Annotated in this window: 50 protein-coding genes and 5 riboswitches (2 of these 55 cut by a window edge); of the genes, 33 read left to right on the top strand and 17 right to left on the bottom strand. The window is 63.9% G+C overall.

Annotation, left to right across the window (positions count from 1 at the left end; all coding sequences use genetic code 11):
• On the bottom strand, positions 1-957 hold the 5' portion of the coding sequence (locus OK351_RS10565) for an aldehyde dehydrogenase family protein (protein ID WP_265158637.1). The gene continues 525 nt to the left of window position 1, outside the view; the window shows 957 of its 1,482 coding nt (coding positions 1-957); its start codon is at positions 955-957; its stop codon lies off the left edge, out of view.
• Positions 958-1,279: 322 nt separating this feature from the next.
• Here OK351_RS10565 and OK351_RS10560 point away from each other — a divergent pair, with 322 nt between their 5' ends.
• The gene (locus tag OK351_RS10560; RefSeq protein ID WP_265158635.1) at positions 1,280-1,867 is read left to right on the top strand and encodes a TetR/AcrR family transcriptional regulator; all 588 of its coding nucleotides are present in this window, start codon (positions 1,280-1,282) and stop codon (positions 1,865-1,867) included.
• Positions 1,868-2,349: 482 nt separating this feature from the next.
• On the opposite strand, the gene OK351_RS10555 is transcribed toward OK351_RS10560, so the two are convergent.
• Positions 2,350-3,027: a GntR family transcriptional regulator gene (locus OK351_RS10555; RefSeq protein WP_265158633.1), complete on the bottom strand. Its 678-nt coding sequence runs from the start codon at positions 3,025-3,027 to the stop codon at positions 2,350-2,352.
• Positions 3,028-3,165: 138 nt separating this feature from the next.
• Between OK351_RS10555 and purU the strand changes: the two genes are divergently transcribed.
• From purU to OK351_RS10535, 4 genes are read left to right on the top strand one after another with little or no spacing between them, the layout of a single operon-like run.
• The gene (gene purU, locus OK351_RS10550) at positions 3,166-4,068 is read left to right on the top strand and encodes a formyltetrahydrofolate deformylase (RefSeq protein WP_265158631.1); all 903 of its coding nucleotides are present in this window, start codon (positions 3,166-3,168) and stop codon (positions 4,066-4,068) included.
• Between the two features lie 53 nt (positions 4,069-4,121).
• Positions 4,122-6,650 (top strand): GcvT family protein, encoded by a 2,529-nt coding sequence (locus OK351_RS10545; protein WP_265158629.1) that lies wholly within the window; start codon positions 4,122-4,124, stop codon positions 6,648-6,650.
• Between the two features lie 16 nt (positions 6,651-6,666).
• Positions 6,667-7,290, top strand: coding sequence for a cyclodeaminase/cyclohydrolase family protein (locus OK351_RS10540; protein ID WP_265158627.1), 624 nt, complete (start codon positions 6,667-6,669; stop codon positions 7,288-7,290).
• Positions 7,287-8,183, top strand: a complete 897-nt coding sequence (locus tag OK351_RS10535) for a bifunctional 5,10-methylenetetrahydrofolate dehydrogenase/5,10-methenyltetrahydrofolate cyclohydrolase (RefSeq protein WP_265158625.1) — start codon at positions 7,287-7,289, stop codon at positions 8,181-8,183. Before OK351_RS10540 ends, OK351_RS10535 begins: the two co-directional genes overlap by 4 nt.
• 189 nt (positions 8,184-8,372) lie before the next feature.
• Here OK351_RS10535 and OK351_RS10530 read toward each other — a convergent pair whose 3' ends face one another.
• The 5 genes from OK351_RS10530 to OK351_RS10510 form a co-directional block, all read right to left on the bottom strand.
• Positions 8,373-10,010 carry an ABC-F family ATP-binding cassette domain-containing protein gene (locus OK351_RS10530; RefSeq protein WP_265158623.1) on the bottom strand — a complete coding sequence of 546 codons (1,638 nt, stop codon included), beginning with the start codon at positions 10,008-10,010 and terminating at the stop codon, positions 8,373-8,375.
• A gap of 264 nt (positions 10,011-10,274) precedes the next feature.
• Positions 10,275-12,239, bottom strand: coding sequence for an acetate--CoA ligase (acs, locus tag OK351_RS10525; protein ID WP_265158621.1), 1,965 nt, complete (start codon positions 12,237-12,239; stop codon positions 10,275-10,277).
• Positions 12,240-12,273: 34 nt separating this feature from the next.
• The gene (locus OK351_RS10520) at positions 12,274-13,095 is read right to left on the bottom strand and encodes an ABC transporter permease (RefSeq protein WP_265158619.1); all 822 of its coding nucleotides are present in this window, start codon (positions 13,093-13,095) and stop codon (positions 12,274-12,276) included.
• A gap of 3 nt (positions 13,096-13,098) precedes the next feature.
• On the bottom strand, positions 13,099-14,112 hold the full coding sequence (locus tag OK351_RS10515; protein ID WP_265158617.1) for an aliphatic sulfonate ABC transporter substrate-binding protein: 1,014 nt from the start codon (positions 14,110-14,112) through the stop codon (positions 13,099-13,101).
• A gap of 86 nt (positions 14,113-14,198) precedes the next feature.
• Positions 14,199-15,014, bottom strand: coding sequence for an ABC transporter ATP-binding protein (locus OK351_RS10510; protein ID WP_265158615.1), 816 nt, complete (start codon positions 15,012-15,014; stop codon positions 14,199-14,201).
• 5 nt (positions 15,015-15,019) lie between these two features.
• A riboswitch (SAM riboswitch) is annotated at positions 15,020-15,130 on the bottom strand.
• A 265-nt stretch (positions 15,131-15,395) separates the two neighbouring features.
• Positions 15,396-15,485, top strand: a riboswitch (SAM riboswitch).
• Between the two features lie 15 nt (positions 15,486-15,500).
• Between OK351_RS10510 and OK351_RS10505 the strand changes: the two genes are divergently transcribed.
• The 6 genes from OK351_RS10505 (at position 15,501) to OK351_RS10480 (ending at position 22,073) form a co-directional block, all read left to right on the top strand.
• Complete coding sequence (locus OK351_RS10505; protein ID WP_265158612.1) at positions 15,501-16,832, top strand: acyl-CoA dehydrogenase family protein; 1,332 nt, start codon at positions 15,501-15,503, stop codon at positions 16,830-16,832.
• 46 nt (positions 16,833-16,878) lie between these two features.
• Entirely contained in the window at positions 16,879-18,282 is a 1,404-nt protein-coding gene (locus OK351_RS10500; RefSeq protein ID WP_265158610.1) for an LLM class flavin-dependent oxidoreductase, read from the top strand.
• A gap of 142 nt (positions 18,283-18,424) precedes the next feature.
• Entirely contained in the window at positions 18,425-18,949 is a 525-nt protein-coding gene (locus OK351_RS10495; protein ID WP_265158608.1) for an ASCH domain-containing protein, read from the top strand.
• Positions 18,950-19,207: 258 nt separating this feature from the next.
• Positions 19,208-19,299: riboswitch (SAM riboswitch) on the top strand.
• Between the two features lie 117 nt (positions 19,300-19,416).
• Positions 19,417-20,439 carry a methionine ABC transporter ATP-binding protein gene (locus OK351_RS10490; RefSeq protein WP_265158606.1) on the top strand — a complete coding sequence of 341 codons (1,023 nt, stop codon included), beginning with the start codon at positions 19,417-19,419 and terminating at the stop codon, positions 20,437-20,439.
• Positions 20,436-21,131 (top strand): methionine ABC transporter permease, encoded by a 696-nt coding sequence (locus OK351_RS10485; RefSeq protein WP_265158604.1) that lies wholly within the window; start codon positions 20,436-20,438, stop codon positions 21,129-21,131. Before OK351_RS10490 ends, OK351_RS10485 begins: the two co-directional genes overlap by 4 nt.
• A gap of 30 nt (positions 21,132-21,161) precedes the next feature.
• The gene (locus tag OK351_RS10480; protein WP_265158602.1) at positions 21,162-22,073 is read left to right on the top strand and encodes a MetQ/NlpA family ABC transporter substrate-binding protein; all 912 of its coding nucleotides are present in this window, start codon (positions 21,162-21,164) and stop codon (positions 22,071-22,073) included.
• 86 nt (positions 22,074-22,159) lie between these two features.
• Here OK351_RS10480 and OK351_RS10475 read toward each other — a convergent pair whose 3' ends face one another.
• Positions 22,160-22,825 carry a biliverdin-producing heme oxygenase gene (locus tag OK351_RS10475; RefSeq protein WP_265158600.1) on the bottom strand — a complete coding sequence of 222 codons (666 nt, stop codon included), beginning with the start codon at positions 22,823-22,825 and terminating at the stop codon, positions 22,160-22,162.
• Positions 22,826-23,265: 440 nt separating this feature from the next.
• Between OK351_RS10475 and OK351_RS10470 the strand changes: the two genes are divergently transcribed.
• The 19 genes from OK351_RS10470 to OK351_RS10380 all read left to right on the top strand — a co-directional run bounded on the left by OK351_RS10470 (position 23,266) and on the right by OK351_RS10380 (position 47,048).
• Positions 23,266-24,372: a heme/hemin ABC transporter substrate-binding protein gene (locus OK351_RS10470; protein WP_265158598.1), complete on the top strand. Its 1,107-nt coding sequence runs from the start codon at positions 23,266-23,268 to the stop codon at positions 24,370-24,372.
• An 86-nt stretch (positions 24,373-24,458) separates the two neighbouring features.
• Positions 24,459-25,505: a FecCD family ABC transporter permease gene (locus OK351_RS10465; protein ID WP_371931424.1), complete on the top strand. Its 1,047-nt coding sequence runs from the start codon at positions 24,459-24,461 to the stop codon at positions 25,503-25,505.
• Entirely contained in the window at positions 25,505-26,320 is an 816-nt protein-coding gene (locus OK351_RS10460; RefSeq protein ID WP_265158596.1) for a heme ABC transporter ATP-binding protein, read from the top strand. Before OK351_RS10465 ends, OK351_RS10460 begins: the two co-directional genes overlap by 1 nt.
• The gene (locus OK351_RS10455; protein WP_265158594.1) at positions 26,317-27,696 is read left to right on the top strand and encodes a hypothetical protein; all 1,380 of its coding nucleotides are present in this window, start codon (positions 26,317-26,319) and stop codon (positions 27,694-27,696) included. Before OK351_RS10460 ends, OK351_RS10455 begins: the two co-directional genes overlap by 4 nt.
• The gene (locus tag OK351_RS10450; RefSeq protein ID WP_265158592.1) at positions 27,693-29,033 is read left to right on the top strand and encodes an HtaA domain-containing protein; all 1,341 of its coding nucleotides are present in this window, start codon (positions 27,693-27,695) and stop codon (positions 29,031-29,033) included. The genes OK351_RS10455 and OK351_RS10450 overlap by 4 nt, the downstream gene beginning before the upstream one ends.
• Before the next feature lie 84 nt (positions 29,034-29,117).
• On the top strand, positions 29,118-30,533 hold the full coding sequence (locus OK351_RS10445; RefSeq protein WP_265158590.1) for an HtaA domain-containing protein: 1,416 nt from the start codon (positions 29,118-29,120) through the stop codon (positions 30,531-30,533).
• Between the two features lie 38 nt (positions 30,534-30,571).
• The gene (locus OK351_RS10440; protein ID WP_265158588.1) at positions 30,572-31,654 is read left to right on the top strand and encodes a DUF916 domain-containing protein; all 1,083 of its coding nucleotides are present in this window, start codon (positions 30,572-30,574) and stop codon (positions 31,652-31,654) included.
• Between the two features lie 277 nt (positions 31,655-31,931).
• Positions 31,932-32,024, top strand: a riboswitch (SAM riboswitch).
• Between the two features lie 117 nt (positions 32,025-32,141).
• Positions 32,142-33,773 carry an ABC transporter substrate-binding protein gene (locus tag OK351_RS10435; RefSeq protein WP_265158586.1) on the top strand — a complete coding sequence of 544 codons (1,632 nt, stop codon included), beginning with the start codon at positions 32,142-32,144 and terminating at the stop codon, positions 33,771-33,773.
• Positions 33,774-33,788: 15 nt separating this feature from the next.
• Positions 33,789-34,745, top strand: coding sequence for an ABC transporter permease (locus OK351_RS10430; RefSeq protein ID WP_265158584.1), 957 nt, complete (start codon positions 33,789-33,791; stop codon positions 34,743-34,745).
• A gap of 13 nt (positions 34,746-34,758) precedes the next feature.
• On the top strand, positions 34,759-35,649 hold the full coding sequence (locus OK351_RS10425) for an ABC transporter permease (protein ID WP_265158582.1): 891 nt from the start codon (positions 34,759-34,761) through the stop codon (positions 35,647-35,649).
• 36 nt (positions 35,650-35,685) lie between these two features.
• Positions 35,686-37,308 carry an ABC transporter ATP-binding protein gene (locus OK351_RS10420; protein ID WP_265158580.1) on the top strand — a complete coding sequence of 541 codons (1,623 nt, stop codon included), beginning with the start codon at positions 35,686-35,688 and terminating at the stop codon, positions 37,306-37,308.
• A 48-nt stretch (positions 37,309-37,356) separates the two neighbouring features.
• Positions 37,357-38,583, top strand: a complete 1,227-nt coding sequence (locus OK351_RS10415; protein ID WP_265158578.1) for an acyl-CoA dehydrogenase family protein — start codon at positions 37,357-37,359, stop codon at positions 38,581-38,583.
• Positions 38,584-40,002 carry an NtaA/DmoA family FMN-dependent monooxygenase gene (locus tag OK351_RS10410; RefSeq protein ID WP_265158576.1) on the top strand — a complete coding sequence of 473 codons (1,419 nt, stop codon included), beginning with the start codon at positions 38,584-38,586 and terminating at the stop codon, positions 40,000-40,002.
• A 95-nt stretch (positions 40,003-40,097) separates the two neighbouring features.
• Positions 40,098-40,514, top strand: coding sequence for a CoA-binding protein (locus OK351_RS10405; RefSeq protein WP_265158574.1), 417 nt, complete (start codon positions 40,098-40,100; stop codon positions 40,512-40,514).
• A 409-nt stretch (positions 40,515-40,923) separates the two neighbouring features.
• Complete coding sequence (locus tag OK351_RS10400; RefSeq protein WP_265158572.1) at positions 40,924-43,524, top strand: DUF7927 domain-containing protein; 2,601 nt, start codon at positions 40,924-40,926, stop codon at positions 43,522-43,524.
• Positions 43,525-43,635: 111 nt separating this feature from the next.
• Positions 43,636-45,141 (top strand): SpaH/EbpB family LPXTG-anchored major pilin, encoded by a 1,506-nt coding sequence (locus OK351_RS10395; protein ID WP_265158570.1) that lies wholly within the window; start codon positions 43,636-43,638, stop codon positions 45,139-45,141.
• Positions 45,142-45,279: 138 nt separating this feature from the next.
• Complete coding sequence (locus OK351_RS10390) at positions 45,280-46,224, top strand: class C sortase (RefSeq protein WP_265158568.1); 945 nt, start codon at positions 45,280-45,282, stop codon at positions 46,222-46,224.
• Between the two features lie 79 nt (positions 46,225-46,303).
• A complete protein-coding gene (locus OK351_RS10385) occupies positions 46,304-46,720 on the top strand; it encodes an MmcQ/YjbR family DNA-binding protein (protein WP_265158565.1) in 417 nt (138 codons plus the stop codon).
• A 4-nt stretch (positions 46,721-46,724) separates the two neighbouring features.
• Positions 46,725-47,048 (top strand): putative quinol monooxygenase, encoded by a 324-nt coding sequence (locus OK351_RS10380; protein WP_265158563.1) that lies wholly within the window; start codon positions 46,725-46,727, stop codon positions 47,046-47,048.
• A 73-nt stretch (positions 47,049-47,121) separates the two neighbouring features.
• Here the strand turns inward: OK351_RS10380 and OK351_RS10375 are convergent, their stop codons facing one another.
• Together OK351_RS10375 and OK351_RS10370 are read right to left on the bottom strand one after the other, a co-directional pair.
• The gene (locus OK351_RS10375) at positions 47,122-47,496 is read right to left on the bottom strand and encodes a hypothetical protein (protein WP_265158561.1); all 375 of its coding nucleotides are present in this window, start codon (positions 47,494-47,496) and stop codon (positions 47,122-47,124) included.
• Between the two features lie 242 nt (positions 47,497-47,738).
• Positions 47,739-49,949: a 5'-nucleotidase C-terminal domain-containing protein gene (locus tag OK351_RS10370; protein ID WP_265158559.1), complete on the bottom strand. Its 2,211-nt coding sequence runs from the start codon at positions 49,947-49,949 to the stop codon at positions 47,739-47,741.
• 188 nt (positions 49,950-50,137) lie between these two features.
• Between OK351_RS10370 and OK351_RS10365 the strand changes: the two genes are divergently transcribed.
• On the top strand, positions 50,138-50,488 hold the full coding sequence (locus OK351_RS10365) for a zinc ribbon domain-containing protein YjdM (RefSeq protein ID WP_265158557.1): 351 nt from the start codon (positions 50,138-50,140) through the stop codon (positions 50,486-50,488).
• Positions 50,489-50,491: 3 nt separating this feature from the next.
• On the opposite strand, the gene OK351_RS10360 is transcribed toward OK351_RS10365, so the two are convergent.
• From OK351_RS10360 to OK351_RS10350, 3 genes are all read right to left on the bottom strand, one after another.
• Complete coding sequence (locus OK351_RS10360; protein WP_265158555.1) at positions 50,492-50,689, bottom strand: hypothetical protein; 198 nt, start codon at positions 50,687-50,689, stop codon at positions 50,492-50,494.
• 156 nt (positions 50,690-50,845) lie between these two features.
• The gene (locus OK351_RS10355; protein ID WP_265158553.1) at positions 50,846-51,568 is read right to left on the bottom strand and encodes an HNH endonuclease family protein; all 723 of its coding nucleotides are present in this window, start codon (positions 51,566-51,568) and stop codon (positions 50,846-50,848) included.
• Positions 51,569-51,714: 146 nt separating this feature from the next.
• Positions 51,715-51,879: a hypothetical protein gene (locus OK351_RS10350; protein WP_265158551.1), complete on the bottom strand. Its 165-nt coding sequence runs from the start codon at positions 51,877-51,879 to the stop codon at positions 51,715-51,717.
• 109 nt (positions 51,880-51,988) lie between these two features.
• A riboswitch (TPP riboswitch) is annotated at positions 51,989-52,083 on the top strand.
• A gap of 85 nt (positions 52,084-52,168) precedes the next feature.
• Here OK351_RS10350 and OK351_RS10345 point away from each other — a divergent pair.
• Both OK351_RS10345 and OK351_RS10340 read left to right on the top strand, forming a co-directional pair.
• Positions 52,169-52,972, top strand: a complete 804-nt coding sequence (locus OK351_RS10345) for a 3-oxoacyl-ACP reductase (RefSeq protein WP_265158549.1) — start codon at positions 52,169-52,171, stop codon at positions 52,970-52,972.
• Positions 52,969-54,315 (top strand): LLM class flavin-dependent oxidoreductase, encoded by a 1,347-nt coding sequence (locus OK351_RS10340; RefSeq protein WP_265158547.1) that lies wholly within the window; start codon positions 52,969-52,971, stop codon positions 54,313-54,315. Before OK351_RS10345 ends, OK351_RS10340 begins: the two co-directional genes overlap by 4 nt.
• On the opposite strand, the gene OK351_RS10335 is transcribed toward OK351_RS10340, so the two are convergent.
• From OK351_RS10335 to OK351_RS10320, 4 genes are all read right to left on the bottom strand, one after another.
• Positions 54,284-54,991: an NADPH-dependent F420 reductase gene (locus OK351_RS10335; RefSeq protein ID WP_265158545.1), complete on the bottom strand. Its 708-nt coding sequence runs from the start codon at positions 54,989-54,991 to the stop codon at positions 54,284-54,286. The genes OK351_RS10340 and OK351_RS10335 overlap by 32 nt on opposite strands.
• Positions 54,988-56,055 (bottom strand): LLM class flavin-dependent oxidoreductase, encoded by a 1,068-nt coding sequence (locus tag OK351_RS10330; RefSeq protein ID WP_265158543.1) that lies wholly within the window; start codon positions 56,053-56,055, stop codon positions 54,988-54,990. Before OK351_RS10330 ends, OK351_RS10335 begins: the two co-directional genes overlap by 4 nt.
• Positions 56,056-56,188: 133 nt before the next feature.
• Positions 56,189-57,505: an alpha/beta hydrolase-fold protein gene (locus tag OK351_RS10325; protein WP_265158541.1), complete on the bottom strand. Its 1,317-nt coding sequence runs from the start codon at positions 57,503-57,505 to the stop codon at positions 56,189-56,191.
• Positions 57,465-57,671, bottom strand: the final stretch of a protein-coding gene (locus OK351_RS10320) for a siderophore-interacting protein (protein WP_265158539.1). It continues 660 nt past the right edge of the window; the window shows 207 of its 867 coding nt (coding positions 661-867); its start codon lies off the right edge, out of view; its stop codon occupies positions 57,465-57,467. Before OK351_RS10320 ends, OK351_RS10325 begins: the two co-directional genes overlap by 41 nt.

The raw sequence follows: 57,671 nt of genomic DNA, 5'->3' as shown, positions 1-57,671 counted from the left end.
TTGGCCGTGGCCCAGCCGGATGCTATCGGCCCGGCGGGCCAGCTCGCGGACGAATCGATCGTAGATCTGGTCCTGGACGATGAGCCGTGAACCGGCGGAGCAGACTTGTCCGGAGTGCACGAATGCGGCGGTGAGGGCATTGTCGACTGCGGTGTGGAAATCCGTGTCGGCGAAAATGATGTTGGGGTTCTTGCCGCCGAGCTCCAGGGTGACCTTCTTGATCCCCTTCGCCGCAGCTTCCATGACCTTCTGCCCGGCCTCTGACCCGCCGGTGAAAGAAATCAGGTCGATGCCGGGGTGCTGGACGAGGGCCGTGCCGACCTGGGCGCCGGGGCCGAGGACGAGATTGACGGTTCCAGCAGGCAAGTCGGCCTGTTCCAGCAATTCCAGCAGCTTCAGCGTGGACAACGGCGTGACTTCGCTGGGCTTGATGACGACGGTATTCCCGGCCGCCAGTGCAGGGGCGAGTTTCCAGGTGAGTGTTTGCAGCGGGAAGTTCCAGGCGGAAATCAGTGCGCAGACACCCACCGGGAGGTATCCAATGCGGCTGATGATGTTCGGGTCTCCTGCATCGACCATGCGTCCGGCATCCAGATCGGCAATATTGGCGAAGTAGCGGAAAGCGCTGACGGCATCATCGACATCCATCCCAGCTTCCTTGAGGGTCTTTCCGGCATCCAGGCTCTCGATGTGCGACAGGTTCACGCGGTTGTCGGCTAGGATTTGGGCGATTTCCCTCAACTTGTTGCCTCGTTCACGTACCGGCATCCCGGACCACTGGCCGTTATCGAAGCCGGTGCGGGCGCTGCGTACAGCCAGATCCACATCATCTGCTGATGCCACGCACACGGTAGCCAGTACCGAACCGTCAGCTGGATTCAGGACTTGGCGGGGTGGCAGTCCGGCGACCGATCCGGACCAACGACCATCGATGTATAGGTTCTTCAGCCCAGTCATAACATCTTGCATAAAAATGTGTCCTCTCTCACGTTCCTAATGTTTGAACAAGCGTACACATAGTGTGTACTGATGTACAGATAATTCTTTAACTCGTTCCTGACAAGGAATGATCGTTAGTATCGTGACCGGGGCAGGAGCTTTATGCTCCGAAATGTCCGGGGAAGAGTGGCCGGCGATGGGCGGATCAGGGTCCCGTTCCCACTGCCGAAGATGGCGCCTGAAGCAGCAGGTGAGGGCGTACGCGGGTTGCGCCGGTGATGAGTGGGATTGCCTTACGGGGCAGGGAAAGTCATAGGATGAAATCGGAGGGGTTGATTAGATGGCGCATCTGAAGGTGCAGGATTCTGGTGCCAAGCGGAAACGCGGGCCAGGTGATCCCGAGCGTCGAGAACGCATTGCGGAAGCCGCCATTTCGGTGGCCCGGAAGTATGGTCTTGATGCCGTGACGCATCGAAGGGTGGCAGCCGAGGCCGGGGTTCCGCTCGGTTCGACAACTTACTACTTCCGGACCATCGATGATTTGCTGTCTGTAGCCATCGACAAGGCCGCGCAGCGTAGCTTGGAGCATATTCGGTGCTGGGAGACGGAGCTGGCGGCCGATGTGGATCTTTCGGATGCCTTGGCTGGCTACGTTATGGATGCGCTGGGGGAGGGTAGGGATTCAACGGTCCTGGAATACAATCTCTATGCGATGGCCAACTTCCGGCCTGCCTTGCGCGCAGCCGCCCAGGAATGGGACCTGGGGCTGGTGGAGGTGCTCTGTCGGCGTGTGGATTCGATTACCGCTCAGATGCTTGCGGTGATCCTGTGCGGCCTGCTGCTGCAGCAGGTGCTCGCTGAGGATGTGCCACACCGTGAGCAGATCCGGTTGATCTTCAGGCGCGCATTGGCCGGCTCGGCTGACTAGCCTTGCCCGGCTCGGCGGGGATCTTCCTGTAGTGCACGGCTCCGGCTCCGCTCGCCTGTCGGCAATTGTGGTCCGCAGCGGGCCGTATGCGGGGCCGTTGCTCCTGGGAGTGAGGCGAAGCGCGCGCAGGTGTTCAGCGCTGCTTGAATTGGCGGTTCTTGTCCTAGTGACGGTGACATTGGCCGAACATGGTGGTAGAAGCGGAGTCACTTTGCGCGCGATCTTGCCGTGGTACGGCGGAAGTGACAGGAGTAGGGTGGCCAGGCTGAGATAGCGTCCCACCGTCGCCTGCGGCAGGGTCCGGTCAGCCAGGGCAATGTGGCGGATAGCGCCAGCACCCAGGAGGCGAGTGGGTTCATGGCATAGGCGTGGCCGGGCGGTGCACGTTGTGGATGTCTGCGCAGGATGTGACTGGCGCATGACTCGTGGGACGGGGGCTGGCAGGCGGCCCGGAGTGAGTCAAGTAAGGCTCAGTTGGGTCACTACACGGCAAGCAGGGCGGTGCGGACCGCGGTTTCAAACTGCGCAACATGCTCGGCGGCCAGTCGCGCGGCGCTCTGCTCGTCACCGTCGATGATCGCCTGGAGTAGTTCCAGGTGTTCCTCGACGTGGGTGCTCAGCCGCGGCAACCTGTCGATCACCATGCACCAGATGCGCGTGGCCAGGTTGCTGTGCCGGATGAGCACATCCTCCAGGTAGGGGTTGCCCGCCGCGCGGTAGATCTGGCGGTGCACCCCGGCGTCGAAGGTGAGCAGTTCGGTGGTCTCGGCATCGGCGATATTGAATTCCTGGATCCTGCGGTAGGTCTCACGCAATTCCTCGCGGGTGGAGTCGGTGGCGACACGTGCCGCGCGCGCCGCGGCCATGGGCTCGAGTTGTTGCCGGATCTCCGAGACATAGGCCAGGTCGCTGATCTCCACCCGCGTGGCAAAGGTCCCGCGCTTGGGGTAGGTGACGACCAGCTTGTCGACCTCGAGCCGCTTGAGCGCCTCGCGCACCGGCGTGCGGCCAATCTCCAGTTCGCGGATGATCTCCTCGTCATGGATTGGATCGCCGGGGCGGATGTGCAGGGTGATCAGCATGTTCAGGATCTGCTCGTAGGCGACATCGGCCATTGAAGCGCCCCGTGGCTGGGGGCGGGTGGTGAGCGGCTGTGCCATGGGCGCCTCTTTCGGTATCCGGTCTAAAAATAGATTTGCACAAATCCCTTGACCGGCAAACTTTATGTGATCTAGGCTACAAGACATTCTAGTATATAAGTTGGATACGAATCATGTATTTCATTGAAAGGGGGAGTCATGACCCTGATTAGTCTTCCTGGTCAGCACACCGTGGAGCTGGCCGAGCGCGCCGGTTCCCACGAGTTCGTCTTGACCGTCAGTTGCGCAGACCAAATCGGTATCGTGTTTGCGATCAGCGAGTTCCTCTCGGCTCGCGGGTTCAACATCCGCGAGCACCAGCAGTTCGATGACAACGGCTCGGGCCGGGTCCATGTGCGCACCGCGTTCTACACCCAGCGCCCGCAGCTGCTTGACGCACTGCGTTCCGACTTCCAGCAGGTCGCCGACCGTTTCGGCATGTGGTTCTCGCTGCATGATACGAAGCCTGCCCGGCTGCTGCTCATGGTCTCGAAATCCGGACACTGCCTGAACGACCTGATCTTCCGCTGGCGGACCGGCGCGCTGAATGCCGAGATCGCGCTGGTGGTCTCGAACCACGAGGACCTTCGCCCGATGGCCGAAGCGGCCGGGATACCCTACCTGCACCTGCCCGTCACCCCGGATACGAAGGCAGCGGCGGAGGCCCGCCTGTTGGAACTGATCTCCGAGCACCGGATCGACCTGGTGGTGCTGGCGCGCTACATGCAGATCCTCTCCGACGGTTTGGCCAGTGAGCTATCCGGGCGGGCGATCAATATCCACCATTCGTTCCTGCCCGGTTTCAAGGGGGCCAAACCCTACCACCAGGCCCACGCCCGGGGGGTGAAGATGATCGGGGCCACGGCCCACTACGTCACCGCGGACCTGGATGAGGGGCCGATTATCGAACAGGAAGTGATCCGGGTGGATCACACCCATGACCCCAGGGCCCTGTCCCAGGTGGGGCAGAGCGCCGAATCCCAGGCCCTGAGCCGAGCCGTGCAGTGGCACTGCGAGAACAGGGTCCTGCTGGATGGCCACAGCACCATCGTCTTCCGCTAGGCGCCCGTCATTTCACGTCAACCAAGACTTAACACTTCACAGGAGTACGGATCATGTCCAGCACCAAGCATGTAGTCATTATCGGCGCCGGGATCGTGGGCACCAACCTCGCCGACGAACTCATCCAGCGCGGCTGGAACAACATCACCGTTATCGAACAGGGACCGCTGGATCTGCCCGGCGGCTCGACCTCCCACGCCCCGGGCCTGGTTTTCCAGACCAACCCCTCCAAGGCGATGACCGAATTTGCCAGCTACACCGTGCAGAAGCTGACCGAACTTGATGCCTTCAACCAGGTGGGCGGGCTGGAAGTGGCCACCACGGAAGCGCGCTGGGCTGACCTGCACCGGAAGCAGGGCTGGGCCACGTCCTGGGGAGTGGAAACCCAGCTGCTCTCGGCTGCCCGGTGCAAGGAGCTCTACCCGCTGCTTGACGAGGAATTCGTCCTGGGCGGGCTGCATATTCCGTCCGACGGTCTGGCCCTGGCAGGCAAGGCCGTTGAGGAGCTGATCCGCCGGACCAAGGCGGCCGGCGTGGTCTACCGCGATCGCACCGAGGTCACCGGAATCGAGCAGTCCGATAACCAGGTCACCGGGGTCTGGGTGGGCGAGGAACTGATCCAGGCCGATGTGGTGGTCTCCTGTGCCGGATTCTGGGGAGTAAAGGTCGGGGCCATGGTCGGGATGAAGGTGCCGCTGCTGCCCTTGGCCCACCAGTACGCCAAGACCACCGCGATCAAGGGCCTGGAGGGACGCAACCCCGAGCCCAACGGCGCCGGGCTGCCGATCCTGCGGTTCCAGGACCAGGACCTGTACTACCGCGAACACGGGGATGCCTATGGCATCGGCTCCTATGCCCACAAGCCGATGCCGGCGTTGCTGGAGGAGCTGCCGCAGATCGACCCGGATGACTTCACCAAGGAGCACATGCCTTCGAGCCTGGACTTCACGCTGGAGGACTTCCTTCCGGCCTGGGAAGCGTCCAAGCGGTTGCTTCCGGATCTGGCCGAGGCCGAGATCGCCAGCGGTTTCAACGGGATCTTCTCCTTCACCCCGGATGGCGGCTCGTTGGTGGGGCAATCCCCGGACGTGGAGGGCTTCTTCATCGCCGAAGCCGTGTGGGTCACCCACTCGGCGGGTATCGCCCGGGCCGTGGCCGAGCTGGTGGCCACCGGCCGCTCGGAAATCGACCTGTCCGGATGCGACGTGAACCGCTTCGAGGAAGTGGAGCTGGCCCCGAGCTTCGTTGCGGAAACCTCGCAACAGAACTTCGTGGAGATCTACGATGTGCGCCACCCGCTGGAACCACGGCTGGCCAACCGCAACCTGCGGGTGAGCCCCTTCCATGCCCGGCACCGTGAGCTGGGAGCCCACTTCCTGGAAGGTGGGGGATGGGAACGCCCGTACTGGTTCGAATCCAACGCGAAATACCTCAAGGAACTGCCCTGGGACTGGCAGCCGCCGCTGCGTGAGAGCTGGTCGGCCATGCACCATTCGCCGATCGCCGCCATCGAGGCGTACAAGACCCGCACCGCGGTGGCGATGTACGATATGACCCCGCTCAAGCGGCTGGAGGTTTCCGGGCCCGGCGCCCTGGCGTTGCTGCAGCGGCTGAGCACCGGCAACATCGCCAAGTCCGTCGGCTCGGTCACCTATACCCTGCTGTTGGATGAGGACGGCGGAATCCGCTCCGATGTCACCGTGGCGAGGTTGTCCGAGGACACCTTCCAGATCGGTGCCAACGGGAATATCGATACCGCCTACCTCCAGGTCGAGGCCCGCAAGCAGAACACCGGGCAGGTACCCGGCGGGTGGGCCCAGGTGCGGGACACCACCGGCGGCACCTGCTGCATCGGGTTGTGGGGACCGCTGGCCCGCGAGGTGGTGTCCAAGATCAGCAGCGACGACTTCTCCAACGAGGGCCTGCGGTATTTCCGCTCCCAGCGGGCCCACCTGGGAGGGGTTCCGGTCACCGCGATGCGGCTGTCCTACGTTGGGGAGCTCGGATGGGAAATCTACACCTCGGCCGACAACGGGCAACGATTGTGGGATGTGCTGTGGGAGGCCGGGGCGCAGCACGGCATCATCGCCGCCGGCCGCGCCGCCTTCGCCTCGCTGCGCCTGGAGAAGGGATACCGTTCCTGGGGAGCGGATATGAACACCGAACACAACCCCTACGAGGCCGGATTGGGCTTCGCGATCAGCACCAAGAAGGAAACGGATTTCGTGGGCAAGACCGCCCTGGAACAGATCCGCGACCAGCCGAATACCCGCAACCTGCGTTGCCTGCTGATCGACAATGCGCAGGACGTGGTGCTGGGTAGCGAGCCGGTCTACCACGACGGACAGGCCGTGGGCTACGTGACCAGCGCCGGATTCGCCTACACCGTGGGCCGTCCGATCGCGTACGCCTGGCTCCCGGCGGATATCGAAATCGGCGACACGGTGCAGGTGGAGTACTTCGGTCGGAAGACCAACGCCACCGTGACCCAGGACCCGATCTACGACCCGGAAATGAAGCGTCTGCGCGGCCTGAGCAGCGATGCCACGGCCCGCCCGGCCAGCACGGTGCCGGCCCGCTAGCAGCAAGGACGGATACATGATTTCACATGAGACGGTGGCCAGGTACCTTCAACGCCTGGCCTCCAACGACCCGACCCCGGGGGGTGGTGCCGCCGCCGCGCTGCATGCCGCGACCGGCGCGGCCCTGGCCTCCATGGTTGCCGGGTTCACCACCGGCCGGCGATACGCCGACGTGCAGAAGGAGGCGGAACACCTTGCCGAGCGGGCCCGATCGGTCATCAGCGTGGCACTGCACGCGGCGCAGGAGGACGAACGGCTCTTTGGCCAGCTGATCGCCGCGTACCAGATGCCCCGGGGTGACGGGCCGGCCAAGGCCGTGCGCAGCGCGGCGATCCAGCAGGCCACCGCTGGTGCCGCCGAACCATTGGTCGCCACCGTGCAGGCGGCTGACGAGGTGCTGCAGCTGGCCGAGCGGCTACTGGTCATCGGCAACCGTTCGGTCATCAGCGATGTGGCGGCCGCCGCCGAGTCGGCCCGCGCGGCCCTGTCGATTGCGCTGGTCACCCTGGAGATGAATATCAACGCCCTGGATGATGCGCAGCAACGCGAACGGTTGCTGATCGCAGTCCGCCGTGCCGAAGCGGCGATCATCCAGTCCGAGGAGATCACCCGGCAGGTCCGCGTGGGGGTGAGCGCATGAGTGCGGCACGGCTGGACGGGGCGCCGGTGGCCGCGGCGATCCGTGCAACCGTGCGCGAACACGTGGCCCGTTTGTCCGAGCTGGAGGTCACCGCCGGCGTGGCCGTGGTGCTGGCTACGGACAACGAATCCACGGCCTGGTACGTCCGTGCCATTGAGCGGGAAGCGGGCCTGTTGGGAATCGACTGCATGGTCCATGACCTGGGGCAGGCGACCACCGGGCGGATTGCCCAGCGGATCGAGGAGCTGAACCGGAACCCGCTGGTGCACGGGATCATCCTGCAGACCCCGCTGCCCGACGGTGTGGAGGCCGCGGACCTGGTGGGACTGATCAGCCCGGCCAAGGATATCGACGGGGCCAACCCGTTGAGCCTGGGACGGCTCAGCGTCGGCCTGCCGGCCTTTGCACCGGCGACCGCACGCTCGGTCATGGAGATCCTGGAGCACTACCGGGTGCCGTTGACCGGGCAGCACGTCACCGTGGTGGGGCGTTCGGCCGTAGTGGGTAAACCGCTGGCCCAGCTGCTTCTGGGCAAAGACGCCACCGTCACCACGTGCCACTCCCGCTCCGCCAACCTGGCCTCATACACCCGCCGGTCCGCGGTCACCATTGTTGCGGTGGGCCGTGCCGGCTTGCTGACCGGCCGGCACGTGACACCGGAATCGGTGGTCATCGACGTGGGGACCACTGTGGACGGGCAGGGAAACCTGATCGGCGATGTGGATGCCGCATCCGTGGGTTCCACGGCCCGTGCCTTGACCCCCGTCCCCGGGGGAGTGGGCTCCGTAACCACGGCACTGTTGATGCTGCACACCAGCGAGGCGGCCCTGTCCGGTTCCTGCGTGAGCCCGGCAGGAGCGCGGGAAGGAGAGCTTATGGCCGGTCAATGGTAATTCGAGGCGTCTTGGGAAAACACCGGTGCCGGGTAAACCGACCCGGTCACCGGTGGATGGAACAGCGCGTTCGGACTATCGACCATGGTGCACACATTACTCAGTAACACGTGCGTGCCGCCTGTCACTACCTGGACGATGGATGACCGGCGGCACGTTGTGGTGTTGAAGGGACAACCGGCCCCGGCACTAGTGGTTCGACGATTCCAGGCGCAGCCGTGGCCAGCGCCCGGTGTCGCTGAGCAGCTGCCGATCGTGGGTGCCGAGCACCACCGCCGCGCCGGTGGCCTGGAGGGCTTCGGTGAGCTCATCAACCAGCGCCATGGACAGGTGGTTGGTCGGCTCATCCAACAGCAGGACATGCGGCCGTGCCGCGAGCACCATGGCCAGCTGCAGCCGGCGTTGCTGCCCCATGGACAACTCACCGATGCGCTGGGCGGCTTCCGCGGTTCGCAGCAAGCCCAGCTCGGGGAGTCCGACGGCATGTTCCGCGGAGATGATTCCACGTGAAACAATCCGTTGGACTTGTTGACGGTAGACATCGCTGGCCCGCAACTCGGCCGGCAAGGTGGATTCCTGGGGCAGGTAGCCCGCCCGGAGAGCAGCGGCATGGTGCAGCTGACCGCGGCTGGGCTCCAGGTTTCCTGAAAGTACCTGCAGCAGCGTCGACTTCCCGGCTCCGTTGGGTCCGGTGACCACCAACCGGCTTCCGGCATGCAGGGCCAGGCACACCGGTGTGTCCAGGCGTCCGGACACCGTGAGATCCGAAGCGCGCAGCAGCTCGATGCCAGGCCGGGCACCAAGCACGGGCAGTCGGAAGTGTCGTGGGGCCGGCGGCAGGTCTACGCTGTGCGATTCGAGCCGTTCGCGGCGCTGGTGGACGCTGCGCACCAGTGAACCGGCCCGGGTGGCCCGGGCATGTTTACCGGTGCCCTTGGGCGGACGCCAACCGGAAACCAGACGATCCTGCGCCGCACTCAGGTCCTGCTGCAGCTTGGCATGCTCCTGCTGCTGCCGAAGATACAGCTGGTCCCAGCGTTCACGTTCGGCCATCCTGGCCAACCGGTACCCGTCATAATCACCGGTATAGGCGAGCGGCCGGCCGTCGGCACTGGGATCCAGGTCCAGGAAGCTGGTGGCGCAACGGCGTAGCAGGATCCGGTCGTGACTGACCATGACAACTGCGCCCCTGCGCCCGGAAATCGAGTCGGCCAGAAAGGCCAGACTGGGTGCGTCCAGGTGGTTGGTCGGCTCATCCAGCAGCAGGAAATCGTCGGTACCTCCCAGCAGGCAGGCCAGACGTACGCGGTAGCGTTGGCCGACAGACAACTCATCCAGCTTGCGTTCGCGGTTCGTTTCCGCGTGCAGGGCCTGCAAGGCCAGATCGACTCGGCGTTCGGCGTCCCAGGCGTCCAGCGCGGTGGCCTGCTCCAGGGCCTGGGCGTATCGCTGTTCCGAACCGGATTGCCCGGATGCCAGATCCTGGGCTGCGGCGTGCAACCCGGACAGTGCGAGGCGCGATGCGGCGGTCGCCTGCGCGACGAGATCCCCGATCGTAGCCTCCGGATCGAAGTGCATCTCCTGGTGGGCGAAGCCGACGCTGCCATTGACCTGGACGTGACCGGAATCCGGGGTACGCAACCCGGCCAGCACCTGCAGCAGGGTCGATTTCCCCCGTCCGTTCTCGCCGATCACGGCCAGCCGGCTTGCCGGGTTCAGGCACAGGGAGATGTTCTCGAGCACGGGGCGGGAACCGAAACCCACGGTGATCTCTTGTGCGCTGAGCTGGGCGCGTGAACCGGCGGCATGCGGTGAAATGGTGGGCATGGTTTTCCTCAAAAAATAGGTGCGCCACAGTGTCGGGAACACGGTGGAGGGCGCACGGGATCGTGGCGGCCCGGGCAGGGGCACGGGCGCTGGTGCAGGCCGCAGGCGGCCACGATTCCTAGAGGAAGAACAAATACTGCATCTTTCGAGGGTACCGAACCCCGCAAGAGCTGTCCATGAAGTGCAGTGCAGGCAACAGCGGGACACAGCGCAGCGCAGCGGGACCCCGTAACGGTTCCTCGCTGCGCTGCGTTCTCAGTCTGGTCAGCCGCGGCGGGCGGTGCAGATCGCGTCCAGTTCCGGGATGCACGGTTCATTCTGCAGGCTGGTGGTGTCGCCCAGGGCGGTCCCCTCGAACAGCTGGGTCAGCAACCGGCGCATGATCTTGCCCGACCGGGTCTTGGGCACATCCGGGACGAAGACGATATCCCGCGGCTTGGCGATCGGGCCGATCTGTTCGGTGACCGTGGCACGCAGTACCCGGGTGAACTCCTCCTGGCGTGCCCTGGTTTCGGCATCGGGGTGCTCGGCCACCAGGGTCTTGTCCAAGGGCACCACGAACGCGGTGGCCGCGTGACCGGTCTTGGCATCCGGGACCGGGCATACCCCGGCCTCGACCACACCCGGGTTGGTGACCAGCGCGGACTCGATCTCGATGGTGGACAGGCGGTGCCCGGAGATGTTGATGACATCATCGGTACGGCCCAGGATCCAGATGTCCCCGTCCGCATCGAAGCGCGCCCCGTCACCAGCCAGGAACCAGCCCTGGTCAACGTACTGCTGCCAGTAGCTGGTGTAGTAGCGTTTCGGGTCCCCCCAGACGGTGCGGGCCATCGCCGGCCCGGTTTGGGTGAGCACGATGTTGCCCTGCTCGTTGACGGCTACGCGCTCGCCGGCCGCGTTGACGATGTCCACCGCCACCCCCGGGGTGGCCCGGGAGGCGCATCCGGGCTTGAACCCGGTGTCGGTAGGACGTGGGGAAAGGATGGTGGCCCCGGACTCGGACTGCCACCAGGTATCAACCATCGGGATGCCCGCGGCGGTGTCGCGTCCCACCTGGGACCGCAGCCAGCGCCAGGCCTCGGGGTTCACCGCCTCGCCCACGGTACCGCCCACACGGATCGAGGACAGGTCGTAGCCGGCCGGGATGCCCTCGGGGAACCAGCCCATCAGCGAACGCACCAGGGTCGGTGCGGTGTAGTAGCTGGTGACCTTGTAGCGCTCGATGATCTCGAAGTGGCGGCCCGGATGCGGGGCATTGGGCACGCCCTCGTAGATCACCTGGGTGACCCCGTTGGCCAGCGGCCCGTAGATCTCATAGGTATGCGCGGTGACCCAGGCCAGGTCGGCGGTGCACCAGTGCACGTCGGTGCCGCGAAGGGCCTCATCCGGGTTGGCGAAGAGCAGGTTGTGGCTGTAGGCCGCCTGCGTCAGGTAGCCGCCGGTGGTATGCACCAGGCCCTTGGGTTTGCCGGTGGTGCCGGAGGTGTACATGATGAACAGCGGGGTCTCGGCGTCGAAGGCCTGGGCCTCGTGTTCGCGCGGCTGGGTTTCCACCACCTCGTGCCACCACTGGTCACGTCCCGGGCTCCACGAGATCTCGCAGCCGGTGCGCTTGATGACCAGCACGTTTTCGATATTGTTCGTTCCCGACACGGCCTGGTCGGCGTTGTCCTTCACCGGTACCGCCGACCCGCGGCGGTACTGCCCGTCGGTGGTGACCAGCAGCTTCGCGCCGGTGTCCTCCACCCGGAACTTCAACGCCTCGGCGGAGAACCCGCCGAACACCAGCGAGTGCACCGCGCCGATACGGGCACAGGCCAGGGTGATGACCACGGTCTCCACCAGCACCGGCAGGTAGATCACCACCCGGTCGCCCTTCCCGATACCCAACGCGGTCAGGGCATTGGCGGCCTGCGAGACCCGGGCGGTCAACTCGGCGTAGGTGACCGCCTCGCGGTCCCCGGGTTCCCCCTCGAAATACAGTGCCACCTTCTCGCCCCGACCGGCCGCCACATGCCGGTCCGCGCAGTTCACCGCCGCGTTCAGCTTGCCCCCCAGGTACCAGGAGATCTCTGGTCCGCGTTCGGCAATGGGATCGGCGGGAACGATCCGGCTGGTGGTGTGCCACCGGGTGTCCCAGTCCAGCAGGTTGGCTGCCTGGTCCCAGAATTCCCGGCGCGCCACCTCGTCGGTGAGCGCCTGCTGTTCCAGCTCGGTGGTGGTCATAAAGGAGCCTTTCGTTGCGTGCGGGTCGGGCGGACTATGCCCAGCGGGCGATGGCCTTGCGTTCGGCGACCGAGAGCAGGGCGTCGGTGATCTTGCCGAAGATGGCCAGCAGGATGATGGTCAGGATCAGCCGGTCGATGCGGCCGTTGTTCTGCGAATCGGTGAGCAGGAAGCCCAGCCCCATGGACGCGCCGAGCAGTTCCGCGGCGACCAGGAACAGCCAGGCCTGGGCCAGCGCCAGGCGCAGCCCGGAGAAGATCGAGGGAACCACCGCCGGCAGCTGTACGGTGCGCAGCAAGGCCAGCCCGTTGTAGCCGAAGGAACGGGCTGCCTCGATCAACTGCTTGTCCACGTGGCGCAGGGCCAGCGAGACGGTGGTGAACACCGGGAAGAAGGCGCCGATGATGATCAGCGTGACCTTGGAATCCTCGCCCATCTTCATCCAGAGCACCAGCAACGGCACCCAGGCCAGCGAGGGCACCGCGCGCAGCGCCCCGATACTCAGGCTCAGCAGCGCATCGGCCAACCGGGACAGCCCCACCAGGGCGCCGAAGACCAGGCCCAGCAGGGACCCGATCGCGAAACCGAGCAGTACGCGTTGGGCGGAGATGCCGATATGCGGGGCCAGTTCACCGCGTTCGGCCAGGTCCACGCCGGCGGAGAATACCGAGGCCGGGGTGGGCAGGGCATAGGAGGGTACCAGGCCGGTGGCGGTGGTGACCTGCCACAGGACCAGCACCAGGATCGGGACGAGCAGTCCCAGCAACCAGCTCGGCAGGCGCAGCAGCCGGGCGACCGCCCCGCCAACCTCGGTGCGGTTGGTGCCGCCGCCCGGCTTGGTCTCCAGCGCGCTCATGCTCTACTCCCCGGCAATCTTCGAGGCATCGGCCTGGGTGGCGAACTGGTCATCCACCAGGGTGTCCAGCTTCTCGTCGACGATCTGCTGGCTTGGCACATCGCCGCTGTCGACGAACACCGGACCGATGTTGCGCAACACCTCGACGAAGCTGGCGCCCGGGATCGCATCCACGTCCAGGTTCGAGCGCTCCTGGATCACCACGCTGGCGACCTCGAGGTCCAGGCCGGCCACGTCGGCCAGGATCTGCGCGGTTTCCTCGGGGTTGGCCGCAGCCCATTCACGGGCCTTCTCGTAGGCGTCCACCACGGCCTGGGCCAGTTCCGGGCTTCGCTCGATGAAGTCTTCGCGGGCGTTCAATGCACCGTAGGTGTTGAAGTCCAGGTTGCGGTAGACCAGCTGGGCACCATCCTGCTCGGCCCCGGCCATGATCGGATCCAGGCCGCTCCAGGCGTCCACGGACCCATTAACCAGGGCCGTACGCCCGTCGGCGTGCTGCACGTTCTGCAAGGTGATGTCCTTCTCGCTCAGGCCGGCCTCTTCCAGGGCCTGGAGCAGGAAGAAGTAGGGGTCGGTGCCCTTCGTGGCGGCGACCTGCTTGCCCTTCAGATCCGCGACCTCGGTGATCTCCGAGTCCCCGTTGACGACCAGTGCGGCCCATTCGGGCTGCGAGTACAGGGCGATGGTCTTGATCGGCGAGCCGTTGGAACGGGCCAGCAGGGCGGCCGACCCGGCGGTGGAGCCAACCTGGACGGCATCGGCGCGTAACGCCTCATTGGCCTTGTTGGAGCCTGCGGACTGGATCCATTCAACGGTGACACCCTCATCGGCCAGGGTATCTTCCAGCCACCCCTTTTCCTTCAGGACCAGGCTCAACGGGTTGTAGGTGGCGTAGTCCAGGGACAGGGTTTCGCCAGCCGCCGCGTTCTCCCCGGCGCAGCCGGACAGGGTGGTGGCGGCCAGGGCGACGGTGGCCAGGGTCAGGGCGGAGCGGCGCGTGAAACTGAATTTTGACATGGGAGTTCCTAAACTTGCGGACGAGTGGTGGGCGCGCCGAACCGGGTCCGGTGCCCGGAACGGCGTAAAAGTACGGTGGCTGGCGCCTAGTGGTTGGTGGGATCCACGCCCAGCAGGCGGAGCAGACGTACCCGCTGGTTGATGAAGTCCGGTGAGGCGTGGTCACGTGGACGCGCGGCATCCAGCGCCAGGTCCTCCACCACGCCGGCTCCCTGGATCCCCTCGCTCCGGCCCAGGACGATAATCCGGTCGGCCAGCGTCAAGGCCTCGTCCACATCATGGGTCACCATCAGTACCGTGGTGGGGAAGGAACGGTGGATATCCAGCAGCAGGTCCTGCATCTTCAGGCGGGTCAGCGCATCCAGGGCACCGAAGGGCTCATCCAGCAACAGCACACCGGGACGGCGCGCCAGGGCGCGGGCCAGTGACACGCGCTGGGCCATACCCCCGGAAATCTCCCGGGGGCGCAGGTCCGCCGCGTGGGACAGCTCGGTCAGGGTGAGTAGTTCCTCGATCAGCTCCCGGCCGGCCTGCTTCGAAATGGACGGGGCCAGGCCCAACGCGATGTTCTCGCGGACCGTACGCCACGGCAGCAGCCGGGGTTCCTGGAAGGCGAAGGCGCAACGCTCATCGACCCCGTTGACGGCGGAGCCGGCGATAACCACCGCACCACTGCTGGGGTGGTCCAGGCCGCTGACGGCGCGCAGCAAGGTGGATTTGCCGCAACCGCTGGCTCCGAGAATCGCCACCACCTGGCCGGCGGGAACCTGCAGATCCACCTGGCCCAGTACGGTGCGCGTTTCCCTGCGGGTGCTGAAAGTCCGGGAAACCCTATCAAAGGTCACCGGCAGCGCGGTTGAGGTCGCCACCGGGATGGCGGGCGGGGCAAGGACAGTGGCCATGATCAACTCCATCGGTTCTGGCGTTAGCACCGGGCCGGAGGAATTCGCTGAATCAGCTATCCGGATGGTTGCTGCGGCGTCGACAAGCCAGATCTCTCGGCCGCTCGGGATGGTTACGTGTTAATCAAAGCGATTCGAACGGATGCAATGCAAATTCTTCGTAACATGGGAAATCTTCGATCCAGATCACGTAATAGTGGGAAATTCTGAAAAATATTTCATGAGTGGCCGGTATCGTCGACTGAACCACTGTATTGGTGCATTGAGGCCGAGTGATCTGCGGTTCCTGGTGCAGGCCCTTCGATTCACATGGCGAAGTCGCGAAGGTAATGTGACGCTCCGGCTTGAGCGTCGATGAATATTGCCGATACAAATATTAACGAACCATCCAGAGCGGCCGAGAGATCTGGCTCCACGACGCCGCAGCAACCACCCTTCGAGGGACGGTGCTTCCGCCAGGACCGATGGAAGAATTGAGGATCTTGCATGTCTTTCGGTGCGTCTATACCTGATTTCAACGACCTGAGTGACCCGGCGCGAAATCCGGCCAACGCCATAGAGCTGGATCAGCTGCCGGAATCGCGGGCCACCCGCCAATTGCTGAAAGCGACCCCCGGCCCGGGCGCCGATGAGCAATACGAGCAGCTGGCCGCGATCTTCCGTCCCGTCTTCGCCCAGATCGCGGCCGGTGCCGCGCAGCGGGACCGTGACCGGATCCTGCCTTTCGAACAGGTCGGGCTGTTGAACCGCGAACGGTTCGGCGCCCTGCGCCTGCCGGTGGAGCGCGGAGGCTACGGTGCACGGATGAGTGATGTCTTCAGGTTGCTGATCGAACTGGCCGAGGCGGACTCGCATCTGGCCCAGCTCTGGCGTGCCCAGATGGCGTTCGTGGAAAACGTGCTCAAGTTCGAGGACGAGGCTCTGCAGGCCAAGTGGATGGAGCGGATCGCCGCCGGGCACATCGTGGGCAACGCCTATACCGAACGTGGCGGCAACCAGCTGGGAACGCTGAACACCACCGCAAGCACGAAGGACGAACGCTGGTACGTCACCGGTGAGAAGTTCTATTGCACCGGCACCATCTTCGCCGACTGGACCACCGTGGCGGTGACCCACCCGGAAATCCCCGGCCGGCAGATCGCCGTGGTCTCCACCCAGCACTCCGGGGTGAGGATCCTGGATGACTGGGACGGGTTCGGCCAGCAGTTGACCGGGACCGGCACCACCCAGTTCGACTCGGTCCCGGTGGACAGTTTCATCCCGCAGCACGAAAACGATCCCGAATCGGCGATCTTCCAGCTGGTGTTGCTGGCTGTGCAGGCCGGCATCGCCCGGGCGGCCCTGAACGACATGCGCAATTCGGTCCAGGCCCGCACCCGCAGCTTCAGTACCGGAACCGGGGTTCCGGTACGCAATGAGCCGCAGGTCCTGCAGGTTGTCGGGGAGGTTTCTGCCGAGGTGTTCGCCGTCGAATCGGTGGTCATGGGCTCGGTGCTTGAAGTCGAAGCTGCGCTGCAGGATGCAAACCTCAACGCCGCCGAACGCTATGCGGTATGCGAATTGGCCGCCGATCGCGCCCAATCCATTGTGCAGCCCTTGGTGATCAGCGCCACCAGCAAACTGTTCGACCCGTTGGGCGCCTCGGCCACCCGGGCCAGCTGCAACATGGACCGGCACTGGCGCAACGCCCGAACCATCGCCACCCACAACCCGGCCATCTACAAGTCGCGGATCGTGGGGGATTACGAGATCAACGCGGTGCCCCCGGCCCGGCTGAACTCCATCGGGGATATCCCCGGCACCACCGGCAACTACTAGAAACCAGAACCCAAGGCCTATCCGGCTCCGAAGAAAAGGGACCAGCATGAGCGAAAAACGTCGAGAGATCCTGTTCAACGCCTTTGACATGAACTGTGTTGTCCACCAGTCGCCGGGGCTGTGGCGCCACCCGCAGGACAAGGCCGCCGAATACAACACCCTGGGGTACTGGACCCATCTGGCCAAGGTGCTGGAAAAAGGCAAGTTCGACGGCCTGTTCCTGGCCGATGTGCTGGGCACCTATGACGTGTTCAACGGCACCAACGAATCCCCGTTGCGCACCGGCGCCCAGGCTCCGGTCAACGACCCGTTCCTGCTGGTTTCGGCCATGGCCGCGGTCACCGAGAACCTGGGCTTCGGCGTGACCGCCGGCACCGCCTACGAACACCCGTACCCCTTCGCCCGCCGCCTGGCCACCCTGGACCACCTGACCAACGGCCGGGTCGGCTGGAATGTGGTCACCGGCTACCTGCCCTCGGCCGCGCGCAACATGGGCCAGGAAGACCAGATGGAGCACGACGAGCGTTACGACCACGCCGATGAGTACATGGAAGTGGTCTACAAGCTGCTTGAGGGCTCCTGGGAGGACGACGCGGTCAAGGCCGATAAGGAAACCGGGATCTACACCAACCCGGAGCAGGTGCACCCGATCAACCACGAGGGCACGTACTTCAAGGTCCCGGGCATCGCCATCACCGAGCCGAGCACGCAGCGCACCCCGGTGATCTACCAGGCCGGCGCCTCCTCGCGCGGTATCAAGTTCGCCGCGGAAAACGCCGAATCGGTGTTTGTCACCTCCCCGACCCGCGACATGCTCAAGGCAACCGTCACCAGGATCCGGGACGCCGCCGAGGCCGCGGGCCGCGACCGCCATGACATCAAGATCTTCGCCATGCAGACCATCATCACCGGCGAGGATTCGGCGACAGCCCAGGCCAAGTACGAGGACTACAAGTCCTACGCCGATATCGAGGGCGCCCAGGTGCTGATCTCCGGCTGGATGGGTGTGGACCTGTCCGAATACGGCCCGGACGATGTCATCGGCGCCAACGTGAAGTCCAACGCCATCCAGTCCTCGGTGGAGACCTTCCAGAAGGCCAGCGGTGACGACGGCAACCCGTGGACCATCCGCCAACTGGCCGAATGGGTCGGTGTGGGCGGTTTCGGCCCGATCACCGTCGGCTCCGGCGCCGAGGTGGCCGAGAAGCTGATCGACTGGGTGGACTACACCGACGTGGACGGTTTCAACCTGGCCTACGCCATCACCCCCGGCACCTTCGAGGACATCGTCGAGTACGTGGTGCCCGAACTGCAGGCCCGTGGCGCCTACAAGACCGAATACGCCGAGGGTTCGCTGCGCAACAAGCTGTTCGGAGCCGGCGACCGGGTGAAGGACACCCACCGTGCCGCGCAGTTCCGCATCGCCGACCGGCTGGCCACCCAGGGCTAGGCACCCGGCGGAAACAACGCCCCGGCAGGCATCGCAGTCCCGTTGCCTGCCGGGGCGTTGGCCGTCCCCGGGCAACGACCTGACGTGGGTCAACAGGGTATGCGGAGTTTACCGTTCCGATGCCTGGCCGTAGGCTTGGACCATGACCAGCCACCTCGAAAACGCGCTGCCGGAACCGGATACCCTCGCGGCCGCATTGATGTGGGACGACTACCGTGCCGCGGTGGGCCTGGACGGATCCGCCGACTACGAGGTGGACTACTTCGGGGACAGTCCCGCGCTGTGCGATGCGCTGCTGGCCGAGGTCACCGCCGGGGACAAGCGGGCCACGGCAAGCCTGGAAAACGAGTATGCCGCCGCCGGCGAGGCGCTGCCGCAGGCCGGATCGCACTGGATCGCCTGCGACTCCACCGGAACACCGCGCATCATCCTGCGCACCAGCGATGTACAACTGCTGGCGTTCGACGAAGTGGATGAGTCCTTCGCCTACGCCGAAGGCGAGGATGACCGCACACTGGCCAGCTGGCGGCGGGAACACGAGAGGTATTGGCGGCGGACCGAGTGGAACGCCGGCCGTCCGTGGACCCCGGAAACCACCATGCAGCCGGGGCACCGGGTGGTGTGCGAGCGTTTCGAGGTCGTCTGGCCGCGAGCCCGCACCGTCTAGGGGCGCGGTCGCATTGAGCGGATTCCCCACCGGGAACCTTTCGCGGCGGCCTCTCGGGGAACAGTGATCGGCCACAGGTAAACCAGCCGTAGCGCGCCGCGTCATGATCGTCTCATGTGACTGCGGATGACCTCTGGAAGACTCCCGGTTCCCCGCGTTCGGGTCGTCACGAGTCGCCATGTGACCTCTTGTTTCCTGCACTTTGAAGCGGCAAACCGGCACAGCGCATGCTGGAAAGAGAACGGGATCCATCCCGCATGACCATCCAGAGCGGCTGAGAGATCTGGCTCGATGAGGCCGCAGCAACCACCTTTGTCAGGGACCGGTGCTACCGCCAGAACCGATGGAGCAGCTTCGCCTGTCACCAACAAACGCTACGCCGGCACTGTTGGCGGTGCTTGTTGGTCTCGTCGGTGATTCCACCTAAGGGGACACTATGGACAACAACTTCACGTCGGTGAGAGCTCATGATTGAGATCCGCGACCTGCACAAGCACTATGACACGGCGGAGGGGCGGATCAGCGTGTTGCGCGGGATTGACCTGCAGGTGCCCTCCCGCTCGATTACCGCCGTGGTCGGGCCCTCGGGCGCAGGCAAATCCACCTTGTCGCACTGCATCTCCCTGTTGGAGAAACCCAGCAACGGGCAGATCCTGGTGGACGGCAAGGACCTGTCCGCGCTGTCCGGCAAGGCACTGCGTGCCGAACGCCGCGCCATCGGCACGATCTTCCAGAATTCGGCGTTGTTGCGCCGGATGACCGTTGCCGAGAATATCGCGTTGCCGCTGCGGAACCTCGGGGTGGTGCACCACCAGATGCAGGACCGGGTGGCCGAACTTCTTGACCGCGTCGGTCTGGCCGATAAGGCCAACGCCTACCCGGGCCAGCTCTCCGGCGGCCAGCGTCAGCGTGTGGGTATTGCCCGGGCGCTGGCCCTGCGCCCGCGCCTGTTGCTCTCCGATGAATCCACCTCCGGGTTGGACCCCGAATCCACCGCGCAGGTCTTGGAACTTCTAGATTCCCTGCGCAGCGACCTGGGACTGGCAATCATCCTGATCACCCATGAAATGGACGTGGTGCGCCATGTCGCGGACCAGGTGGCCCAGCTGGACCACGGTCGGATCGCCGAATACGGACAGGTGCGTGAGCTGGTGTCCAGCCCCGTCTCGCAGACCGGGGCCAAGCTCTTGCCGTTGCGCCCCGAACCATTACCGGTCGGGTTCGACTACGAGCTGGCGGTGGCGTATCGCCAGCGGAATGTCGATCCAACTTGGCTGACCAGGCTGGCGGTGGAACACAACGCCCGGGTGGCGCTGCTGGGTGGATCCGTGGAATCCCACCATGAGGGAACCCTGGGACGGGTCCGCCTCGGGGTGGCGGGGTTGGATGCTGCCGAGGTGATCTCTTTGCTTGACTCCTGGGGGCTGACCGCCACGGTCCGAGACGGCTGGGAACCGGCGGAAACCGAACGAATCGAGGTTGCGGTATGAGGATCCCTACCGAAAGCGCCGCCGTTGGCACCGATACCCCGTTGGCGGAGTTGCCGGCCCTGCTCCTGCCCGCCTACGGGCAGACCTGGGCCATGGTCGGAATAGTGATGGTCCTGGTCATCAGCCTGGGCGGGGCCATGGGTGTTGCGCTCTACAACACCGACCGGCACGGGCTGTTCCCGCAGGCGCGGATCCACGCGGTGCTCAGCTGGGTGGCGAATATGGGCCGGTCCCTTCCGTTCCTGGTGCTGATGGCCGCGATCATCCCCTTCACCAAGTGGGTGACCGGAACGACCATCGGTATCGCCGCGGCGGTGGTACCGATGACCCTGGCTGGGATCCCGTTCTTCGCCCGGCTGGTCCAGAACGCGTTGAACGACCTGCCCCGGGAAAACCTCGCGGTCGGGTTGGTGACCGGTGGTTCCCCGACCCAGGTCATCTCCACCACCCAGATCCGCGAGGCGTTGCCCGCTTTGGCCTCGGCCATCACCCTGAACACGATCTCGATGATCGAGTACTCGGCCATCGCCGGGACCATCGGGGCCGGCGGCATCGGATACCTGGCGGTGACCTACGGCTACCAGCGTTTTGACATGAATGTCATGCTGGCCACCATCGTGGTATTGATCCTCACCGTCCAGATCGTCCAATTCCTCGGCGACCGCATCGCCCGCGCACTGGCCCGCCCATAGGCCAGCAGAAACGAAACAGGCAGAATACACATGACTACACCGACAACCGGACACAACCACGGTTTCACCCTGCGCAAGAACACCAGCGTCTTCCCCTGGACGATCGCTGTCATCGCCACCGTGCTGGCCATTGTGCTGGGTATCCTCTTGGTCCAGCAACGTGGCAACCCCGCCACCGCAGTCGAGGCGGGAGGTAAGAGCGATTTCAAGGTGCACTTCGAACCAGCCATGGCGGGGGAGGAGAAGATCCTGGAATTCGTGGCCGACACCATCGCCCCGGACTACGGTATCGAGATCGAACCGGTTGGGTTGCAGGATCCGATCCAGGCCAACCAGGCCGTGGCCTCCGGCCAGTTCGACGCGACCATCTTCGAGCACCAGTGGTACATGCAGCAGTCCGCCGAAGCCGCCGGGGTGGAGCTGACACCCACGGTGGAGCTCTACCAGTGGGGCTTCGGGCTGTACTCCACCCGCTACGCTTCGGTCGAGGACCTGCCGCAGGGGGCCACCTTGTTGCTACCCAATGACGTGGCCAACCAAGGGCAGGCACTCTGGTTGCTGGAGCGCGAGGGGCTGCTGGGATTGGATCCGGATATCGAACCACGCACCGCCAAGATGGCCAATGTAGTGCAGAATCCCCACGGATTCGTACTGAAGGAAGCCGACCTGCTGGCGATGCCGCGCATGCTGGACGATGTCGACGTCGCCATCGGCTACGTGTCCCAGTTCGATGCCGGCAAGGTGGGTCGGGACAAGGGGATCCTGTTCCCCGAGCCCCCGCGGACCTTTGCCTCGCGGTTGATTTTCGGCAGCGAGTTCGCGCAGACAACGGACGCCCAAAAGCTGATCGAGGTGTTCTCGGATCCACGGCTGCAGGAGTACCTGGCAACCACGGACGATCCATTGGTGCAGGGTGTGCTGACCCCGGTGTCGGCCGACTAGCACAGCACCGGATACACCAGCAGGCTGCGGGTTCTCCTATATGCGGGAACCGGCAGCCTGCTGGGTTTTAACGTTTCAAGGTCGTTCTACGCGGAGACCAGTTCCCCGTTGGAGGAACGCAGCAGATCCTCGAAAATTCCCTTGTTCCACCGGAAGCCGCGCTTGGCTTCATCCAGCAGCGCCTCGGCGGCCAGTGGGTCGGCCCCCAGGGAGTCCAGCTTGGTGCGGTACGCATCCTTGTAGACCTTTGGTTTCTCGATGTCCCCGAAATCCCACATGTTCAGGGCCTCGGGGGCGATCGAGTAGTGACGGGCAACCAGCTTGCCAATGGCCAGCCCACCGGAAAGATCTCCCAGGTAGCGCAGGTAATGGTGCGCGACCAGTCGAGCCGGTTCCTTGGCCGCTTCGCGAATTGCGGCGATGTAGACCTTGGTGGCCGGCAGGGCGTCGGGCAGGGAGGTGAAACCGTGTGCGGGAAGCAATACCTCCAGATCCTTGGCAATCTGCCCGCTACGCTCCAGCGCAGGATCAAAGATCGAGCCGAATTCCGGGTCGTTGTCCAAGGCGCGGACTTCCTCTTCCAATGCCGCGTATATGTGCGCATACTGCGCGATGAGCAGGGTGTAATCCCGGGCGCTGCGTTTGCCGCCCATCAGGGTTGTGATGAATTCGCTGGTCTCTGCTTCGCTGTGGTCATCTTGGGTGACCTGGCGCAGCCGGGTTGAGAAATTCGAATCTGGATTGTTGGACATGATCTACCCCAGTTTTTTGCAAGTGATGTGAAGTACAAGAATAGCGTTAAGGATAGCCTTAGTTAATCTACGACTGTTGGCATTTTGTTTCCCTTGTCGCGCTTCGCTTGCCGCAAGAGTGGTGTCGCAGATGCGGGGTGGTCTGATTTAGTCAGGTTCCGGTCGCGCCAAGCCGACGTTGACAAGTAATTTTAAGGAATTTGCCAAGTCGGTGACGGTTCGTTCGATTGTGCAGCCCGGTGGCAGCCCTGTCGTTAGATGACGAAGGGTTGCGCCCAACCCGGTCCTCGGGCAGTCGAAATCTCCTGAAAATTTGGATACAAGAGTATTCATTAAGCTAAGATCCTTTACTTAGGTGAACTTAACCTAAGTGTGTCACGTTGGAACGATGGGTCTGCCGTGGCACGCGCCCCCTGAAACTCGCAAACTTTAGGACTTCCGTGCCCAGCAAGCAGTATTCTCGTCGCGCCCGCAGTCTCACGTCCCTGGTGCTCGCAGGATTGATCGTCCTGACCGGATGCGGTTCCCACGCGGCCGGTTCGGAAGCCTCCGGCGACGGCAAGACCCTGGAATCTGTGACAGTCCTTGACAACCCCAAGGATCATGTCGGACCCTCCACCGCCATGCTGGCGGGCGGGCAGATCGATCCGGTCGCGAAAAACCCGGAGCCGCAGCTACCGGTGACGATCACTGACGCCCAGGACAAGGAAGTCACCGTCACCGATATTTCCAGGATCCTTCCCCTTGACCTCTACGGCAGTTCGGCACGCATCGTGTACGACCTGGGTCTGGGAGACCAGGTCGTGGGACGCGACACCTCCACCACCTTCAAGGAAGCGGAAGACCTGCCGATGGTCACCCAGAACGGCCATGAACTCAATGCGGAAGCCATTCTGCAATTGGCTCCCACCGTCATCATCACCGACTCTTCGCTGGGCCCCTGGGATGTCATCGAGCAGATGCGCCAAGCCGGAATTCCGGTAGTCACCCTTGACTCCACCCGGAGTCTGGAATCCGCAGCGGAGATGATCACCAGCATCGCCACCGCACTCGGGGTGCCTGAGGAAGGCAAGAAACTCGCCGAACGCACCTCCAACCAGATCGAGGAGATCACCTCGCAAATCGCTCAGATCGCACCAGAAGGCGATGAACGGCTGCGCATGTTGCTGCTGTACGCCCGCGGCCAGTCGGGGGTCTACTACATTTTCGGCCAGGACTCCGGGGCCGATTCGCTGATCACCTCCCTGGGTGGCATCGACGTGGCCACCGAAATCGGCTGGGAAGGCATGCGGCCGATGACCGATGAGGCCATGGTGGAAGCCGAACCGGATCTGGTCATCATGATGAGCGGAGGACTGGAATCAGTCGGCGGTGTCGACGGCATCACCACCACGGTCCCGGCCCTGGCCCATACCCCGGCAGGCGTCAACAAGCGCATCGTGGATATGGCCGACTCCCAGCTGCTGAGCTTCGGCCCCAACTCCGCGGCGGTGCTAGAAGCCCTCTCGGTAGCCGTCTACGCACCCGAGGCGGCGAACGAGCAGTGACAACCGATCAACGGATCCAACCACTGCGCTTGCAAGGCACGGTTCCCCGGCTGCCAGGTGACCAGCTCCAGGCACCGGAGCCGCGGCTGGGCACCGGAAACAAGATACGCAACACCACCGTGCTCGTCATTCTGGGTGCAGCGGTTCTGCTCGCCGCGCTATTCAGCGCCGGGGTGGGGCAGATGCAGATCTCCGTTGCGGAGATCCTCGCGAGCATTTCCCACCGGCTTGGTCTGGACTGGGGAGTTCTCCCCGAGCATCCGCATGCCGAATCGGCCCTCTGGGCCATCCGGTTCCCCCGGGTCCTGATGGCCATCATCGTCGGTGCCGCCCTGGCTGCGGCCGGGGTCATGATGCAGGGAGTGTTCGGCAACCCGCTGGCCGAACCCAGCGTCGTGGGCGTGTCCTCGGGTGCTGCCGCCTTCGCCTGCACCTCCATCGCCCTGGGGCTGACCTTCTTCGGCCAATGGACCACCGTGGTGGCTGCCTTCATCGGCGGGCTGGTGGCTACCACCCTGGTGTACCTCACCGCCCGGCACGGCGGACGAACCGAGGTGGTCACCCTGGTGCTGACCGGTGTGGCCATCAACGCCATCGCCGGTGCGGTCATCGCCTTGATGACCTTCCTGGGAGATACCTCTGCCCGCGAGGAGATCATCTTCTGGCAGCTGGGATCGCTCAACGGAACCCTCTGGATCAACGTGGGCATCGCCGGTCCGATCGCCCTGGCTGGAATCCTGCTGGCCTTCACCACGACCCGCAAGCTCGACCTGCTGGCCCTGGGAGAACGCCCGGCACGCCACCTGGGTGTAAATGTCGAAAGACTGCGCAAGCAGGTGATCGTGGTGGTCGCCTTCCTGACCTCCGCCGCCGTGGCGTTCGCGGGCATTATCGGGTTCGTGGGCCTGGTGGTTCCACACATCCTTCGCATGGCCCTGGGCCCTGGACACCGCATGCTGCTGCCCGCCTCGGTGCTGGGAGGTGCCCTGCTGATGCTGGCGGCGGACACCACCGCGCGCACCCTGGTGGCCAACGCGGACCTGCCCATCGGCATGCTCACCGCACTGGTCGGTGGGCCGTTCTTCTTCTGGCTGATCCGCCGTACCCGCCGCGGGGCAGGAGGCTGGTCCTGATGACGGCGCCGATCATGCAAGTGTGCGCCGCCGAGCTGAGCCTGGGCGGGCACAAGATCCTGGACCGGATCGACCTGCAACTGTTTCCCGGAGAAGTCGTGGTCCTGGTAGGACCCAATGGGGCGGGCAAGTCCACATTGCTCTCCGCGATGAGCGGGGACGAGGGCCTGGACGCCGGTGACATCCTGTTGGCCGGCAAACCGTTGGCCGACTGGGATGTCAAGCAGCTCTCCCGGGTGCGCGCCGTGCAAACCCAGGAATCCCGGGTGTCCTTCGCCTTCACCGGCGAGGATGTGGTCCGCATGGGCCGGGCACCGTGGGCCGGTACCGCCGAAGAGGAACTCGATGAGATGGTCGTGGCCAACGCGTTGCGATCCACGGAATCCGGAAGCCTTGCCCCGCGCACCGTGCAGACCCTCTCCGGGGGTGAAAAGGCCCGCGTGGCCTTCGCCCGCGTACTGGCACAGGAAACCCGCATCATCATGCTCGACGAGCCCACCGCCCCGATGGACATCCGCTACCAGGAACAGCTGATGACCACGGTGCACCACCGCACACGTGAAGGGGCCACGGCGATCGTGGTGCTGCACGACCTGTCGCTCGCGGCCGCCTATGCGGACCGGATCGTGCTACTGCAGGCCGGGCGCATCAAGGCGGTTGGCACACCCTCCGAGGTATTGACCGCGCAGAACCTGCAGGATGTGTACCGCTACCCGGTCAGCGTGGTGCAACACCCCGAATCCGGCGGAGTGATCATCACCCCGCTGCGTCCGCACCTGCAACCGAGCAAGATCCGTGAAGAGGAACTGATATGAGCACCCGGCGAGTATCGCGAACAACCCGCGGGATGATCATTGCCCTGCTGGCCGCCGCACTAGTGCTGATGCCGGGACTGGGGGCGTCGATGCCCACGATAGCCGATTCCGCTCCGCGGCTCAGCGTCACCTCATCGGCGGGCACAAACCAGGCCTCGGTCACCGGCGCCACCACGGTGAACGTCAGCGGCTCCGGATTCCAATCCATCAACAAGGGCTTCGGCGGGATCTACGTGGTGTTCGGCTACGTCAAGAACTCGACCTGGCAGCCGAGCAAGGGCGGCAAGGCCGGGACCGACTTCTTCTACGTCGCCGACTCGCAGAACAAGGACAACAAGGGCTACCAGCGTTTTGTTGCGTTCCCCGGCTCCAGTACCTCGGATAGCGCCAACGGTGGAGTGATCAACGCCAACGGCACCTTCAAGCTGTCGCTGGTCATCCCCGGCCCGACCTTCACCGCCACCAACGCCTCGGGAGGAAACACCACGGTGGATTGCCGTGAGGTGCAATGCGGAATCATCACCTTTGGTGCCCATGGGGTGACCAACGGAAGCAACGAGGCGTTCCAGCCGGTGTCCTTTGGCGGCACCGCCGCGTCCACTTCGCAGAACAAATCGACCCGGCAAACCAACAGCACCACCACGACCACCCAGGGAACCAACCAGACCCAGGCGCCAACGGACCAGGTCCAGGGACAAACGCAGGACACCGGTGAACAACCGGCAGGGCAAACCGCCCCGGAGACTGTGAACGCCGGCCCCATGGAGCCGGTCACCAGCGGGGACCCGACCCTGGGTCTGGAGCAGCAGACGGTCATTGTCGGCCGTTCCCTGGGATTCACCGGGCGCGGATTCGCCGCCGGCGAGCAGGTCGTGGCCACCTTGTCCTCCGGGCTGACCGCCGCCGGTCCCATCACCGCCGGGCAGTTCGGCGAAATCGCCGGGGCCGTGCAAATCCCGGCGGATATGACCGCCGGAACCCACAAGATCAAGCTCACCGGTGCCGGTTCCGGGAACAGCGTGGAAGCCGAATTCAGTGTCATGGCGGACCCGGCCCTGCTGGCTGCCGCCGATACCGGAAACCAGGACGGGATCCGCTGGGCAATGATCGCGGTGATCGTGGCCGCGGCCCTGTTGTTCATCCTGGTGCTCAGCTCGCTCATCGCCGCATTGGTGCGCAAGGACAGGAAAGCAGGCAAGCCGGCGGCACGCTCGGCAAAGAAGCGTCCGGCCGCCAGGACTCGGCGGCGCAAGCCCGCCCGCAGCCGTGCCGCAGCAAAACCCTCCGCTGGATCCGCAGGGCCGGCCCTGTCGGATGAGCCGGAAACCAGTGCCCTGGACCGGCTGGATGAATCACTTCAGCGGGAGCGCGTATGAGCGCGCGTAAAACGTTGGCCACCCTGGGCGCTATCGGGTCCCTGGTGAGCGCGCTACTGCTTCCCGCGGTGCCGGCCCATGCCGACGCAAGCGGTGAGGAAAAGATCGATGTGAAGGTCACGATTCCGGCTCCGGGAACATTCGAGGTCACCGATGCCCAGTTCCGCTGGGGAGTCAACGACGAATCCACCTCCCCGGCCCATGAGCCGGGACGCTGCAATTTCCTCTCCGCAGGAGTCGTTGGGGATGCGGGCTCCAGTCACACCTGGACCGAAAAGGACGGCTTCTTCAAAACGGCCGACGGCAACACGCGCATTGAACGCCCTGGCGACGATGGCCAATGGGCTACCGAAACCTGGGACACCCGGTGCACCGCTCCTGCAGGACGTGCCGCTGGAACGGGAACCGGGGGACAGGTTGTCATTGACAAGGGCACCGGCTCCATCGACGTGGCCAAGGGAACCGCCGAGATCGCCTGGGACGGCTCCTTCTCGATCGTCTTCTATGACGGGCGAACCTACTGGTCGATTTCGGATCCGGTACTCCAGGTGGCCAACGGCAAGGGGACAATGACCGCCACCGCCAGCGGTTACGCCTCCGATCGCGAGGACAGCACCCGCTGGCAGAAGGTGCCCGAGACCACCATCACCATGGCAGATCTGCCCGATGTCACCCTGGGCCAAAACGGGATCATCACCACCCCCGCCTACAAGGGTGTGAAGCTCAGCGACGCGCTGAGCGAGAGCATGCCTCAGGCAACCACTGGTGATTGGTGGGGGTCCTTCCCGGAAAGCTGGGTGAAGTTCAACCAGGCCACCGGTCAGGGAGCATTCTGGTACTCCTCCGGGGGGCTTTCGGATAAACGAAAAGTCGCCACCGACGTGTACATCAGCTACACTCCGGACAATCCGGTCCTGGAAAAGCCGGAAACCGGCACTCCGCAAGATACCGATTCGCAAGATGACCTCACAGGCGGAAACACACAGAATTCCAACGGGGACACCACCTCGTTGGTCGAGGAACGTACGTCGATAACCAACAACACGACGAACTTCCTGCAGCCAGCGGCGGGGGCACTGATGCCACCGCTGGCAGAACTTGCCGGGGCGGGGACCTCGGTACTCGAAGCGGCGACGATCGCAACCAGTGCAATCAACTGGTTGGGCAAGTCGCTCATTCCGGATGCTATCGAACGGGTCATGGACTACAGGCAACCCTTGCTGTGGTCCCTGGCGGGTTTGTTGGCGCTGGCCTCCGTGGCATGGGTTGGATTCCGCCGCGGATGGCTCGTCTGGCCCTTTGCCTCGAAACAGAAGGACCAGAACACGGATTCCTGAACCGCCAGGTCCAGGAACACCGATACTCATAGCCGCCGGACCCACCAGGGCCCGGCACCATTCTACAAATCACTCGGAGGGGAAATGTCCGTAGCAAAGAACGGCATGTCCAAAGTACGCAAGCCACTGGCCCTGGCCGCCGCCGCAGGCGTAGCCATTTCGATGGCCGCATTTGCCGCACCTGCCCAGGCTGCCGAGCAGACCGTTGATGACGTCACGCTGTCGTGGGGTCTGAACGCCGAAACCGGTGCCGGGGCCTACGCCAATGGCTGCAACTTCCTGTCGGCAGGCAAGGCCGGAAACAGCGGTTCGAGCCGCGCATGGACCGAAGACGACGGGTTCCACAAGGGCAAGGAAGGAAACGTCTCGGTGGTTGTCGCCGCAGCAGACGGGACCCTGAAGCAGCAGACCTGGGCCTCGCGGTGCGACACCGGGGACGGTGTGACCGTCAGTGCGAGCAACCCTGCGGCACCGAAATCCACCAACAACTTCCTGCTGTGGGAAAACGGCTCCGGCACGGTTGACGTTGCCGCGAAGACCGCAAGCATCAACTGGACCGGCTCATTCACCGCCGTGTTCTATGGTGGTTTGACCTACTGGTCGGCCTCGAACCCGACCCTGGACGTTAAGTCAGATGGCACCGCCACGCTCAAGGCCACTGCCTCCGGATACGGTGCCGACCAGGCTGATGCGAGCAAGTGGTCGCCCATCGAACCGCAGGAAATTACCCTGGCCAATCTCACTGGTGTCACCGTCGGTGCTGACGGCTTCGTCAAGATTCCCGAATACCTTGGTGTCCTGGCACCAGCCAGCGTGACCAACCAGGTGACTACGGGTGCCACCTGGGGTTCGTTCCCCTCCGATTTCGTGGAGTTCCAGGGCCTGACCGGGACACAGGCGTACTGGTTCTCCTCCGGCGGCGGTGCCGATGTCCGCAAGCCCGCCAGCGAGCTGAGCATCGAGTTGGTTGCCGAGGCGACCGAACCGGAACAGCCTGAAGAACCGGAGAACCCCGAAGAGTCGGACTCCAAGGACCTTGATGTCGAGGTCACGGTGCCTGAAACCGAAGGCCAGCCGGAACAGCCAGGGACGTTTAGCTGGGCCATCGACGGGACGAGCGCGAACCTCGGAACCGCCAGCCAGAATGCCGCAGGCTTCGTGGCCAACGGCACCCTGCCGAAAATCACCGTGACCGATGACCGCGAGGTCACCAACGGCTGGCAGGTCACCGGCAAGGCCGCGAACTTCACCGCAGGCAGCAACTCCTTCGCCGCCAGCGCACTGGGTTGGACCCCTGCAGGCCAGGGCAACAACGGTGTCCTGCTTGGAACCACCATCCTGCCGGGCTCGGCCAACGGCCTGTCGGCTTCCGCCGTCATGGCTTCGGCCACCGGCAAGTCCAGCGCAACCCTGAACACCGGAATCCAGCTGTTGGCACCTGCCGACGCTCCGGCCGGTGACTACACCTCGGTCCTGACGATTACCGCTATCCAGAAGTAATCCCGGGGAAGAACAACCTGCGGTGCCCGGCATGCCATATGTCTGCCGGGCACCGCATCATCATCTGCGGCAGCCCAGCCGCGCACACCACACTGCACCACCGCGAGGAAGACATGACATTGTTCGGCCGCTACTCCCGTCCCGTGACAGCACGCATCACCGCTGGCGCATTGTGCGCAGTGCTGATCTGCACCGGCCTGATCGCACTACCGGCGGCACAGGCCGACGAGATCTCATGGGGCATCAACCCCGGAGGCGACGAGGAACGATCGAGCTTCTCCTATGAGCTGGACCCGGGGCAGAGCCTGGAAGACAGCTTCGCGATCACCAACTACGGGACCAAACCGCTGAATCTGTCGATCTACGGCGCCGATGGCCTCACCTCGGCCAATGGGGCCTTGGAACTATTACCGGCGACCGAATCCTCCAACTCTATCGGCGCGTGGATCCACGTCGAGGAACCCTCGGTCATCCTGGCAGCGGGGGAAGAGACCGAAGTCGGCTTTACCTTGAACATTCCCGAAGACGCCGAGCCGGGTGACTATGTCGGGGGTATGATCTCCTCCTTTATCGATTCCGCCAGCGACTCCACGGTCGCGATTGACCAGCGGCTGGCCACCCAACTGGCCGTACGTGTCGGCGGCGAAGGTACCACCGCCCTGGCGGTCACCGAAGCCAGTGCAGCCGCACCCATTGCCTGGAATCCCTTTGCGCCGGTCGATGCCACGGTTCATGCCACGCTTGCCAATGACGGCAACCTGCGGGCCCGCGGTTCGTACACCGTGAAGATCTCCGGTCCCTTCGGGGTAGCACCCGCCTCGCACACCTTCTCCGCCGAGGAACTGCTTCCCGGTTCCACCGTCCAGCTTGAACAGCAGGTGCCCGGGTTCTGGCCGCTGCTGTGGCAACAGGTCGACGTGACCATGGATGCCGAAGGCATCGACTCGCTTCCTGCCGGATCCAGCACGGTAACGACAACCTTCTGGACCCTGCCCGCCGGATGGATCCTGATCCTGCTGGTGGTCATGGGTGCTGCAACCGTCCTTGGCGTGCGCCGCGCCCGCTCAGGGGAATACGAAGAAGAGGACGAAGGACAACTCGAATCCTCCAGTACCGGGTAGTTTCCCACGCCCCGCTGCTGAATGGCCCTGCCTTGGCAGGGCCATTCACTTTAAACAGATGTTGGTGTCGGCAGCTACCCCCACTGCCTGCAGGAGTCAAGGAAACCTTCCTCCTGATGTCACATGACCGTCACATGACCGCAGGTGACGCGATGTTACCCGGTGATCCAGCCTGAATGAGTCGCCCGGCGACTTTGTGACCATCCTGTGTCGTCATGCTTGGTCACAAGTCACCATGCGCCGCACACTGAATTTGTCGGCAGAAACGCCAGACGCTAAACCATCCAGAGCGACTGAGAGACCTGGCTCGCTGAAGTCGCAGCAACCGCCCTATGGGGGGAACCGGTGCTAAGGCCAGGACCGATGGAGATTGCTAGATTTCGCAACGGTCCACGGGTTGGAACCAACAGTTCCAACCCCCGCCCATGGCGGAGCTGGGCCCGCGTTCAGCGTGATCCTCGGGCGCAACCGAGAGGAACACAAACATATGCGGCCACCACGTTTGGCACTCAAAGCTACCGCACTCATCGCAGCCCTGGGCCTGTCACTGACTGCCTGCGGCGGCAACAGTACTGGCGCCGAAGCCGGGACCAGCCAGGGCGTTGCGGGCGAACCGGTACAGGGCGGAAGCTTCGTCTTCGCCGAGGTGACCCCGATCAACAACTGGCAGACCCAGGCAGCCCGCTTCTACGAGAAGGCCAACGTGCTTCACTCGGTGCTTGACCGGCTGACCTACTTCGACGTGGAATCTGGCCAGCTCGTTGGCTGGATCGCCACGGACTTCACCTCCAATGAGGACAAGACCGAATACACCTTCACCATCCGTGACGGGGTGACCTTCTCCAACGGCACCGCACTTGATGCCGCAGCGGTCAAGGCCAACCTGGACGCCCTGGGCCTGGGTATCGAGGAAGCCCAGATCCAGCCGAATGTGGACTTCTCCGCCTATGAATCGGCAGAGGTTGTCGGTGATAACCAGGTCAAGGTCACGCTGAAGCGCCCGGACGCGAACTTCCTGCGCGCCACCTCCTCGGTCGCCGCCGGCCTGGTGGCTCCAGAGACCCTTGAACTGGACAACGCCGGACAGTCCGCCATCGCGCAGATCGTGGGTTCGGGACCGTTCGTCTTCGAATCCGAAAAGCCGGATGAGGAAGTGGTCTTCGCGGCCCGCGAGGACTACGCCTGGGCCCCGGAAACCGCCGCCAACCAAGGTGCCCCGTACCTGGATGAACTGGTCATCAAGTACCTGCCGGAGGTAGCCCACCGCGCCGGTGCCGCCCAGTCCGGCCAGGTCGACCTGGTTCGTGGCCTGCAGCCCGTGGACGAAGACGCGCTGAGCGCCGGAGGCGGCCAGGTGCTGGCCGCACAGGGTGTGGATCTGACCGCCAACCAGGCGGCCGTGCGTATCGGCTCGGGCAAGCTCGAGGATGTCAAGGTACGACAGGCGCTGCAGGTCGGTATCGACCGGCAGGCGCTGAAGGACACCGTGCTTTCCGACAGCTACGTGATCTCCGGGTCGGTACTCAACCGCCAGGCCCCGGGGTTCGTGGACCTGTCCGATGAGCTGGCCTATGACCCCGAAACCTCGAAGAAGCTGCTGGACGAGGCCGGCTGGGTCGAGGGTGCCGATGGCATCCGTGAAAAGGACGGCGAGAAGCTGGAAATCACCGTCGCCTCCTCGAACAACTCGGTGGTCATCAAGCCCGCCTTCGAGTTGATCGAACAGCAATGGCGTGAAATCGGCGTAAAGCTGGTCAACCGAGCCGCCGATAACGCCTTCCTGACTAATGCACTGGTTGACGACCAGATCGAATTCTTCGGCACCCGCCAGTTCGCCTACGGCGGCCTGGGACCGGTGTACGGCCCGGCGAACAATACCCAGACGCTGAACGCCGACGCGGAACTGAACGACCTGTTCACCCGAGAGCAGGCGGCAACCACCGACGAGGAACACCTGAAGCTGATCGAAGAGGAACAGCGCGAACTGGTCCTGGACAAGGCACTGACCCTGGTCCTGTGGGACGAGGTCCAGGTCTACGGTGCACACCAGGACGCCCACATCGAATTCACCTCCGGGACCGCCCCGATTTTCCAGGGCGCCTGGAAGTCCAACGGCTGATAGGAAACACACGACATGGGCGGATACATTGCCAAACGCGTCGGCCAGGCGATCCTGGTCATCTGGTTGGCCTACACCGCGGTCTTCCTGGCCGTGCAGGCGCTGCCCAATGACCCGGTAACCATCTTCCTGTCCACCGATGCGGCGGCCGACCCGGCCACCATCGCGCAGATGAAGGCCTACTACGGCTACGACCAGCCGCTGATCTTGCAGTACCTGTCCCAGCTGGCGGGTCTGCTGCGGGGGGACTTCGGTTATTCGCTCTCCGCCGGCGCCGAGGTCACCAGCAGGATCGGGGATGTCATCGGATCCACCCTGGTCCTTGCCGGAAGCGCCTTCGTGGTGGCGGTGGTGCTGGCGGTGGCCCTGGTGGCCGCTGCCAGCCTGGCCCGCGGAGCCCGACTGCGCAAGGCGCTGCTGAACCTTCCTCCGCTGTTCATCTCCATCCCGGTGTTCTGGCTCGGGCTGGTGCTGCTGCAAGTGCTGGCCGTGCAGCTGGGGGTCATGTCGTTGTTCCCGGACGGATCATTCCTGTCCCTGGCGGTACCGATCCTGGTGCTGGCCATCCACCTGAGCGCACCGATCGCCCAGGTACTGCTCAAGAGCGTGCAGGAAGTCAACGCCCAGCCGTTCGTGGATGTGTTGCGCGCCAAGGGCGCCGGGGAATCGTGGATCTTCTTCCGGCACACGCTGAAGAACGCCGCCCCGGCGGCCCTGTCCATTGCCGGTATCACCATCGGCACCCTGCTGGCCGGATCGGTCATCACCGAAACCGTGTTCGCCCGCGCCGGGTTGGGCCAGCTGGTGCTCCAGGCCGTCACCGTCCAGGACATTCCGCTGGTCCAGGGCCTGGTGCTGCTCACCGCGGCGGCCTTCACCCTGGTCAACTTGCTGGTGGACCTGATCCACCCGCAGCTGGACCCACGCATCATCAACGCCAACGCCGGCCCACCGCGGGCACTGGCAGCCTAGGGAAGGCAGAGTCATGAGTGTATTGACCGAACACGCCGGGGCCAGCACCGGGCCCCAGACCCCGGAACCGGCCACCGTCAAGGCCCCATCCCGCGCACCACGTGGTGTGCTCCAATGGCTGGCCGAATGGTGGGTACTGATCCCTTTGGCGCTGCTGCTGGCCTGGGCGCTACTTCCCGGGTTGTTCACCGGTCAGGACCCGATCACCGGGGTACCTGCAGACAAGTTCCTCGCCCCGAGTATCACCCATCCCTTCGGCACGGACCATCTGGGCCGGGACGTCTACTCCCGGGTGGTGCATGGCACCAGCCAGACGCTGATGACCGCCGGGCTGGCCTGCCTGATCGGCTCGGTGGTCGGTACCCTGTTGGGCCTGGTGGCCGGCACCGCCGGACGCTTCGCCGACACCGTGGCGATGCGCCTGGTCGATGTGCTGCTGGCCGTCCCGGCCTTCCTGATCGCCTTGATCCTGGTCACCGCCACCGAACCGGGGCCACTGTCCCTGGGTATCGGTGTCGGTATCGCCTCGATCGCCATCTTCGCCCGCCTGGTGCGCACCGAAGTGTTGCGGGTCCGTTCCCGGGACTTCGTCCAAGCGGCGCTGATGAGTGGGGGCGGCTACTTCACGGTGCTGCGCCGCCACATCATCCCGCACATCATCGGGCCGGTGCTGGCCCTGCTCGCCGTTGACTTGGGGGCTGCGATCCTGGCGATCTCGGGACTCGGCTTCCTCGGCTTCGGCGCTCCACCACCCACCCCGGAATGGGGTCTGCTGATCTCCGAGGGACGCCAGTACCTGTCGGTGGCCTGGTGGCTGACCACCCTGCCCGGGCTGGTCATCGTCCTGGCGGTTATGCTCACCGCGGCCCTGGGCCGGCGCATCAACCAGGCCTTCCGCTTCTGATCCCGGTGCCGGGACGAATTTCGATTGGATACGACAATGACCGCCAAGAACACCAGCACCCATCCGGTGGTGCGCATCGAGGACCTCTCGGTACGGTACGCCGCCGGGACCCTGGCCGCGGACGGCCTGGATCTTGAAATCCCCGCCGGGCAGATCGTGGCGATCGTCGGCGAATCCGGTTCGGGCAAATCGACCTTGACCAAGGCGCTGATCGGTCTGCTGCCACGGGATGCCCAACTATCCGGTTCCATCCGCTTCGGCGGTACCGAGGTGACCGGTCTGGACGTGCATGCCTGGAGGGAAATCCGCGGTGCCGGTATCGGCCTGGTTCCGCAGGATCCCGGCGCCAGCCTGGATCCGGTGAAGACCATCGGCTCGCAGCTGATCGAGGTCTTCCGGCTGCACCCGCAGCGTTCGGTACCCAAGAAGCACTGGCAATCCAAGGCCGTCGACCTGCTGGCCAGTGTGGGCATCGACCGCCCAGAACAGCGGATGAAGCAGTACCCGCATGAACTCTCCGGAGGGTTGAAACAACGTGTGCTGATCGCGATCGCCTTCGCGCTGAACCCGCAACTGCTGATCGCCGATGAACCCACCAGTGCCCTGGATGTCACCGTGCAACGCACCGTGCTTGAGGTGTTTGTATCGCTGGCCCGGAAAAAGGGCACCACGGTCCTGTTCGTCACCCACGACCTGGCCGTGGCCACCGACATCGCCGACCGCGTGCTGGTTATGAACTCGGGCAGGATCCTGGAGGACCGCAGCGTCCGCTCGCTGGTCACCGAAAGCACCGATCCCTATACCAAGGCCCTGTTGGCCCAGGCCAGCGCCGGACACGAACGTCAGCCGGTCACCGGGGAACGGGAAGTCGCCATCTCGGTGGCCGGACTGACCAAGGACTTCGGCAAGGGAACGGACACCCACCGCGCGGTCAACGAGGTGTCCTTCGAAGTGGCGCGCGGCACCACCTTTTCCCTGGTGGGCGAATCCGGCTCCGGAAAGTCCACCACCGCCAAGATCCTGATGGGCCTGCTCGAACCGAGCGCCGGGGCGGCGAGTGTCAATGGCAAGGAAGTCACCGGCATCCGCGGCAAGGGCCGCTACGAGTTGTGGCGGCAGGCGCAACTGGTCTACCAGAACCCGGACTCCGCACTGGACCCCCGGCAACCGGTGGCCTCGATCATCGCCGAGCCGATGGTCAACTACCGCCTCGGTGATGCCAACTGGCGCAAGGCCCGCGTGGGGGAACTGATGTCACAGGTCAACCTGTCACCCGAGCTGGCCGCCAAGCGCTCGCCGGAACTCTCCGGAGGGCAGCGCCAACGCGTGGCGATCGCCCGGGCCCTGGCCGCCGGGGCGAAAATCCTGGTGTTGGATGAGGCCCTGAGCGCGCTGGACGTGCTGACCCAGGAACAGATCCTCGCCCTGCTCAAGCGGCTCCAGGAAGAACAGCAACTGACCTACCTGTTCATTTCCCACGACCTGCACGTGGTGGAACGGATCAGCCACCGGGTGGGAGTTATGCGCCGCGGCGAGCTGGTGGAAACCGGAACGGTGGACGAGGTGTTCTCCACTCCAAGCCACGAGTACACCCGCACCCTGTTGGCCGCCAACCCCGGACAAGTGCTGCGCGAACTGACCGACGCGGCCAGCGCCTGATGACCTGCCGGCACCCGATACAGAATTCATTACATCGAAAAGAGGATCATGAGCACCCCAGCCATCACCCAGCCTTTGAGCGAGGAAGCCAAGTACCAGCAGTTGTTGGCCCGTTTTACGCCGGTCTTCGAGCGCATTGCCCTTGGAGCGCGTGAACGCGAACAACAACGCCAGCTGCCCTTCGAGCAGGTTCAGTGGCTGAAGGATGCCGGGTTCACCACCCTGCGGGTACCGGCCAGCCACGGCGGGGAGCCGGTGAGCCACGAACACCTGTTCCGTCTGCTGGTCGAGCTCTCCGCCGCGGATTCCAACGTCTCCCACCTGCTGCGCAGCCACTTCTCCTTCGTGGAGACCATTGCACTGCAGCCCGCCGAGTTCCGGGACCAGTGGTTCCCGCGGGTACTGGCCGGCGAGATCTTCGGCAATGCCGCCACCGAGCGCGGCGGCAACGCGCTGGGCACCACCAACACCAAACTCATCCACACCGATTCCGGATGGGTGCTGCGTGGCGAGAAGTACTACACCACCGGTTCGATCTTCGCTGACTGGGTAGTGGTCATGGCCTCCACCGACGGGGTGGAAGGACGCCAGTACGCGATCGTGGACCGGCACGCCCAAGGCGTTGAGATCCTCGATGACTGGGACGGATTCGGCCAACCGCTGACCGGCACCGGCACCGCCATCTTCACCGATGTCCCGGTGGGCCAGGAGAACATCATCCAGCGCAAGGTCGCCTCCACCCTGGAACCGGCGTTCTTCCAGCTCTGCCTGCTCTCGGTCCTGGTTGGTATCGGCAAAGCCGCCCGCAACGAGGCCGCGCAGATCGTGGCCACCCGCACCCGTACCTTCAACACCGGATCCGGGGCCCTGTTCCGCGATGACGCGCAGATCCAGGAACTGGTGGGCCGCCTGGCCACCAACGTGTTCGCCGCCGAGGCGATCGTGCTCACCGCGGCCCGCGAACTGGACGCCGCCCTGGATGAAAGCCTGGGCCTGGACGCCGAAGCGGCCTACCTGCGCGCGGAACTGGCCGTGCAGCAGGCCCATGTGGCCACCCCGAAGCTCGTCCTGGACGCCACCAGCGAGCTATTCGACGTCACCGGCGCCTCGGCGGTGTCCACCAGCAAGGCGCTGGACCGGTTCTGGCGCAATGCCCGCACCGTGGCCACCCACAACCCGGTGGCCTTCAAGGCCCGCTCGGTGGGGGACTACTTCATCAACGGCACCATCCCCACCGGTTTGAACTCCATCGGCGACGCGACGGGCGGCAAGTAAATGGGAACCTTCGACGCACGGCCGCGTTTCATCCTCTCGGCCTTCCTGATGAACACCTCCAGCCACATCCTGGGTGGCATGTGGCGTCACCCCGAAGCCCAGCAGCACCGCTTCCACGAACTGGCCCCCTGGGTGGACCTGGCCCGGAAGCTGGAGGATGCCAAATTCGACAACCTGTTCTTCGCCGACGTGGTGGGCCTCTACGGGGATCACGAGGGCGGTTGGGCCTCGCACGTGCGCAAGGGCCTGCAGGTTCCCAGCCACGACCCGCTGGTGCTGCTCTCGGCCTTGGCCGCCGGCACCACGGATATCGGCCTGGCGATGACCAGCTCGGTGGTGCAAACCCACCCGTTCCAGTTCGCCCGCCAACTCTCCACCCTGGATCACCTCTCCGGCGGTCGGGTGGCCTGGAACATCGTCACCAGCGTGCTGGAGAACTCGCACCGGAACTTCGGGGCCAAGAACCTCATGGCCCACGACGACCGTTACGGGTGGGCCGAGGAATACGTCGAGGCCGCCTACAAGCTCTGGGAGGGCTCCTGGGAAGACGATGCATTCAAGGCCGACAAAATCAGCGGCATCTACGCGGACCCGGCTAAGGTCAACAAGATCAACCACCGCGGCGAGATCTACTCGATCGACGGACCGCATCTGGCGGTACCCAGCGCACAGCGCACCCCGTTCCTCTTCCAAGCCGGTTCCTCGGCACGGGGCACGCAGTTCGCCGCAACCCACGCCGAAGCCACCTTCCTGTTCGCCCCGCACCCGCAGTACGTGGCCAAGAAGGTCGCGGCACTGACCGAGAACCTGCAGGCCGCCGGGCGCGGACGCGAGGACCTCAAGGTCTTTGCCGGGCTGTCCTTCGTGGTTGGTTCCACCGAGGGCGAAGCCAAGGCATTGGAAGCCGAATACGACGAATACCTGGACCTGCATGCCATCGTTGCCCATATCGGCGGCGGTATCGGTGTGGACCTGGGTGGGCTGGACCTGGATACCCCATTGGGTGAAGTGCAGACCGAGGGGGCCCGCGGTGTGCTGGAAGCGGCCATCGCCTCCACCCCGGGCGGCAACCCGACCATCCGGGACCTGGCCCATTACCGGGCCAAGGCCCAGCAAATTGTCGGCACCCCGGAACAGATCGCTGATGAGCTGGAAAAGTGGCAGGACGCCGGCATCGACGGGTTGAACATCATCAACCACGTGTTGCCCGGATCCTACGACAACTTCATCGACGGGCTGCTGCCCGAACTGCGCCGCCGCGGGCTGGCGCAAAGCGAGTACACCCCGGGCAGCCTGCGGCACAAGGTCTTCGGGAGGGGCGACAAGTTGCCACAGAACCACCCGGCCGCCCGCTACCGTGGGGCATTCGGGGAATTCTCCGCCGAGGCCACCAACGCGAAACTGGATCCAGCCCGCTAGGCCCCAACCAGCGCAGGCAGCTACTCCCACCGGGCCACCGGCGTCTTTGGACGCCGGTGGTTCCGTCATTTCCGCTCCCGTTGTAGGGTTGCGCCATGAGCGCCAAACATGTCAATGATCCAGATGTCATCCGCCGCCTGTTGACCACCCCGGCACGGTGGGCGGTGGTTGGTCTGACGAACAATCCGCGCCGTGTGGCGCCGGCCATTGCTCGCTACCTGAAATCCGAGCTGAACATGCAGATCGTTCCGGTCTCGCTGCGTGCCGAGAACGTCCTGGGTGAAGAGGGCTATGAACGCCTTGAACACATTCCCGGAGAAATCGATGTCGTCAACTGCTTCGTCAACTCCCGCAAGGTCGGAGACATTGTCGACCAGGCCATCGAGGTCGGCGCCCGAGCGGTGTGGATGCAACTGGGTGTCATCGACCAGGCAGCGGCACAACGTGCCAAGGATGCAGGCCTTGATGTAGTCATGGATACCTGTCCCAAAATCGAATACCCGTTGCTCTAAACGGTCATGTCGGCGCCCGGTATGCAGCACGGGGATGAGTAGGGGTGAAAACAGGGGTTAAAAGTTACGCATTGGTAGTCCGCCTCCCCGCGCACTGTATATGGTTCAGGTAATACGACAAACCGTTGGGTGCTGGGGACCTGACAAATACTTGGGGATTCGTCCGAACGTGGGGTTCGAGACGGGTAATTGGGCGCACGTCTAAGTGTGTCTCGACGGTGTTTGCTTTTTCCTACGCCCCATCAACATTGGGGAATATTTAGTGTTTGGCAAACCTGTTGGGGACAGGCCTGCGCATGCGCACGGTCGCCGGCTTAATCAAAAGAGCCCGGCACGACGTATCTCTTGGCGCAATCGATCTTCACGCGCAATCTTTGGCGCGACGCTGAGCGCCGCACTACTTGCTTCGATGACATTTTCCGGTGGGGTCCTGCCGGCGTTCGCGAATCCCGCTGAACCGGTAGAAGTTGCGGTATCCCCAGCACCTGCCCTTGATACACCTCCGGTATCTTCTGATGAAACCTTCGATGATTCTTCTGAAGCTGGTACAAAGACTCCCGCACCAAGTGATGAACCATCTGAAGTGGAGCCGCGCGCATCTGAGCCCGCTGAGACTGAATCGGCGCCTTCGAATACAATCGCAAAGCCGGAGGGCGAAACCGGCGACAATCGAGGGAACGGTCCGGTTGCGGATCTCCCTTCACCGAAGACCAGTCCGCGCTCGATGATGGCTGCGCGATTGGCCAATCCCGAGTTGCCTTCGCAGTGCGGGCTGTCTGTTGCGATTGTCTTGGATCTTTCCAACTCTCTGGCAAACCAACACGTGGTTGCATCCAAGCAAGCGGCCAATGCCGTCGTTGATTCACTGCATGGAACACCGTCATCCGTCGGCGTGTATACCTTCGCCACCTTCGCACCGGATAGAACCAACAGTGCTATCGCCAAAACCGCGGTATCCACGACGGCGGGTGCCAACAACGTGAAGAACGGTATCAACGGAATTCAACGGGTTCCCACGAACGTCGGTGGAACCAACTGGGATGCAGCGCTTCGCCAGATTCCACAAGGGCAATACGACATCGTCTTATTCGTCACCGACGGTAACCCAACGGCCTACGGCACACCGCACGAGGACTGGTGGCAATCAACCCCTAGTAATAACACCGACTTTGGCGTTTCCACGGAGGAGATTGACCTGTCCAGTGCCGAAACCGCCGCGGACGCGCTAAAATCCACTGGGAGTTTCGTCATGGGGCTGGCTGTGGGCCAGGACATCAACATTCCGAATATAGTGAGAATTTCCGGATCTCGCGCGGACACTGACTACTTCAGCATCAGCGACTACAATCAGCTGGCCGCGAAACTGGCCGAGATTGCGCTGAAGAATTGTCGGGGGACTGTCAGCATCGTCAAGCAGGTCCGAGACCTGGACGGGAATCTTGCCCCGGAAGAGGGGTGGGTCTTCACCGGCCGCGCTGGTGACAATACTTCCCCGGGCTCGGCCACCACCGGCGATGACGGTGCCGTTAACTTCCAGGTTGAAGACCTGCTGACCGAAACCCGAACCGTGGGTTTCACGGAAACACAAAAGCCTGGCTTTGAACTCGAACCTCAGAATGGTGCCAATGCCAAGTGCGTGAACAATGTGACCGGCCAGGTAGTACCGGCAAGCAATCTTGGAGCCCTCGGGTTCACGGTAAGTGTTAAACGCGAGGATGCGATCAGCTGCGAGGTCATCAACCGGATGATTCCGGCTGAGCCGACAGTCGAGAAGTCCTCCGACCCGGCGTCCGGAACCGAAATTTCGCCCGGGGACGAGGTCGCGTACAAGCTCACTTTCGGAAATTCGGGACATTACCCAGCCGCTGTCGACTATATCGATCACTTGTCCGGTGTGTTGGACGATGCCGACTTCATCGAGGGGTCGCTCACCGCTGGAGACGGTCTAAATGCCGTCCGTACGGGAAACCAGATCCGCATCACCGGCTCGATCGAACCCGGTGAGCCGGTGGTGGTCAGCTACAAGGTCAAGGTCAAGACCGAAGACTTCACCGACGGTTGGCTACGGAACTTCGTGCGACCTTCCGGCGAACAACCGCCCACCGAATGCCTTCCAGAGGATCCGCTGTGCACCGAGCATCCGATCCCGGGAAACCTCGACGTGGAGAAAACCTCGGATCCGGAATCCGGCCAGTACGTGGCGCCGGGTGGCATCGTGGATTACACGCTGACCTTCCGCAACACCGGAGCCTCAGACGTCGAGGTGAACCACGTCGACCACCTGGCCGACGTTCTCGATGACGCCGATTTTGTCGAAGGTTCACTGGTCGCCGGTAACGGCCTCACCGCTGTGCGCAATGGTAGCCAGATTGTCATCACGGGGGACCTGGCCAAGGAAAGCGTCGCCACCGTGACCTATTCCGTCAAGGTGAAAGTGGCCGGGTACGGCAACGGGATCGCACGCAACGTCCTGGTGCCCGAAGGGGAGAGCCCTCCGGAGGAATGCGAACCCGATGACCCGAATTGCACCGAGCACCCGATTCTCGGATCAGTGGTCTGGGAAAAGGTCGACGGGGCCAACAACTTGCTTGAAGGTTCCGAATGGCAACTGACCGGCCCGGGCGGCGAAGTCATCGAGATCGAGGACTGCACCGCTGAAGAATGCGCCGGGGCGGACCGCAACCCGGCAGCCGGCCAATTCCAGATCACCGGTCTGGAATGGGGACAGTACACCCTGGTCGAAACCAAGGCCCCGGCCGGGTACCTGCTCAGCGACAGAGAGTTCGAAATCGTCATTCAAGGCGATATCGATCCCGCAAAACTGTTGGTTGACCTAGGCAAGATCGAGAATGAGCAGCGCGAGGGCCTGGCCCTCCCGCTCACCGGCGGCCTGGGCACCGATGAATTCCTGATCGGTGGGGGTGTTGCCCTCGCCGCGGCCTTGGGAATCATCGCCTGGAACCGCAGGAAAGGGGCAGCGGATGCAATTCCGCTAAGGATCGACGGCTAAGGCCGGCGGCACCACCCGCGGGGGAAACCCCACAAATTTCACTCACATGGTTTTTCAAGGATGTGACCGGCGCAGGGGACGCGACGGCACCGTAGAAAGGAACGAACTCGCATGGCTGAATTCAAGGCAGCCCGGGGAAAGCGTGCACTGGCAGGTATCGGTGCGCTCGCACTGGCCGCTGCAGGCCTGCTCGGGGGAAGCACCGCAGCATTGGCAGACACTCCTGAGGGTCTGAACTTTGGCAATATTGATGAGAACGCCTCGGGCGTCATCAACATCCACAAGCACGAGCACCAGAATGGTACCGATGCTACGCAGAATCCCGATGGGTCCGGGGCGACGATCCCGAGCGATGGCGTCGCAGGCGTGGAGTTCACCGCCTACCCGCTGTCCGATATCAATCTCAAGAACGCTGCGGACTGGGATCTGCTCAACGACCTGCAGGGCCAGCTGACCTCCGCTTGCTCTATCCCAGGCCAGAGCTTGGGAGCCCCTATCGTTTCGGGGCTGACCAACGATGCCGGCTTCACCAGCATCGACGTTGACACCATCGGGGCCTACCTGATCTGTGAAACCGATGCACCGGACAACGTCGTGGATCGTGCCTTGCCCTTCGTGGTCACCATCCCGTTCCCGTGGGATAACGGCTGGCTCTACGAAGTCAACGTCTACCCGAAGAACGGGCTGACCGGCATCGAGAAGACCATTGAAGCCCAGGAAGGCCTTGGCCTCGGCGCGCTGGTCAAGTTCCCCGTCACCGTGACCGTTCCGCTGACCCAGGGCTCTGATCTGCTGACCAAATTCGTGATCGAAGATGTCTTGGATCCCCGCCTTGCAAACGGCGGAGTGGAAAGCGTGACCATTAACGGCGACACAGTCAGCTCTGACTACTACACCGTTGAGACTTCCGGCCAGAACATCCAGGTGGTCTTCAACTCGGACGGCCTTGCATGGCTGAAGGGCCAGGGCCAGCAGCAGATCAAGGTTGTCTTCCTGGGCACCGTGGATGAAATCGGTGATGGTGAGATCACCAACGACGCGACCCTCTACGCCAACACCCCGAACAACGACTTCGATTTGGGATCCAACGAGGTCCAGACCAACTGGGGCAACGCAATCATCAAGAAGGTCGACTCCGCTAATCCGGCCACCGTGCTGGAAGGCGCCGTCTTCGAGGTCTACGAGGCCGCCAACCCGTATGCCACCACCTGTGCTGCTGAGCTGACCGATCCGGCAAACCGTATCACCGTCGGTGGAGCAACCGAGTTCACCAGCACTGAAAACGGGATCATCGAGATCCTCGGTCTGTTCGTGAGCGACAGCGAGAACCCATCGACCAATGCCCTTCAGCGCTGCTACGTGCTGAAGGAGATCAAGGCGCCAGCCGGATTCGTTACCCCGGAAGGTGATGCCGCGTTGACCGCACTGACCGTGAAGACCGGCCAGACCGCTGAGATCGATGTCCAGATCACCAACGCCCAGCAGGAAGTTCCCGAGCTGCCGTTGACCGGTGCGCAGGGCCAGATCCTGATGATCATCGGCGGTACCGCCGTACTGTTGATCGCAGGTGGCCTGGTGGTTATGAACCGCCGCCGTGCAGCAGCAGACAACAGCTAATAGCTGAAGGCTAGCTACTAGCAATACACTGATGGCGGGAAGAGCCTTGGCCCTTCCCGCCATCGGCCATTTTTTGAACAGTGCCCGCTGTCTCGTCAGGACCGCGGTACACCTGAACATGACAGGCAGGACCACACAATGCCACAGGCCGCCAGTCCGGACCCGGTTCGCACCGTTGATCTTGACGAGCCTTCACGGAATGACGCCAAGAAGCGCTGGCGCCCCAGTCTGCTCACGATCCTCAGTACGGTCCTGGCACTGATTGGCATGAGCGTGGCGCTGTACCCCAGTGCGGCCAGCTGGATGAGCTCCTATAACCAGTCACAACTGATCAGGGACTTCACAGACGGCCTCGAAGACACGAGTCCCGGACCCGTCCAACAGATCGCCGCGGCCCGTGCCTACAACGACGCACTCAGCTCGGGGGTACGGTTGGATGCCAACACCAATGTGCCTACTGGTGACGGCACCAGCAGTGATAGTTCTTTGGTGTATGAGGATATTCTTTCCTCCGAGGGATCCGACATCATGGCCCGGGTCCGTATCCCTTCCATCGACGTAGACTTGCCGATCTATCACGGAACCAGTGATGAGACGCTACTCAAGGGTGCAGGACATCTGGAAGGGTCCCATCTGCCCGTTGGCGGCAGTGACACCCACTCGGTCATTACCGCGCATCGTGGGCTGGCGCAGTCGACGATGTTCTCGAATCTGGACCGTGTCAAGGTCGGAGACACCTTCACCATAGAGGTCTTTGGCGAGGTGCTGAGCTACCAGGTTCGCGAGACGAAGGTGGTCGAACCCGATGACACCGACACCTTGAGAACTGTCTACGGTAAGGACATGGTGACTCTGGTGACCTGTACCCCGCTGGGCGTGAACAGCCACCGTATCCTGGTGACCGCTGAACGAATCACCCCAACCCCTATTGAGGACTTGAACGCCGCTGGCCAGGCACCGAACATTCCCGGCTTCCCCTGGTGGGCCGCCATCTACGGCGCCGGCCTGATCCTTATCGGGGTCTACCTCTGGCGCGCGGGTTACGGTGACGCGCAGCGTGCACAGGCCAAGGCCAAGGGCTGATCGGGCTCTGTCGCGGGCAACATCGCGGATGCTACCGTGAAACCGGGAGCCGGACATCCGTACCCCGGGAAGGAAAGCCATGGTTGATTCCGAACTCGAACGCCTGCACGAACAATGGCGATCTCTCTGCCTGGCCATGCCCGGAGCCTACGAAGACCACCCCTTCGGTGCGGACAGCACGGTCTTCAAGATCGCCGGTCGCGACCGGAACCGTAACAAGATGTTTGCGCTGCTGATGGTCCATCGCGGAGAACTGGTGCTGAACCTGAAATGTGAACCGGCCATTGCCGATGACTTACGCGGCAACTACCCGCAAATCACACCCGGATACCACATGAACAAGAAGCACTGGAACTCGGTCCGCGCGGGGCTGGAAGAGGACAGGCTCCGTGAGCTGATCGAGGATTCCTACGACCTGGTGGTTGAGGGTTTTCCCAAGCGTGATCGAGAAGTCATCGAGCTTGGACGGCATGTTGCCGAAGGATCACTAGACTAGGGTCATGTACTTCATCGTTGTTAAATTTCAGGTAAAGCCAGAATTCACCGACAGTTTCATGGAGCGGGTGGCGGACTACACGCAGAAGACCCGGGCCGAGGCAGGTAACCTCTGGTTCGACTGGTCGATTAGCGTTGAGAACCCCAACGAATTCGTTCTCGTCGAGGCCTTCCGTGATGACGAAGCCGCAGCGGCGCATGTGAACTCCGCACACTTCACCGAGGGACTGGACGCCATGCGTCCGGTACTGGTCGCCACCCCGAAGATCGTCTCCCGCAAGGTCGATGGCGAGGGCTGGGACGACATGGGCGAACTGAAGATCGACTAGCAACTTCCCCAATTGCATTACAAAGCGCGGTACGGGTTCTCCCGTACCGCGCTTTGTATGTGAAACACCGGATTCAGCCGGTCGGGGTGGCCGAATCAGAAGGACCGGGGGAGAGACGGCGGGCAAACAACCACAGCCCCGCCCAGAACGCGACCGGGACCAAAGCAAGTAGCAGGGTGAGCAAAAAAGGCCATACCGCGGTGGACCACGTGGCCAGCAGGAAGAGCAGCGCGGTGACTGCCGAGGCCCCCGGTAGGCCGAACCGGATCACACTGGAGCCTTCAGCGTGTTGCATTTTCCCGAAGGCCAGCAAACCGCAGATCAATGCGGCAACCACCGCCGCGACGGGTACCGCCAGCAGGCCGTGGGCGCCGGTGAACACGGCAGCGAAGGAGAAACACGCCGCCAGGAAAACCTGCAGGCCGGGGCTGAAGAACGGTGTATTCATGGAGGAAGGATCCTTCGTAGGCCGAGTGCTTTCTGGCTTCCAGCCTACTGGTCACCGAGCACACCGGGAATATTGTGGTCCCTCGGGAAGGCCGGGTGAAGTGCCGCTATCGCATCCACGGGGGCGCATCCGTTCACTTCCACCTTGGGATGCGGCCGCTTGAGTGGCACCACGCCAGGACCGCCGCTGGCGGCCATCCGGGAAGGACGACCGCCAGCGGCGTTGTACTTGTCGGCACCCCGTTAGTGGGTGTTCTTCCGTCCACGGCTGCGCAGCAGGACCAAAATGATCCCCAGCAGCAGGATGATCCCTGCGATCATGCCGATCCAGGTGGCGCTGAATCCGGTCTTCGCCAGATCCCGATCCTGATCCGGGGTCTTGGACGTATCCGGGGTCTTGGTCGGTTCGCTGGTCGGTGTGGCCGATGGTTCAGTCGGCTCGGCCGTCGGTTCCTCGGTGGGCTGCTCGGTCGGCGCCGGTGGCTCGCTGCTGATGACCAACGGTACCGAGATGTCCTCGCGCCCTACCTGCGAAATCGTGAGGGAGTATTCGCCGTCGGCCTGGTCGGCTGGTACGTCCAGCACGAAGCTGGTGGAACCCGAGGAATTAGCTGCTTCAATGCCGGTGACCTCAACCGCCCCGTCCAAGGCCGAGGCAGTGATCAGTGCCCCTTCCGCCAGCCCGGAGACCTGGACGGTCACCGACTCGCCGGGTGCGGTGGTTGGGCTGGAGAGGCTCACGGTGGCCCACTCGGTGCCGGCGAGGACTGCGCGTCCCAGTGGCGCGGGATCAACCACATCATGGGACCTGAAGAAGTTCACGGTGGCGTCCAGGTCGACCTGCCCGCTGTCGGCGTGATTGGCGCCTTCGGCGAAGGCCGGGAAGTTGTCCCCGCCTGCGGCCAGGAACGCGTTGGCTACAACGCGGAAGTTATCCCCATCGGCGACCGGTTCGCCGTTGAAGGTCACGGACTTGATGTGTTCGCCGCGGGCAGCTTCCTCAACATACGTGTAGCTCAGGCCCTCGGAAATACCCAGGTGCAGTTTGGGCCGGGAGGAGCCTTCGGGCTGCCACTGCTGCTCCAACGCCTCACGTAGCTGGGCACCGGTCAGGTCGAAGGTGATCAGGGTGTTGGCGAACGGCTGCACTTCGGCCGCGGCCTTGTAGCTGACCGATCCGTCCTCGCCGTACAACAGATCCTCACGCAGGCCACCCGGGTTCATGAAGGCGATCTGCGCGGGTTCCCCACCAAACTCCTCATTGGAGGTAGCCCAGAGGTGGATGTCCGCCACGGTATTGCCCAGCGTGGACTCCACACCGCGGTCATCGCCCGGGGTGTCGCCGCCACGCAGGATATCCGCGCTGATCTTGCCGATGGTCTCCTTGCCGACCTCATCGGACTCGGCCACCGCCTCGTCAACGATCTGCGCGACCGCCGGGTCGGCATCAAAGACCGGCTCACCGCCCTCGTCGGTCAGTGCCATCAATTCGGTACCGGACTGTATGACGTCACCGGTGTCCGGATCCACATCGAGGCTGATCTTGCCCAGCGTGGTGCCGTACTGGTGCGCCTGGACCACAGGTCGGGTGTCCGCGCTCCCCGGAACGGGGAACTGGCATTCATAGGCCTTGTGGGTGTGGCCCGAGAAAATCGCGTCGATGTGCTCACTCGCGCCGAGGACAAGTTCGTTGTAGGCGGTGTTTTCGGCGGCGATGTTCTCGCAGGAGTTTGCCTCGGAACCGTCATGGGTTAACAGGACCAGTACCTGGGCCTCACCGTTGTCTTCTTCCCCGTCGGAGAGCTGCTCGGCGACCCGGTTGACGGCTTCGAGCTGGTTGCCGAATTCGATGTCGGTGATCCCCGCCGGGCTGACCAGGGTCGCGGTGTCGGCGGTGACGGTACCGATGAAACCGACCTGCACCCCGTCGATGTCGCGGATGGTGTATTCCTTCAGGGCCGGTTCTCCGGTGTCCTTGTAGTAGACGTTCGCACCGAGAGCGTAGTCTGCGCCGACGCTGTCCTCGATCTTCTCAGTCGCCGCCGCGTAGCGTGGGATCACCCGGTTGACCAGGTCGTCGAAGCCGCGATCGAACTCGTGGTTGCCGACCACCGAGAGGTCCAGTCCGCCTGCACCCAACGCGTCGATGGTCGGGTTGTCCTGCTGCGAGGCCGAGGCGAAGGTGGAAGCGCCGATGCTGTCCCCGGCACTGACGAACAGGCTGTTCGGGTTGACCTGGCGCTGCGCGGTGACCGCTCCGGCCAGCACGGCGGCACCTGCCGACGTGCCATCAGCCTGGATGCGCCCGTGGAAATCATTGATGCTCAGGATGTCGATGCTGACAACCTCGGGATCGGTGGTGCCGGCGTTCGCCACGACGGCTGTGCCAGCCAACAGAGAAAAGGTCGCCAATGCGGCGACCCCGGTAGACCTTATTCTTCGTGCGGTAGACATGGATTCTCCCTGGAGTATGCAAGTGATCTGTCACATGTCTATCCCACTGGGGTGAACCTGTCGATGCTTTTTACTAAATTGGCGTTAACGGCAGCCAAAATTCTGTCCACCCACCCGGACACGCCGTATCACCTTGGGCAGGCTGAATCGCAGTCTAACAAGGCCGGATCTGTCGTAAGGTATGGGGTATGAGTGAAACCCTGCCTCCATGCCCTGAATGTTCCAGCACGTACACCTACGAAATGGATGCCCTACTGGTCTGCCCGGAATGCGCCCACGAGTGGAACGCGTCCGAGGCCGAAACCGATGCGACGGAAGAATCCGTGGTCAAGGATGCCGTGGGCAACATCCTGCAGGACGGCGACACCGTTTCCATCACCAAAACCATGAAGGTCAAGGGCGCGCAGAGTGCACTGAAGGCCGGGACCAAGGTGCGCAATATCCGTTTGGTCCAGGGGAGCGGGGATCATGATATCGCCGCCAAGGTCGATGGGTTCGGCCAGATGGAGCTGAAGTCCTCGATCGTGAAGAAGATCTGATCGCTAGCGGCTTCGGGAGACGTGGGTGACCCGTGAGGAACTGACCAGCCGGGAGACGGTGGCGAAGACCGCCAGGATGAACAACAGGTAGGCGGCGGACAGCAAACCGTAGGCGTACTCGCGCTGGTCGGCGTTCAGCGACATCATGAAGCACGCGGTGCTCAGTGCCAGCAGAACCACTCCCAGGACCCGACGTTTCATATTCCTACCTCACCTCATGCCCCTTGGGCGCCCCAATAGCTGATTAGCAAATCAATGTATTTATAATGATTGCACAAATACGGAATGTTGCCATCGTCCGAAAGTACGATTTCCTGACGGGTTACTCAGTCCAATGGGGGATGGGGCGGCAGGTTTTTACAGGCAGCTGCGCAACAGTTTGGTTATGGCATCATGTTCGGCCTGCGTCATCCAGGCCTGGTATTTCGCCTTGACCTGGGTCTGGCGCGAAACATATGTGCAGCGGAACGACCGATTCGGCGGTAGCCAGGTGGCCGCGTCTTTGTCGCCCTTGGACGCGTTGGTCGGACCGTCCACGGCCATCAGGTTCAGCGGATCATTGGCAAAATTCAGCCTGGTGTCCGCATCCCACTGCTGGGCACCCTTTTGCCAGGCGTCGGACAGCGCCACGACGTGGTCGATCTGCACGGCGGTGCTGGTGCCCTGGCCGCGCGTGAAATCGATTCTCTGACCCGTGTACGGATCGTTGAGCACGCCGCTCAGCACCACGCATTCGATCCGCCCCTCCCGGTACTCCACCTCGCCCAAGTCGCGGGCGAGGATATCGTTGCGGGCGTCGCACCCATTGCGGTCGGGATCTTTCCAGCCCTTGCCGAACAGGTCCCTGGAATACCCGGTCTTCGGTGCCCGCCCCTTGATGTCGATCTGTTCGAGCAGCTGGAGGGATTCGGCGAATTCCACCGACTGATCCGCCGTGATCGGCGGGTTTCCGGCAGATGCCGACTGCGTGGTGGTGTCCAGCTGGATGTCGATGTCGCCCAGCGCGCTGACGGAACATGAGGTGAGGGCCAAGGACCCGGAGATCAGGGCCAAACCGAGAAAACGACGCAGACTGCGCATGCTGAAAGTACTACTCCTTAGGGGATTTCCGGCACACTGAGGGGGGCGGAGTGCCGTGGATACTTCCAGAACCCTATCGCCCCGCACCGACAAATTGGGGCGAAATGCCGCAGTATGCCCTGTGGTGTGCCTCCCTCCGGGCAAACTCAGGTTGCGGTGGAATCGGGTTCGTCCTCCGGCAACGGGGCCGATGATTTCTCGAAGCCGCCCTCGTCGCGCCATTTGCGCAGTTGTTCGGGGGTCGGTTCGCCGGTGTCGATGTTCTCCGGGGCGTAGGGATCCTTGTCCTGCCCGTTATGTGCCTTGTCCATATCTTCACCGTAGGCCGGGTCCGCGCCCCGGGCAAGGGTGGGCCAGCCGACCAGACGCAATCTGCTGCCTATGGGACATCGGGACGCGGACTTATGTGATAGAACTGGGATTAGTGACACGGGGTGCCGCGTAAGCAGCTGAGATAACACCCGTTGAACCTGCACCAGTTAATACTGGCGAAGGGAATGTCCTGGAATTGCGTGAAACCCCATCTCCAGCACGGAGTACATCGACGCACCCATCCGGGTTCCGTTCGCCTTGACCGACAGATCAAGGAGATCGACCATCATGAATACACAAGCCACCGCAGCCCCGACCGCGATTACGGCACAGTCCCTGGAAAACCAGCTGGTACTGGTCACCGGCGGTGCCCGCGGCCTGGGCGCAGCGATCAGCACCGCCTTCCTGGAGGCCGGGGCCCGGGTGGTGCTCAACTACCACTCATCGGCCGGGGCAGCCCACGAGCTGGCCGCCGGTTACCCCGAACGTGCACTGGCGCTGCAAGCCGATGTCCGTGACGCGGGGCAGCTGGGCACACTGGTTGAGCGGGCCACCGCACATTTCGGCACCGCACCGAGCACCCTGGTGAATAACGCGCTGGTTGATTTCTCGTTCAATGGCGACGCCCGCTCCAAGGCCGGTGAATTGACCGCCGGTGAGCTGAGCGCACAATTCGCCGGCTCGGTGCTGGCTCCGGTGGCGGCCATCCAGGCGGTGCTCCCGGGAATGCGCCAGGCGGGATTCGGGCGCATTATCAACATTGGAACCAACCTGTTCCAGCATCCGGTGGTGCCGTACCACGATTACACCGCCACCAAGGCGGCGTTGTTGTCCCTGACCCGCACCTTCGCCGATGACCTGGGCCCAGAGGGCATCACCGTGAACATGGTTTCCGGAGGATTGCTGCGCACCACCGACGCCTCGGCGGCTACCCCACCGGAGGTCTTCGACATGATTGCCGCAGGCACCCCGTTGCGCCGGGTGACGTCTCCGGCGGAGCTGGCCGACGCCGTGCTGTTTTTCGCCTCGCCGTGGTCACGTGGGGTCACCGGACAGAACCTGATTGTCGATGGCGGGTTGGTCAAGGGATGAGCCGGGAGCATGGTGCACCCAGGCAGTTGAAGCTGAACCTGTTCATCTACGGGGCCGGTCACCACCAGGCGGCTTGGCGCGCCCCGGATTCGGCGGCCGAGCGCCTGTCGGGGACCGAGTACTACATCGAACTGGCACGTACCGCAGAACGCGGTCTGCTTGATGCGGTGTTCCTGGCCGATGGGCAGTCGCTGTCACCGAGTGCGGCCCAGGCGGGGCCGACCTGGTTCCACGAACCGCTGACCCTGCTCTCGGCCCTGAGCCAGCACACCAGTCGTATTGGTCTGGTGTGCACGGTGTCGTCCAGTTTCCACACCCCGTTCCATGCCGCACGGATGCTGGCCAGCCTGGACCACCTCTCCGGCGGTCGTGCCGGGGTCAACGTGGTGACCAGCATGTGGGATGCGGAGGCGCAGAACCACTCGATGGACGGTTTGCCCGATCATGACACCCGTTACGGGCGGGCCGAGGAGTTCATCCAGGTGATGCGCCGGCTGTGGCAGTCGTATCCGGGGGACGCGCTGGAAATAGACCGGCAGGGCCGGTTCGCCGATCCCCGGGCATTGCAGGCTATCAACCACCAAGGGGAGCACTTCTCGGTGCGCGGTCCGCTGAATGTGCCCAGTACCCCGCAGGGGTTCCCGGTGCTGTTCCAGGCCGGGTCCTCGGTCCAGGGCAGGACGTTGGCCGCGAAGTACGCCGAGGCGGTCTACGCGGTGGCCGCCGATCAGCAGATGGCCCTGGACTATGCCCGGGACCTGCGCGCCCGGATCGGCTCCGCCGGGCGGGGTGAACAGGGTGTGGCGATCATGCCGGGCCTGGTCACCTATGTGGGACGAACACAGCAGGAGGCCCGAGCCAAACAACGCGAGCTGAACCGTCTGCTACCCACCGCGGACGCGCTGAAACAGCTGGGCGTGTTCGTGCAGCAGGACACCTCGGGGTGGGCATTGGACGAACCGGTTCCGGAGTTGCCGGGGTCGGAGGAATTCAGCGGGCCGCAGGGGCGCTATGCCACCATCCAACGGCTGATCAAGGTCCACGAGCCCACGGTACGTGAACTGCTGGGCCTGCTGGCGGCCGGCGGAGGGCACTGCACCATGGTGGGCACCGCCGAATCCATTGCCGACGAAATGGAGCACTGGCTGGATTCCGGCGCTGCCGACGGGTTCAACCTGATGCCGCCGGCACTGCCCGGCGGGATCGAGGACTTCGTGGACATGGTGATCCCGGAGCTGCAACGCCGTGGGCGGTTCCGCACCGCCTACCAGGGCGCGACCCTCCGGGACCATCTGGGGTTGGAGCAGCCGGCTACCGGCCGTCGGCCGCTGCCGGTACCGTAGCCGCCGGCCGGGAGGCCGAACCCTGGCGGATCAGTTCGAGAAGTTCCTGCCGGGGCTGGTTGGCGCCGAAGGCGGGCTGGCGCGGTTGCAGCCGTACGCCTTCGGCCAGCGGGCCGATGTCCAGTGGGTCGAAACCGAAGTCGTTGATGATCCCGGCGACCACTGCCTTGTCCTCCGGCCGGTCCCCGGCGAGCGCAATGGCCTTGCGACCTGCGGTGCCGGCGGGCCGGGATCCTTCATCAAGCTCGTGGTAGCCCATATGGTTGAAGGCCTTGACGATCCGTGTCCCGGGAAGGAAGTCCTGGATAAGCTGGCTCGTGGACACCTCCGGGTCATCCAGGTCCTGCCGGATACCGTCGGTTTCCCACCAGTAGTTCATCGCGTCGATGACCAGTTTGCCCTGCAGTTGTTCCACGGGTACCGAACGGTACTTGCCCAGCGGCAGGGCAAGGATCACGATGTCCGCCCGGGCCGCAGCGTTGGCCGGATCCACTGCTTCCGCTCCCGGGGTGAGCACTTCAATGGTCAGGGCGATCCTCGCCGGATCGCCGGAGCCGGCGATAAGCACCTGGTATCCGGCCGCCAGTGCCCGGCGGGCCAGGACGGTACCGATTTTCCCGGCTCCCAGGATGCCAATGGTCTGCTTGTCCATCATGTTCCCTTTCCGTGGGTTCATCGGGTGGCTCCCACCAGGCCGGGTTGTTCGGCGAGCATTTCACGCACCAGCGGGATGACCTTGCTGCCGTAGAGTTCCACGGCACGCAGCCGGGCGTCGGCCGGGACTGCTCCACCGGTGTAGATCAGGTCGAAGCGTCCGATGCCCAGGGTGCCGATGGTCTTGGCGATCTTGCGTGCCACGGTGTGCGGTGAACCGATGTACAGCGATCCGTGGGCGGCCTCGTTCTCGAACTCGGCCCGGGTCATCGGGTTCCAGCCGCGTGAGGCGCCGATCCGGTCCCGTTGCGCCTTGTAGTGCTCGAAGACCAGTTCCTTGGCCTGCTCGTCGGTGTCTGCGACGAAGCCGGGGGAGTGCAGGCCCACTGGGTGGGCCGGGTTGCCGAATTGCCCGGCCGCCCGGTGGTAGAGGTCGATGTAGGGTGCGAAGCGTTCCGGGGAGCCGCCGATGACGGCGAGCATCAGGCCGAACCCGTAGCGGGCGGTACGGATCACCGACTGCGGGGATCCGCCGACCCCGACCCAGGTCTTGAGCCGGCCGGATTCGGTTTTCGGGTAGATATCGGCCTGGTCCAGTGCGGCGCGGGTGCTGCCCTGCCAGGTTACCGGTTTCTCGTCCAGCAGCTTGTGGAACAGGTCGATCTTCTCGTCGAAGAGGATCTCGTAATCGGCCATGTCGTAACCGAAGAGCGGGAAGGACTCGGTGAAGGACCCGCGGCCCAGCATGACCTCGGCCCGGCCATTGGACAGGGCATCCACGGTGGCGAAGCGTTGGAAGACGCGGACCGGGTCGTCGGAGGACAATACGGTCACCCCGGAGGTCAGCTTGATGTCCCTGGTGGCGGTGGCGATTCCCGCGAGCACCGTTTCGGGGCTGGAGATCGCGTAGTCCGGACGGTGGTGTTCACCCACCGCGATGACATCCACCCCGGCCTGGTCGGCAACGACGGCCTCTTCCACCGTGGCGCGGATGGCCTGGGCGTGGGAGACGATGTTGCCCTGGGCATCCCTTGGCACGTCGCCGAAGGTGTCGATGCCGAATTCGATGTTCTCGATGGAGTTCATGAGTATTCCCATCCCGCTGACGTTAAGTTGATGCATCAATCATGACAGTAGATCATTGACGTGTCAACCATATTCCCGAGGTGCCGGGACGCCGGGAGATGTCCGGTTCGTCGAGGGGGTGAACCGGCCACCCCTATTCCTGCGGATTAAGCATCCGGGCCAGCCCGGGAAGCAGTTGCGCCGACCACCAGGCCCAGTCATGGCCACCGGAAATCGGCTGGAACCCGATCCGCGGTGCGGCCTGGGTGCCGGCAACCTCGTCCATTGCCTGTGCGCAGGCCCGGTGGATCCCGGTCTCGTAGCGCCCGGCCTGCAGCAACACCCGGGCCCGCGGATCCAGGGACGCCAACTCCCCGGACAGATCGGTATGCCACAGCGAAGGGGACTGGGCCAGCGCCACTGCCACCAGCTCGGGATGATGCGCCACCGCCAACAGCGCAGCCAACCCGCCGAAGGAAGAACCGGTGACCACCGTCTGCGTGGCGGCCGCGGAGACCGGCAGCAGTTCCCGGGCCCAGGGGAGGAACTGCTCGGCCAGCGAGCGGGTGGTCCCCTGGGCATCCGGAAGCTCGGCCGAACGCAGCGACACATTGGTGCTATCCACGAACAGCGCATGCAAAGGGGGGAGCAGCCCGGACTCGATCGCCGCATCCAGGGACGCGGCGATGGACTGGAAACGTACCCACGTTGCCCCGTCGTGAACCACGAGTAGCGGGGTGTTCCGCGCCGGAACCGGCGGCCGGTAGGTCCACAGCCGGCGCATCCGCCCGCAGTTCCCATCGAAGACCTCGTGGGCGTCGACCCGCTCGGGCAACGGGGCCTCGGTGGTGTCGGCCTCGCCCCAGCCGCCGATGGCAGGCCCGGGCCGATCCAGCACCGGGGTGGCCGCGGCCAGCCGGGGCTCCACCGCGGCGGCAGGGCCGTACACCAGGGATACCGGGACGCCATTCATGCTGGCCCCCACGGCCGGGTTCAGCCGGTCGATCCCGCCGGCATCGGCCGCCAGCCGGATCGCACGGCGATCGGTGGTGGCCCGCCACGGGGCCGGGCCCGCGCCACGGTGCACGCTCAGGCGGTAGGAGGCGATCCAGTCCGAAGGCACCCGCAGGGTGATGGCCCACAGCCCCTCGGCCACCTGCTCGTATTCGCAGCGCTCCAGCTGGTCCTGGCCGACCATGGCATTGGCCGAGAGGATCACCGCGCTCGCCGGGTTGGACGGCCGGTCCTCGACCCACAGGAAGGTGGCCCAACACGTCTGCGGCTCGGCCGGGTCCGCATCAAGTAGCGGGTAGGGTACCTGCTTGCTGTCGATGCCGCGCAGCAGCGACCCGAAACCCTCCGCGGCCAGGCGGGAAGCCAGGAAGCCGGGGACCTTGGGGCATAGGGTGTCGGATGCCGCAGGGCGCATCCTAGTGCGCATGGTCGTGGTCGTGGCGGTGGTCTTCCTCATGGCCGGGACGTTCGTAGTCCATCTCGTCGCGTACCCGGTCATGATCCGAGAGCTTGCCATAGGCCACCTCGTTCAGGTCCCGATGCCAGTAGCCGATGATCAGCCGGTTGGCGCGCCCGATCCCCACCATGGCCGCCCACTTGCGGGCAAAGCGCACCACCTCGGA

Source organism: Glutamicibacter sp. MNS18, assembly GCF_026107515.2.
Lineage (GTDB): Bacteria > Actinomycetota > Actinomycetes > Actinomycetales > Micrococcaceae > Glutamicibacter.
The sequence above is the reverse complement of the archived record's forward strand: the minus strand, read 5'-3'. Positions and strand labels throughout refer to the sequence as shown.

Bases quoted from the DNA above. Each gene is read 5' to 3' on its own strand.
- OK351_RS10555 (WP_265158633.1), bottom strand. From the start codon at position 3,027: ATGGCACAGCCGCTCACCACCCGCCCCCAGCCACGGGGCGCTTCAATG.
- OK351_RS10385 (WP_265158565.1), top strand. From the start codon at position 46,304: ATGGTTGATTCCGAACTCGAACGCCTGCACGAACAATGGCGATCTCTC.
- OK351_RS10345 (WP_265158549.1), top strand. From the start codon at position 52,169: ATGAATACACAAGCCACCGCAGCCCCGACCGCGATTACGGCACAGTCC.
- OK351_RS10405 (WP_265158574.1), top strand. From the start codon at position 40,098: ATGAGCGCCAAACATGTCAATGATCCAGATGTCATCCGCCGCCTGTTG.
- OK351_RS10330 (WP_265158543.1), bottom strand. From the start codon at position 56,055: ATGAACTCCATCGAGAACATCGAATTCGGCATCGACACCTTCGGCGAC.
- OK351_RS10340 (WP_265158547.1), top strand. From the start codon at position 52,969: ATGAGCCGGGAGCATGGTGCACCCAGGCAGTTGAAGCTGAACCTGTTC.
- OK351_RS10460 (WP_265158596.1), top strand. From the start codon at position 25,505: ATGACGGCGCCGATCATGCAAGTGTGCGCCGCCGAGCTGAGCCTGGGC.
- OK351_RS10490 (WP_265158606.1), top strand. From the start codon at position 19,417: ATGATTGAGATCCGCGACCTGCACAAGCACTATGACACGGCGGAGGGG.
- OK351_RS10415 (WP_265158578.1), top strand. From the start codon at position 37,357: ATGAGCACCCCAGCCATCACCCAGCCTTTGAGCGAGGAAGCCAAGTAC.
- OK351_RS10370 (WP_265158559.1), bottom strand. From the start codon at position 49,949: ATGTCTACCGCACGAAGAATAAGGTCTACCGGGGTCGCCGCATTGGCG.
- OK351_RS10335 (WP_265158545.1), bottom strand. From the start codon at position 54,991: ATGAACCCACGGAAAGGGAACATGATGGACAAGCAGACCATTGGCATC.
- OK351_RS10380 (WP_265158563.1), top strand. From the start codon at position 46,725: ATGTACTTCATCGTTGTTAAATTTCAGGTAAAGCCAGAATTCACCGAC.
- OK351_RS10440 (WP_265158588.1), top strand. From the start codon at position 30,572: ATGTCTGCCGGGCACCGCATCATCATCTGCGGCAGCCCAGCCGCGCAC.
- OK351_RS10475 (WP_265158600.1), bottom strand. From the start codon at position 22,825: ATGTCCAACAATCCAGATTCGAATTTCTCAACCCGGCTGCGCCAGGTC.
- OK351_RS10560 (WP_265158635.1), top strand. From the start codon at position 1,280: ATGGCGCATCTGAAGGTGCAGGATTCTGGTGCCAAGCGGAAACGCGGG.
- OK351_RS10445 (WP_265158590.1), top strand. From the start codon at position 29,118: ATGTCCGTAGCAAAGAACGGCATGTCCAAAGTACGCAAGCCACTGGCC.
- OK351_RS10375 (WP_265158561.1), bottom strand. From the start codon at position 47,496: ATGAATACACCGTTCTTCAGCCCCGGCCTGCAGGTTTTCCTGGCGGCG.
- OK351_RS10395 (WP_265158570.1), top strand. From the start codon at position 43,636: ATGGCTGAATTCAAGGCAGCCCGGGGAAAGCGTGCACTGGCAGGTATC.
- OK351_RS10485 (WP_265158604.1), top strand. From the start codon at position 20,436: ATGAGGATCCCTACCGAAAGCGCCGCCGTTGGCACCGATACCCCGTTG.
- OK351_RS10515 (WP_265158617.1), bottom strand. From the start codon at position 14,112: ATGTCAAAATTCAGTTTCACGCGCCGCTCCGCCCTGACCCTGGCCACC.
- OK351_RS10430 (WP_265158584.1), top strand. From the start codon at position 33,789: ATGGGCGGATACATTGCCAAACGCGTCGGCCAGGCGATCCTGGTCATC.
- OK351_RS10365 (WP_265158557.1), top strand. From the start codon at position 50,138: ATGAGTGAAACCCTGCCTCCATGCCCTGAATGTTCCAGCACGTACACC.
- OK351_RS10450 (WP_265158592.1), top strand. From the start codon at position 27,693: ATGAGCGCGCGTAAAACGTTGGCCACCCTGGGCGCTATCGGGTCCCTG.
- OK351_RS10435 (WP_265158586.1), top strand. From the start codon at position 32,142: ATGCGGCCACCACGTTTGGCACTCAAAGCTACCGCACTCATCGCAGCC.
- OK351_RS10535 (WP_265158625.1), top strand. From the start codon at position 7,287: ATGAGTGCGGCACGGCTGGACGGGGCGCCGGTGGCCGCGGCGATCCGT.
- OK351_RS10360 (WP_265158555.1), bottom strand. From the start codon at position 50,689: ATGAAACGTCGGGTCCTGGGAGTGGTTCTGCTGGCACTGAGCACCGCG.
- OK351_RS10325 (WP_265158541.1), bottom strand. From the start codon at position 57,505: ATGAGGAAGACCACCGCCACGACCACGACCATGCGCACTAGGATGCGC.
- OK351_RS10400 (WP_265158572.1), top strand. From the start codon at position 40,924: ATGACATTTTCCGGTGGGGTCCTGCCGGCGTTCGCGAATCCCGCTGAA.
- OK351_RS10500 (WP_265158610.1), top strand. From the start codon at position 16,879: ATGAGCGAAAAACGTCGAGAGATCCTGTTCAACGCCTTTGACATGAAC.
- OK351_RS10510 (WP_265158615.1), bottom strand. From the start codon at position 15,014: ATGGCCACTGTCCTTGCCCCGCCCGCCATCCCGGTGGCGACCTCAACC.
- acs (WP_265158621.1), bottom strand. From the start codon at position 12,239: ATGACCACCACCGAGCTGGAACAGCAGGCGCTCACCGACGAGGTGGCG.
- OK351_RS10455 (WP_265158594.1), top strand. From the start codon at position 26,317: ATGAGCACCCGGCGAGTATCGCGAACAACCCGCGGGATGATCATTGCC.
- OK351_RS10530 (WP_265158623.1), bottom strand. From the start codon at position 10,010: ATGCCCACCATTTCACCGCATGCCGCCGGTTCACGCGCCCAGCTCAGC.
- OK351_RS10350 (WP_265158551.1), bottom strand. From the start codon at position 51,879: ATGGACAAGGCACATAACGGGCAGGACAAGGATCCCTACGCCCCGGAG.
- OK351_RS10425 (WP_265158582.1), top strand. From the start codon at position 34,759: ATGAGTGTATTGACCGAACACGCCGGGGCCAGCACCGGGCCCCAGACC.
- OK351_RS10420 (WP_265158580.1), top strand. From the start codon at position 35,686: ATGACCGCCAAGAACACCAGCACCCATCCGGTGGTGCGCATCGAGGAC.
- OK351_RS10540 (WP_265158627.1), top strand. From the start codon at position 6,667: ATGATTTCACATGAGACGGTGGCCAGGTACCTTCAACGCCTGGCCTCC.
- OK351_RS10505 (WP_265158612.1), top strand. From the start codon at position 15,501: ATGTCTTTCGGTGCGTCTATACCTGATTTCAACGACCTGAGTGACCCG.
- OK351_RS10480 (WP_265158602.1), top strand. From the start codon at position 21,162: ATGACTACACCGACAACCGGACACAACCACGGTTTCACCCTGCGCAAG.
- purU (WP_265158631.1), top strand. From the start codon at position 3,166: ATGACCCTGATTAGTCTTCCTGGTCAGCACACCGTGGAGCTGGCCGAG.
- OK351_RS10355 (WP_265158553.1), bottom strand. From the start codon at position 51,568: ATGCGCAGTCTGCGTCGTTTTCTCGGTTTGGCCCTGATCTCCGGGTCC.
- OK351_RS10410 (WP_265158576.1), top strand. From the start codon at position 38,584: ATGGGAACCTTCGACGCACGGCCGCGTTTCATCCTCTCGGCCTTCCTG.
- OK351_RS10545 (WP_265158629.1), top strand. From the start codon at position 4,122: ATGTCCAGCACCAAGCATGTAGTCATTATCGGCGCCGGGATCGTGGGC.
- OK351_RS10390 (WP_265158568.1), top strand. From the start codon at position 45,280: ATGCCACAGGCCGCCAGTCCGGACCCGGTTCGCACCGTTGATCTTGAC.
- OK351_RS10520 (WP_265158619.1), bottom strand. From the start codon at position 13,095: ATGAGCGCGCTGGAGACCAAGCCGGGCGGCGGCACCAACCGCACCGAG.
- OK351_RS10495 (WP_265158608.1), top strand. From the start codon at position 18,425: ATGACCAGCCACCTCGAAAACGCGCTGCCGGAACCGGATACCCTCGCG.